42 protein-coding genes and 1 tRNA gene (2 of these 43 cut by a window edge) are annotated in these 57,671 nt (G+C 38.7%); 15 read left to right on the top strand and 28 right to left on the bottom strand.

Going from position 1 to position 57,671, the window contains the following annotated elements:
* The 3 genes from FNN09_RS07660 to FNN09_RS07650 all read right to left on the bottom strand — a co-directional run.
* Positions 1-830, bottom strand: partial view of a RagB/SusD family nutrient uptake outer membrane protein gene (locus FNN09_RS07660; RefSeq protein ID WP_185968926.1) — the start only. Its footprint begins 853 nt before the window's first position; the window shows 830 of its 1,683 coding nt (coding positions 1-830); its start codon is at positions 828-830; its stop codon lies beyond the left edge, outside the window.
* A 19-nt stretch (positions 831-849) separates the two neighbouring features.
* Complete coding sequence (locus tag FNN09_RS07655) at positions 850-4,113, bottom strand: SusC/RagA family TonB-linked outer membrane protein (RefSeq protein WP_185968925.1); 3,264 nt, start codon at positions 4,111-4,113, stop codon at positions 850-852.
* A gap of 156 nt (positions 4,114-4,269) precedes the next feature.
* Positions 4,270-5,256, bottom strand: a complete 987-nt coding sequence (locus FNN09_RS07650; RefSeq protein ID WP_143301132.1) for a FecR family protein — start codon at positions 5,254-5,256, stop codon at positions 4,270-4,272.
* A gap of 292 nt (positions 5,257-5,548) precedes the next feature.
* Here FNN09_RS07650 and FNN09_RS07645 point away from each other — a divergent pair, with 292 nt between their 5' ends.
* Positions 5,549-6,163, top strand: coding sequence for an RNA polymerase sigma-70 factor (locus tag FNN09_RS07645; protein WP_221932447.1), 615 nt, complete (start codon positions 5,549-5,551; stop codon positions 6,161-6,163).
* A 57-nt stretch (positions 6,164-6,220) separates the two neighbouring features.
* Here FNN09_RS07645 and ahcY read toward each other — a convergent pair whose 3' ends face one another.
* From ahcY to rsmA, 9 genes are all read right to left on the bottom strand, one after another.
* A complete protein-coding gene (ahcY, locus tag FNN09_RS07640) occupies positions 6,221-7,624 on the bottom strand; it encodes an adenosylhomocysteinase (protein ID WP_143301129.1) in 1,404 nt (467 codons plus the stop codon).
* Positions 7,625-7,729: 105 nt separating this feature from the next.
* Positions 7,730-8,665, bottom strand: coding sequence for a bifunctional riboflavin kinase/FAD synthetase (locus tag FNN09_RS07635; protein ID WP_255434067.1), 936 nt, complete (start codon positions 8,663-8,665; stop codon positions 7,730-7,732).
* A gap of 143 nt (positions 8,666-8,808) precedes the next feature.
* Entirely contained in the window at positions 8,809-9,552 is a 744-nt protein-coding gene (locus tag FNN09_RS07630) for a LytTR family DNA-binding domain-containing protein (protein ID WP_185968924.1), read from the bottom strand.
* 214 nt (positions 9,553-9,766) lie between these two features.
* Complete coding sequence (locus FNN09_RS07625) at positions 9,767-10,834, bottom strand: sensor histidine kinase (RefSeq protein ID WP_143301125.1); 1,068 nt, start codon at positions 10,832-10,834, stop codon at positions 9,767-9,769.
* Between the two features lie 12 nt (positions 10,835-10,846).
* Positions 10,847-11,548: a LiaI-LiaF-like domain-containing protein gene (locus FNN09_RS07620; RefSeq protein ID WP_143301123.1), complete on the bottom strand. Its 702-nt coding sequence runs from the start codon at positions 11,546-11,548 to the stop codon at positions 10,847-10,849.
* A 117-nt stretch (positions 11,549-11,665) separates the two neighbouring features.
* On the bottom strand, positions 11,666-12,544 hold the full coding sequence (locus FNN09_RS07615; RefSeq protein WP_143301121.1) for an alpha/beta hydrolase: 879 nt from the start codon (positions 12,542-12,544) through the stop codon (positions 11,666-11,668).
* Positions 12,545-12,587: 43 nt separating this feature from the next.
* The gene (locus FNN09_RS07610) at positions 12,588-13,922 is read right to left on the bottom strand and encodes a serine hydrolase (RefSeq protein ID WP_143301119.1); all 1,335 of its coding nucleotides are present in this window, start codon (positions 13,920-13,922) and stop codon (positions 12,588-12,590) included.
* A gap of 328 nt (positions 13,923-14,250) precedes the next feature.
* Complete coding sequence (gene mgtE / locus FNN09_RS07605; protein ID WP_143301116.1) at positions 14,251-15,615, bottom strand: magnesium transporter; 1,365 nt, start codon at positions 15,613-15,615, stop codon at positions 14,251-14,253.
* A 24-nt stretch (positions 15,616-15,639) separates the two neighbouring features.
* Positions 15,640-16,413, bottom strand: coding sequence for a 16S rRNA (adenine(1518)-N(6)/adenine(1519)-N(6))-dimethyltransferase RsmA (gene rsmA, locus FNN09_RS07600; protein WP_143301114.1), 774 nt, complete (start codon positions 16,411-16,413; stop codon positions 15,640-15,642).
* Positions 16,414-16,579: 166 nt separating this feature from the next.
* Here rsmA and FNN09_RS07595 point away from each other — a divergent pair, with 166 nt between their 5' ends.
* The 4 genes from FNN09_RS07595 to FNN09_RS07580 all read left to right on the top strand — a co-directional run bounded on the left by FNN09_RS07595 (position 16,580) and on the right by FNN09_RS07580 (position 20,829).
* Complete coding sequence (locus FNN09_RS07595; protein WP_143301111.1) at positions 16,580-17,593, top strand: lysylphosphatidylglycerol synthase transmembrane domain-containing protein; 1,014 nt, start codon at positions 16,580-16,582, stop codon at positions 17,591-17,593.
* Positions 17,559-18,506 (top strand): hypothetical protein, encoded by a 948-nt coding sequence (locus FNN09_RS07590; RefSeq protein ID WP_143301108.1) that lies wholly within the window; start codon positions 17,559-17,561, stop codon positions 18,504-18,506. Before FNN09_RS07595 ends, FNN09_RS07590 begins: the two co-directional genes overlap by 35 nt.
* Before the next feature lie 74 nt (positions 18,507-18,580).
* The gene (locus FNN09_RS07585) at positions 18,581-19,687 is read left to right on the top strand and encodes an SPOR domain-containing protein (protein ID WP_143301106.1); all 1,107 of its coding nucleotides are present in this window, start codon (positions 18,581-18,583) and stop codon (positions 19,685-19,687) included.
* Positions 19,688-19,725: 38 nt separating this feature from the next.
* A complete protein-coding gene (locus tag FNN09_RS07580) occupies positions 19,726-20,829 on the top strand; it encodes a glycosyltransferase (RefSeq protein ID WP_255434068.1) in 1,104 nt (367 codons plus the stop codon).
* A 75-nt stretch (positions 20,830-20,904) separates the two neighbouring features.
* Here FNN09_RS07580 and clpX read toward each other — a convergent pair whose 3' ends face one another.
* The 6 genes from clpX to tatC form a co-directional block, all read right to left on the bottom strand.
* Positions 20,905-22,119: an ATP-dependent Clp protease ATP-binding subunit ClpX gene (gene clpX / locus FNN09_RS07575; RefSeq protein WP_143301101.1), complete on the bottom strand. Its 1,215-nt coding sequence runs from the start codon at positions 22,117-22,119 to the stop codon at positions 20,905-20,907.
* A gap of 78 nt (positions 22,120-22,197) precedes the next feature.
* Positions 22,198-22,878 (bottom strand): ATP-dependent Clp endopeptidase proteolytic subunit ClpP, encoded by a 681-nt coding sequence (clpP, locus tag FNN09_RS07570; protein ID WP_143301099.1) that lies wholly within the window; start codon positions 22,876-22,878, stop codon positions 22,198-22,200.
* 165 nt (positions 22,879-23,043) lie between these two features.
* Positions 23,044-24,402, bottom strand: coding sequence for a trigger factor (gene tig / locus FNN09_RS07565; protein WP_143301096.1), 1,359 nt, complete (start codon positions 24,400-24,402; stop codon positions 23,044-23,046).
* 142 nt (positions 24,403-24,544) lie between these two features.
* Positions 24,545-24,626: transfer RNA gene (locus tag FNN09_RS07560), tRNA-Leu, on the bottom strand.
* A gap of 73 nt (positions 24,627-24,699) precedes the next feature.
* On the bottom strand, positions 24,700-25,461 hold the full coding sequence (gene lptB, locus FNN09_RS07555; protein ID WP_143301094.1) for an LPS export ABC transporter ATP-binding protein: 762 nt from the start codon (positions 25,459-25,461) through the stop codon (positions 24,700-24,702).
* Positions 25,462-25,467: 6 nt separating this feature from the next.
* A complete protein-coding gene (tatC, locus tag FNN09_RS07550; RefSeq protein WP_143301091.1) occupies positions 25,468-26,289 on the bottom strand; it encodes a twin-arginine translocase subunit TatC in 822 nt (273 codons plus the stop codon).
* A gap of 400 nt (positions 26,290-26,689) precedes the next feature.
* On the opposite strand from tatC, the gene recQ reads away from it, so the two are divergent.
* A complete protein-coding gene (gene recQ / locus FNN09_RS07545; protein ID WP_143301088.1) occupies positions 26,690-28,867 on the top strand; it encodes a DNA helicase RecQ in 2,178 nt (725 codons plus the stop codon).
* Positions 28,868-29,323: 456 nt separating this feature from the next.
* Entirely contained in the window at positions 29,324-32,788 is a 3,465-nt protein-coding gene (locus tag FNN09_RS07540) for a hypothetical protein (protein WP_143301086.1), read from the top strand.
* A gap of 1,269 nt (positions 32,789-34,057) precedes the next feature.
* Here FNN09_RS07540 and FNN09_RS07535 read toward each other — a convergent pair.
* Positions 34,058-34,780, bottom strand: a complete 723-nt coding sequence (locus FNN09_RS07535) for a DUF6261 family protein (RefSeq protein WP_143301083.1) — start codon at positions 34,778-34,780, stop codon at positions 34,058-34,060.
* A gap of 147 nt (positions 34,781-34,927) precedes the next feature.
* Here FNN09_RS07535 and FNN09_RS07530 point away from each other — a divergent pair, with 147 nt between their 5' ends.
* Positions 34,928-35,188: a hypothetical protein gene (locus FNN09_RS07530; protein WP_143301081.1), complete on the top strand. Its 261-nt coding sequence runs from the start codon at positions 34,928-34,930 to the stop codon at positions 35,186-35,188.
* A gap of 372 nt (positions 35,189-35,560) precedes the next feature.
* Positions 35,561-36,133 (top strand): hypothetical protein, encoded by a 573-nt coding sequence (locus FNN09_RS07525; RefSeq protein WP_221932446.1) that lies wholly within the window; start codon positions 35,561-35,563, stop codon positions 36,131-36,133.
* On the opposite strand, the gene FNN09_RS07520 is transcribed toward FNN09_RS07525, so the two are convergent.
* The gene (locus FNN09_RS07520) at positions 36,130-36,378 is read right to left on the bottom strand and encodes a hypothetical protein (protein ID WP_143301076.1); all 249 of its coding nucleotides are present in this window, start codon (positions 36,376-36,378) and stop codon (positions 36,130-36,132) included. The two genes, FNN09_RS07525 and FNN09_RS07520, sit on opposite strands and share 4 nt — an antisense overlap.
* Positions 36,379-36,392: 14 nt before the next feature.
* Between FNN09_RS07520 and FNN09_RS07515 the strand changes: the two genes are divergently transcribed.
* Both FNN09_RS07515 and FNN09_RS07510 read left to right on the top strand, forming a co-directional pair.
* Positions 36,393-37,931, top strand: coding sequence for a TlpA disulfide reductase family protein (locus FNN09_RS07515; protein ID WP_143301074.1), 1,539 nt, complete (start codon positions 36,393-36,395; stop codon positions 37,929-37,931).
* A gap of 155 nt (positions 37,932-38,086) precedes the next feature.
* The gene (locus FNN09_RS07510) at positions 38,087-39,133 is read left to right on the top strand and encodes a TRM11 family methyltransferase (protein ID WP_143301071.1); all 1,047 of its coding nucleotides are present in this window, start codon (positions 38,087-38,089) and stop codon (positions 39,131-39,133) included.
* Positions 39,134-39,139: 6 nt separating this feature from the next.
* Here FNN09_RS07510 and FNN09_RS07505 read toward each other — a convergent pair whose 3' ends face one another.
* Both FNN09_RS07505 and FNN09_RS07500 read right to left on the bottom strand, forming a co-directional pair.
* Positions 39,140-39,937 carry an FkbM family methyltransferase gene (locus FNN09_RS07505; RefSeq protein ID WP_143301069.1) on the bottom strand — a complete coding sequence of 266 codons (798 nt, stop codon included), beginning with the start codon at positions 39,935-39,937 and terminating at the stop codon, positions 39,140-39,142.
* A 187-nt stretch (positions 39,938-40,124) separates the two neighbouring features.
* Entirely contained in the window at positions 40,125-40,571 is a 447-nt protein-coding gene (locus FNN09_RS07500; protein WP_143301067.1) for a cold-shock protein, read from the bottom strand.
* Positions 40,572-41,035: 464 nt separating this feature from the next.
* Here FNN09_RS07500 and FNN09_RS07495 point away from each other — a divergent pair, with 464 nt between their 5' ends.
* Complete coding sequence (locus tag FNN09_RS07495) at positions 41,036-41,758, top strand: SIMPL domain-containing protein (RefSeq protein WP_143301064.1); 723 nt, start codon at positions 41,036-41,038, stop codon at positions 41,756-41,758.
* An 86-nt stretch (positions 41,759-41,844) separates the two neighbouring features.
* Here FNN09_RS07495 and FNN09_RS07490 read toward each other — a convergent pair whose 3' ends face one another.
* Positions 41,845-42,651: a hypothetical protein gene (locus FNN09_RS07490; RefSeq protein ID WP_143301061.1), complete on the bottom strand. Its 807-nt coding sequence runs from the start codon at positions 42,649-42,651 to the stop codon at positions 41,845-41,847.
* Positions 42,652-43,174: 523 nt separating this feature from the next.
* On the opposite strand from FNN09_RS07490, the gene FNN09_RS07485 reads away from it, so the two are divergent.
* From FNN09_RS07485 to arsC, 3 genes are all read left to right on the top strand, one after another.
* Positions 43,175-44,632 (top strand): serine protease, encoded by a 1,458-nt coding sequence (locus FNN09_RS07485; RefSeq protein ID WP_143301058.1) that lies wholly within the window; start codon positions 43,175-43,177, stop codon positions 44,630-44,632.
* A gap of 43 nt (positions 44,633-44,675) precedes the next feature.
* Positions 44,676-45,774 (top strand): peptide chain release factor 2 gene (gene prfB, locus FNN09_RS07480; RefSeq protein ID WP_143301055.1). Its coding sequence is split into 2 segments (ribosomal slippage): positions 44,676-44,738 and positions 44,740-45,774, totalling 1,098 coding nucleotides; the frame shifts between segments, so codons are not numbered across the junction.
* A 16-nt stretch (positions 45,775-45,790) separates the two neighbouring features.
* Positions 45,791-46,132, top strand: coding sequence for an arsenate reductase (glutaredoxin) (gene arsC / locus FNN09_RS07475; RefSeq protein WP_143301052.1), 342 nt, complete (start codon positions 45,791-45,793; stop codon positions 46,130-46,132).
* 318 nt (positions 46,133-46,450) lie between these two features.
* Here arsC and FNN09_RS07470 read toward each other — a convergent pair whose 3' ends face one another.
* The 5 genes from FNN09_RS07470 to FNN09_RS07450 form a co-directional block, all read right to left on the bottom strand.
* The gene (locus FNN09_RS07470; RefSeq protein ID WP_143301049.1) at positions 46,451-50,476 is read right to left on the bottom strand and encodes a glycoside hydrolase family 2 TIM barrel-domain containing protein; all 4,026 of its coding nucleotides are present in this window, start codon (positions 50,474-50,476) and stop codon (positions 46,451-46,453) included.
* Between the two features lie 131 nt (positions 50,477-50,607).
* On the bottom strand, positions 50,608-52,098 hold the full coding sequence (locus FNN09_RS07465; protein WP_143301046.1) for a Gfo/Idh/MocA family protein: 1,491 nt from the start codon (positions 52,096-52,098) through the stop codon (positions 50,608-50,610).
* 58 nt (positions 52,099-52,156) lie between these two features.
* Positions 52,157-54,637, bottom strand: a complete 2,481-nt coding sequence (locus FNN09_RS07460; RefSeq protein WP_143301043.1) for a glycoside hydrolase N-terminal domain-containing protein — start codon at positions 54,635-54,637, stop codon at positions 52,157-52,159.
* 505 nt (positions 54,638-55,142) lie between these two features.
* Positions 55,143-56,282, bottom strand: coding sequence for a metallophosphoesterase (locus tag FNN09_RS07455; RefSeq protein WP_143301040.1), 1,140 nt, complete (start codon positions 56,280-56,282; stop codon positions 55,143-55,145).
* A 127-nt stretch (positions 56,283-56,409) separates the two neighbouring features.
* A protein-coding gene (locus FNN09_RS07450) for a beta-N-acetylhexosaminidase (RefSeq protein ID WP_143301038.1) crosses the window boundary here: on the bottom strand, positions 56,410-57,671 show its 3' portion. It continues 331 nt past the right edge of the window; 1,262 of the gene's 1,593 nt are visible here — the last part of the coding sequence; its start codon lies off the right edge, out of view — the gene reads right to left on this strand; it ends in the stop codon at positions 56,410-56,412.

Genomic DNA, 57,671 nt, shown 5'->3' with positions numbered 1-57,671 from the left:
TTATCTACTCCTTGATAATCAAACATATTAGCATAAGTAGGATAGATCGAATACACATTCAAATCCATTACCGCTTTAGATGCAGCAGCAGCTTCTGTCCACTCCTCGCGAAACAGGTGAATACGCGCTTGCAATGTAAGAGCAGTACCCTGTGTTATACGACCTTTATTATCTTGCTCATACGACTTTGGCAAATGAGCTACTACTGCTTCCAAGTCGGCTATCAAAGCATCCATAACAACGTCCTTATCGGTACGATTACAGCTTGGATTAGGAGTAACATTACCATCGGCGTCAACTAATGGCTCACAATCATCTGGCAAAATACTGCTAGTTAAATAAGGTACATCTCCAAAAAGATACACCAAATCGAAGTAGAAATAAGCCCTTAATACAGTTGCCTCAGCAACCAAACGATTGCGATAATCAAGATCCATATCCTCAACATTTGGCGCACCTTCTAACAAACGGTTAGCACGCATAATACCACGGTAACGCTCTTGCCAACGGTACTGAACATACCAATCGTAAGAGTTGGCCGTTCCATTTCCCAATTCGTAACAAGCGTTCCACGAGTGATGATCAACCGCATTATCAGTTAGTACTTCTATACGTAACATATCGGTTCCACTTCCATATGAACGATTCCAACTGTTAAAGCCAATTAGATCGTAAACAGCGTTTAGGGCATACTCTATGTCCTTCTGTTGCTTGAAAAATGTAGCTGATGAAATCTGATCACTTGGTGTTCTCTCCAGAAACTCGTCGCTACAATTACTCGCTCCCATTATGACTAACAGTGCGATAAAGTATATTTTTAATGTTTTCATTTTTCTCATTTTAAGACCATTAGAATGTTACTTGCATACCAACAATATAAGTCGATACTGGTGGGTAATAAGAAGGGCGTCCATCATAAGTCTCTGGATCCAATCCACTTTCCACATCGGTAATTGTAAATAAGTTAGTACCACCTACATATAAACGCAAACGTTCGATTTGGATTTTCTCCAACACACTTTGATTGAATGAATAGCCAATTTGAAGGTTCTTCATACGGAAATACGAAGCATCGCGAATCCAGAAATCATTGTACAAATAGTTGTTTTTGTTGGATGCATCCTCCAAGCGAGGGAAAGTAGCATTTGTATTATCTGGTGTCCAACGATCTAATGCACGAGTAGTGGTAAATATCTCAAAATTAGGCCCCTCATTAGGTGCACCATAGAAATAGTTTTCGGCTTGAGCCACTCCTTGGAAAAGAGCTGTTAGGTCAAAACCTTTATAGCTCATGTTTAAATCGATGCTGTAAGTATAACGAGGAATATCAGAACCAATAATCTGACGATCTTCGTCATCAATAGTTCCATCGCCAGAAGTATCCACTAATTTAATATCTCCAGGTTTTAAATCAGCATGATTTGGCTGCTGTGGTGCATTATCAATTTCTTGTTGTGATTGAAACAAACCATCCGATTTATAGCCATATAATGCCCAAACAGCTTCTCCTTCTTGTAGAATATTCCAACCATTAATAACCGCTTCCTGACCTGCTAAACTCACCACCTCATTCTTGATGTCTGACAAGTTAAATCCTACACCATAATTGAATTCACCAATTCGATTTTGGTGCGTTATAGATACTTCCCATCCGGTATTGCGAATGTTACCTACGTTAGATTCGGCAGGAGCTAAACCAACCATGGTTGAAATAGGAAGAGTCATTAACACATCATGCGTATCCTTTTGGAACCAATCAGCTACAACGCCTAATTTACCTTGCCACAAGGTTACATCAAAACCAATATCTAAAATTTGAGTTGTTTCCCAACTGATATCTTCATTGGCATAGTACCACTGCGAATAACCAGTTGCTTCCTTATCATTAAATGAATAATCATAACCTGAGAATACAGGTGATGTAAACTTATAATAGCCAATATCCTGATTACCCAGCTCACCCCATGAAGCACGAAGTTTTAAATTATCTAGGAAATCGGTTCCAGAAAGAAAATCTTCCTCTGACAAACGCCATCCGGCAGAGAATGATGGAAAGAACCCCCATTTATTACCCTCAGCAAAACGCGAAGAACCATCGTAACGGAAGTTAGCCTCTACCAAGTATTTTTGATTATAATCGTAATTTACACGACCGAAATAAGATACCAAAGCCCAATCTTCACGATAACCTCTGTTGTCTTTCGTTTCTGCATCACCTGTGTTAAGCTCTGCATAATCAGGACTATAAATATTCTTACGAGCACCTTCTAACAAATAAGCATCATGTTCAATGGCTTCGAAACCCGCTAACGCTTTAAATCCATGACTACCAACTGTTTTATTGTAGTTTAATAAAGAACGAAAGTTTGTCTCTTTTTCCATCCAGCGGTTATCAATTAGTTCGCTTGGGAACCATTGTGTAGCTAAACGCTCTTCATCAAATGGGTCATAAAATTGATATTCGGCCTTAAACCTGTGATTACGATCACTTAAAGATTTGTATGATAAATCTGTTGTCCATTTTAGTCCGCTCATTATTTTATAATCAAAGCCAACTTTCATATTTAACAACTCACTTACCTCTTCAGTATCTCCGCCTACCTCAAGGGCAGCCAAAGGACTCTTGTTATCCTTGTTTAAACCATACAAACCATTAGGATACTTAGACAAGAAAACTGGAGATGTACCAACAATATTGCTAATTGTTTCATCCACGCGAGTTGGTTTATTATTGTCACGACGGTTGAAGCTAATATCCGAACGAATGTTCAAACGATCATTAACGATAAAGTCAGTGTTTAAACGTAATCCATAACGCTTGGTATTGATATTTTTCAACATACCATCTTGATCGAGGTAATTCATCGACAAAGAGATACGCGCTTTTTCAGTACCACCACTCACACGTAAAGCATGGTTATGCATTGGTGCCGTTTCATATAGTTCCTCAAAAAGGTTGGTATAAGGATAATTGACAGGATCTGATCCCGAAACCGTTTTATCAATATAATCTTGAGAATATTTTGGCTGAAGTCCAGCATTTACTTTTGCTTCATTCACCAACATCAGGTAATCTGCTGCACTGACTGACTCTGGCAGAGTAGCTGGCGTTTGCCATCCCATGTGGCCATCGTATGTTACCTTAAAATCTCCCTCTTTACCACGCTTTGTAGTAATAAGGATAACACCATTGGCTGCACGGGAACCATAAATAGAACTTGATGCAGCATCTTTCAATACCGATACACTTTCGATATCTGATGGATTTACTTCTTTTATCGGCATTTCAATACCATCGACCAATACCAATGGATCACTTCCTGCTGATAAAGATGTATTACCCCTAATCTTGATGCTTACATCTTCAGATCCTGGAACACCTCCACGGTCAATAACTGTAACCCCTGTAGCGGCACCTTGAAGTGCTAAACGGGTATCTGTTACCGTTCGTTTAGCCAACTCTTCTCCTTTTACTGCAGATACAGCCCCTGTTAAGTTGGCTTTCTTTTGTGTACCATAACCAACAACTACTACTTCGTTCAAATCCATTACCTCATCGACTAACACCACATCAATATTAGTGCGGTTAGCAACAACTATACTTTGCTCTTCAAAACCAATAAAAGAGAAAGTTAATACGGCATCAACTGAAGAAACATTAATGTTATAATCTCCATCAATACCAGTTATTACTCCATTGGTAGGGTTTGACTCTTCAAAAACGTTAACGCCTGGCAAAGGCTCGCCATTCACATCTGTAATAGTACCTTTTACAACTATTTGCTCTTGCTGAGCGGTTACGTTTTCGATAGATCTTTTAGGTACAATTACGATATTATCATCAATCATACGGTAAGTTAATCCGGTATTGCTTAATACAACATCCATTACCTCAGCTACCGTTGCCGACTGAGTTTCTAAATCAACAGTACTGCCTTGAGGAATCATTTCCGATTGGAAATAAATATCAATCCCTAAACTGTTTTGGATCGTTTTTAAAGCTTCTTCAATCGTTGCATTCTTGAGTTTTAAAGACACATTCTTATTTTGAGAATAAGAACTAGCCGATAAATTCATCAACGTAACGATAAGCATTACAATGGTTAGTTTCATAACCTTGACGATTTTAGTTGTTGCCCTCTCTTTGAAGAGAAAACAACAGTTCCACTTTTTTTTCATAAATTTGAAATGTTAAATTACTAGTATAGATGTCCAGCAAGACATCGTTAATGAATCGGGATTTGTTGGTAGCAAGTCCCGATTTTTAGTTTATCTCATACGCTCAATTGTTACTATTTGTCCTTCTATTGTATACTCCATTGGAATCATCACTTTTATTAATTCAAAAGTTTCGCTTAACGTGGATGACCTTTTTAATACTCCATTAAAGTGCTCACCACTAAAATCAGCAGGATTCCACCTTACTTTAACACCATGCCATTTTTCAAGTTTCGAAATAATCTCACCAAAAGCGGCATCTTCAAATAAATATCGACCTAAAGACCATTGTTTAATACTATTAACATCTACTTCGCGTTGCTCAACACTATTGGTTTCTAAATCACAAACTACTTGCATACCAGGCTTAAGTGTTATGTGCTGTCCATTCATCTCCAACCTAACTAATCCCTCTTCAAGTGTGGTTGTCATTCTTCCCTCTCTTTCATATGCACGTATATTAAAAATGGTACCCAAAACCTTTACCTCTTGCATGCCCGATTTAACAGAAAACTCTAACTCTTTATTCTTACTTACATTAAAGTAACCTTCCCCTTGCAACTCCACACTGCGATTTTCCTGTCCGAAATGCAAAGGAACTGTTAAGCTTGAGCCCTCGTTAAGCGTTACAGTTGAACCATCGGCCAAAATTAGGTTTGTAACTTGTCCAGGAGGTGCTGTAAAAACATGTGCCGTTGAAGAATCCATTCCAACATTGCTTATAGAGTGATACATGTTACCAATTAGAAAAGCAATGAAAACAGCGGCTGCAGCTCCGGCAATAGTAGCTATTCGCCGAAGCACAACACCTTTAGTCAATGTTAAAATACGTCCGGATGATAGCTTTTGCCATTCTTTGGAAACTTTGTAATCATGAATATTGCTTGTCATGCCGGTGTAATCCCAAATATCTTTGAGCTGCAGATACTGATTAAATAGAACTTCGTCTTCCTGAAGCAAAGCACTAATCAACAACCTTTCTTCATCATTAAGCTCCTTTTTAATGTATTGTATCAGTATATCGTCAGTTATTTTCATTCAATTGTTTTTTAGTATGTTCCAAATATGAGCGGTTACCCTACCTCAAAAAGTTAATTTCTTTTAAAAAGTTTTACTTTTAGTTTCTTTAATCCCATACAAGACTATTGTTGAACACATTAACAACTCTTAAAAAATACAGAACTAAGATGTGACTAATCTATCAATATTATAGAAGCTAACTCTTCAAGATAAGCTATTACGAAGAAGTAGAATTTGTTGCAGGATATTTATTTAAACAAACACATCGTACAAAGTGATTTTGAGCACATGACAAATGTTACGTGTATTCATGGATGAATCCGTATATTTGAAGCCAGTTAAGAGCATGAACCCATCGGAAAAAATCATATTAGACGCCTTAAAGAGGAGCGATACCAAAGTGTACAAAGAGTTGTTCTCTAAGTACTCCAAATCGTTGTTTTATTATGCCTGTAAATTTGTATCTGATGATGTAGCACGAGATATGGTACAAGATGTGTTTATGGTGTTATGGACACAGCGCAATAGTTTATCTATTTCAACATCACTTAATAGTTACTTGTTTGGTGTAACTCGCAACAAATGCCTGAAGCAAATAAGGGAACAGTCGGCACGCGGAAATGAGTCTGTTTTATCGGAAAAAGAAGCATTGTATTACGAAACAAATTCAGATTCTATCCATAGTATTATTGAACAGGAACTGAGCGACAAGTACCAGCAAGCGCTTCAACAACTACCACCAAAGTGTTTAGAGGTATTTTTGATGAGTCGTCAACAGGAACTCAGAAACAAAGAAATTGCCGCCAAACTGGACATAAGCGAAAAGGCCGTTGAGAAGCATATTAGCAAGGCCTTGAAACACCTTCGTCAAGCCTTAAAAGAATACCTGCCGCTACTTGGCTTTATTGGTCATTACATTGCCTAATCGCAAAAAAGGCCTTAAGATAAATCCTAAGGCCTTTGAATTATATTCTACTATTTTTTAGTATCTGTAGTGCTCTGGCTTATATGGACCATCAGGATTGATGCCGATGTATTCTGCCTGCTCGTCAGTTAATCGTGTTAATTTAACACCCAACTGCTCAAGGTGTAAACGTGCTACTTCCTCATCTAAATGCTTAGGTAAAGTATACACACCTACTTCGTAATCATTCTTCCAAATCTCGATTTGCGCCAAAGTTTGGTTGGTAAATGAGTTACTCATCACGAAACTTGGATGACCAGTAGCATTACCTAAGTTTACCAAACGACCACGAGACAATAATATGATGCTGTGTCCATCAGGAAAATCAAACTGATCAACCTGTGGTTTGATGTTAATTTCTTTGATTCCAGGGAAGTTCTCTAACTTCTCAACTTGAATTTCATTATCAAAATGACCAATGTTACAAACAATGGTTTGATCTTTCATTGCAGCCATGTGATCAATGGTAATCACATCTTTATTACCAGTAGTAGTAACAACAATATTAGCCTCTGGTAAAGCATTTTCAACGGTTGAGACTTCGTAACCTTCCATAGCCGCCTGAAGCGCACAAATAGGGTCAATCTCAGTAACAATTACACGGGCACCAAATCCACGCATACTTTGTGCACATCCTTTACCCACATCACCGTATCCGCAAACAAGAACAGTTTTACCAGCAACCATCACATCAGTACCACGCTTGATTCCGTCAGCTAAACTTTCGCGACATCCATATAAGTTGTCGAACTTAGACTTGGTAACTGAATCGTTAACATTAATGGCAGGGAATAATAACTCTCCACGTTCCATCATCTGGTATAGACGGTGAACACCTGTTGTTGTTTCTTCACTAACACCCTTAATTCCTTTGGCTACATTAGCCCAACGTTGAGGATCTTCATTAAAAGTACGTTTTACCAAGGCAATTAATTCACGGTAATCTTCACCTTCTGCCGAGTAATCAGCATCTAAAAATGAAGCATCTTCTAATGCCTGAGCACCTTTATGAATCATCAATGTAGCATCTCCGCCATCATCAACAATCATTTCTGGTCCTAAGCCATTACCAAAGTTCAAGGCCTTCTCAGTACACCACCAGTACTCTTCCAACGTTTCACCTTTCCAAGCAAACACAGGCACTCCCGCTTCTGCAATTGCCGCGGCAGCATGATCCTGAGTACTATAAATGTTACAGCTACACCAACGAACATCGGCACCTAAGTCAACTAATGTTTCAATTAACACAGCTGTTTGAATGGTCATGTGCAATGAACCCATAACACGTGCACCTTTCAATGGCTTTTCTTTCCCATATTTTTCGCGCAATGCCATTAAGCCAGGCATCTCTTTCTCTGCGATCAAAATTTCTTTTCGTCCGTATTCAGCCAGACTCATGTCAGCTACTTTATAATCGGCCATATTGGTATTTTTAATGTTTTATTATATCCGTATTTTAAAAAGGACTACAAAAGTAGTAAAAATTAGAGTATTAGAACATTAGATTATCAGATAATAGTCAGTAGATTAATAACTATCAACTATTTGCCTAATTTTAAGTTCATCTATTTTAAGTTGAGATATGAGTTCATCCACATTATCAAACTTTTGCTCATCGCGTACACGTTGGATAAAATGTAATTCTATTTCTTCGGAATAGATATCGCGATTAAAATCAAAAATGTGTACTTCGAGCGAACGGTGATCAACATTGTGGTTAACAGTTGGTCGATAACCAATATTGAGCATCCCACCATATTTTTTACCTTCCACACGCACCTGTACGGCATAAACGCCATCGGGTGGTATTAATTTATGTGGCTCTTCCACTTCTATGTTTGCGGTCGGATATCCTATGCGTCGGCCCAATTGCTGACCGCCCACTACACGGCCCGAAACAGTGTATTGGTAACCCAATATTTTATTGGCGGCCTCCATTTCACCTATTGAGAGGTGCTTACGAATATCGGTTGAACTGGTTTGCATACCATCGGTTAAAACAACCTCCACCATTGAAATTCGAAAATCGTATTGACGAGCAAAAGATTGATACTCCTCGTAACTGTGCTGGCGCCCTTTTCCAAATCGATGATTATAACCCACCATTAGATGATAGATGCGAAGCTGCTTAATTAATATCTGCTGAATAAACTCCTCGGCAGTGAGGCTGGCGAGTTCTAAAGAAAAGGGGATTAATACCAAATGATCGATGCCCAGTTGACTAAATAATTTGGTACGTTCCTCGGGCGATGTCAAAAAACGTAATTTATCCTCATCCTGTTTCAATACCATGCGCGGATGTGGCCAGAAAGTGATCACTACCGATTCGCCTCCTACAGCTTTGGCTTGACTGGTTAATTGCCCCAGCAATTCACGATGACCAGTATGAACACCATCAAACATACCAATGGTAATAACTGGCTTGCGTGCTTTAAACCTGGAAAAATCGGAATGTACTTTCACTTATTGCGTTTTTGGCAAAAATACGATAAAGACACAATAATAAAGAGGAAAGGCTTAAGATTTATTGTTGATAGAAATTAATTTCTAGAAGCATTAGAATGCCAAACCTTCTTAGAAAATGGTAGCAAATACGTGTTTAAAAATTAAAAATCCATTTTCTCTTTTAGCTTTTTATAGCCAGTACGACTGACTTTTAATTTACAATCAGGATGGATAATGGCCAAATAGGTGTCTTTATCGTAAGGCTCCAGGGCCTTAATTTTATCAACATTAATAATGTAACTACGATGAATACGAACAAACTGATCAGCAGGAAGATGCTCTTCGAAATACTTCATCGTTTTAGATTTAAGATGATGCCCTTTTTCGGAATAAAGCATCACATAATCATCTTGCGCTTCGATGTACCATAAATGATTGAGATCAATTACCTCCAGCTTAGTACCTTTCTTTACTACAATACGCTCAAGCAACTCAGTATTCTCATTCTGCATTTGCTCAATATTGGTATTGTTGGATGACTGACCCGATTGCAATTTACCAAGTACTTTCTCCACCGCCCCATCGAATCGACTCTCGTCAAAAGGCTTTAATAAATAATCAACAGCATTTAACTCAAACGCTTTTAAAGCATATTGATCATAGGCCGTTGTAAAAACTACCTGTACGGGTTCATCAATCACCTCTAACAATTCCAAACCTGTTACTTTAGGCATCTGAATATCGAGAAATAACAATTGCGGCTGTTTCTCTTTTATGGCCTTTATGGCTTCAAAACCATTGGCACACTCACCAACAACATCAATCTCTTGGTGTTTTTTCAAATAGGCCTTAACAATGCTTCTCGCAGGTGGCTCATCGTCAATGATCAATGCTTTATATTTCATATGTCTAAAATTTGTATTCATTGGCCATATGGAACTCGCTATTTTTGTCATCCTCCTGTGTGAGAAGGAATCCTCATGGCTCGTTTCATGCGTTTAAATTTGTTTTTATTGCCACTACTTGTCCCGATTTATCGGGATGGAACTCTCAAGAAAATTTCATCATCCACCTGTGTGTTAATTTGGATAATCAAATTTACATGCGCGTTTCATATTTTCAGGTTTTTAGACCATTAGAACGATCATGTGGAAAGCGGATAAGTACTTCAAAATAGCTATTTTCTTTATTGATTGTCAATAAATCATTTCGATTATATATAAGTTGCAGGCGATTCTGAACATTAGCTAACCCTAGCCCTTCACCCTTACGCTGATGCTCATCATCCTCGAAATTATTAATAACGCTTACCTCTAAGAAGCCATTATGCATACGGCAATATGTTCTTATACTAACCGGCTCAATACTTTCATATACACCATGCTTAATGGCATTTTCAAATATGGGTTGCAATATTAGAACTGGTACCATTACGTCTTTACACTCTTGAGGCACTTCCGATTCGCACAAAAGTCTATCGCCAAACCTTACTTTTTCAATTTCCATGTAGCGGGCAATATTCTTCAACTCTTGTCGCAAGGGCAAAAGAGCATCTTCGTTCTTTTTTAAAGAATAGCGCATAAAATCCGACAACTTATTAATCATTTCGCGGGCTGCATCTGAGTCAGAAATGGTTAAAGCACTAACACTGTTTAAGCTATTGAATAAAAAGTGTGGATTTAATTGTGATTTGAGCGCCTTTAACTCTGTCTCGCGCAGAAGACGATTCATCGTTTCGTGCTGTCTATTTTTCTCTTCCAGCTCGTTGTAAAAAATTAGCATGTAATAAACCAATACGAAAAGCATGAATATTAAACCGCCTACAGTCGCTCTCATAATTAAAGCGTTTCGGCTTAAAAGTTGCTCCATTAACTCCTCTTCAATTACCAGCTCTAGGAATTGGTAAGATAAAAACAACCACATCCCAACAATTAGCACTCCTACCAAGCTGTATTGAAGCAGCATATTACCCTTGCCCTTTGAACGATCTACATAAAAAATAGGGTACCATATACTCAGGCCAAAAAAGAACATGAGCACATTAAAAGTTAAACTATCGATTATAGCAACTTCAATGGGCAATTCATAAATGAGGACATTAATAAATGTATGAACAGCACTTACAACCAGCCACACTAAGGCGTATAGCTTTAAAATACGCAGCTCAGAAAAAATCGGATGATTCATAACAAGGTGGTATTAAATGCTTCTAATTTCGCCACCACCAAAAATAGCAACTCCTTTTATGATCAAGGTTTTTGATGGCTCACTTGGCTTATCAGAGAAAAAATTGCGCTTATCGGCAAAACCACCAAAAATTGAAACCACTTCTGTTTTAACATTCCAATCACGTGGAACAATAATTTTAGTACCTCCAAATATCATGGCAATATCCAATACCGCACCATCGGGTGACATTTTGCAGCGATCCATATAAACTTCTCCACCACCAAATACAGCTGTTACCTTACCTCCTCTGAAATTGACTGATTCTACTTGTGTTACACCGCCTCCGAATACATCTACCTCATCAATGTATTCATCTGAATTTGCTGAGATGGCATGCTTCGGTTTCATCTCTCGACTTTTAAGAAAGAAAGCCACACCAACTAAAACCAAAAGTAAAGGCCAGAACTTAAATACATCACGATAGTTAAGGCCGTAAAACAAATCGGGCAATAGAAAAAAAGTGGCAATACTCAGTAAAATGAATGCCGCTGTATATTCTCGCTTAATTAAGTTGAACAAACCAATGGCAACTAAAATCATTGGCCAGCTAAATAAAACATCGGTTACCACATATGGTAAATACCCCAAGTTCCCTAACAACAATAATACTCCTATTGCTACTAAAAAGGCTCCTAAAAGGCCTCGCTTATTGTGTTTCCTTACTTCATTCATAACTATGTATTTTAAATTACTTACTAATTATGACACTAAAGTATTGGGATTTGAGCTTACAAACTATACAAATTCGGCGAATTGCGGAATAACACCGATGAATTGCGAATAACTAGTTTATTTACTCAACACATTAGCACGTAGCCACTCTTCCAGGTAGCTGGTCCAGATAAAAGCAGGAGAATCATCGCGCATACCAAAGCCATGACCTCCTTCACTGAGAATGTGAAATGTGTGATGAACACCATATTTGTTTAGAGACTCGGCATAAACCTTAGAGTTTTGAATAGAAACAGCTTCATCATCTTTAGCATGGCAAATAAATGTGGGAGGGGTTTGAGCAGATGTCTGTTGTTCCAACGAAAACTGCTTGATTAGTTCTTTTGACGGACTTTTACCAAGAAGATTATTTCGACTGCCTCCATGTGTTAATTCGCTTTTCATGGAAATAACTGGATAGAGCAGGATAGAAAAATCTGGTTTGATAGGATCTGTACCCAAAGCGATATCAACTGGTTCAAATAAGTTAGAGCACGATGCGGCCAAATGACCTCCTGCTGAAAATCCCATGATACCAACTTGATTCACTTGAATTTTGTAATCGCCTGACAACTCCTTAACTAATTGAACTGCTCTTTGTGCATCCATTAGCGGCACATAAGTAGGGCGAGAGCATATACGAGCATTGGGCAAACGGTATTTTAACACAAATGCATGCAAACCTTGTTGACTTAACCATTCGGCCACTTGCGTACCTTCATGTTCATAGGCCTCCTTAGCGTATCCACCACCAGGGCAGATGATAATAGCTGGACACTCGGCATCACTTTTGCTTTTAAAAAACCATAATTCGGGCTCAGACACACCACTTAGTATTTTGGCGCCTCCCCAAGGCGATACTTCTCTAATTTCTTTAATTTCATGCTCGATATTTCGCGGTGGCACACCCTCCCATAGCGGAATAATCGCTTGTGAAAAACAGTTTGATAATGTCATAAAATGGAGAACAAATAGAATATAAACAGGCCTCGTAAAGGTATTAATCGACATAAGTCATCATTTGATTGAGGTACCAATTATAATCAATTTCTTCCGCTTTTGAGTTTAAACATACCACAACCATATTTTTTGATGGCATAACAGCAACTCGTTGTCCTCGGTAACCATTAAGGAAATAAACATCTGCAGGCATATCGGGCATATGAATCTGCGATGCATTCAACCACAGCTGAGCACCATATTTACCATTGGATGCACGGGCAGGGCGTGTACTGTAATCGACCCACCAATCTGGCAATAATTGTTCGCCCATCCAATTTCCCTTATTCAAATAAAGCATACCAAAACGGGCCCAATCACGAGCCGAGCAATAACCGTATGATGAGCCCACAAATGTGCCCGTAGCATCAGTTTCAATATAGCTATGCTGCATCCCAAGTTTATTGAACAATGCTTTTTGTGGGAACTGATAGTAATCATTATAATTATTGAAGCATGAACGCAATATCCCTGAAATAATGTTAGTTGTACCCGACGAATATTTCCAGATAGAATCAGGCTTTACTGCGGCCTCAGGAGAAATGGCATAAGCATACATATCCGATTCAACGTACAACATTTGCGAAACATCGGTTAGTTGTGTTTTTGAGTAGTCTTCGTTCCAGGCGAGACCGCTACTCATTTGCAATAAGTTGTTAAGTGTAATTTCACTTCGCTCATCGTTCTGCCATGCTTCTATGTCAGCTGCATCATTTATATCTAACTTCCCTTCTTTTACCAATATGCCAGTCAAAGCGGCGGTAATCGTTTTAGTCATGCTCCAGCCCAACAAAGGAGTAAATTCATTAATTCCTTCGGCATATTTCTCTTCTATAATCTGTCCGTCTTTAACAACCACAACAGCGCGCGAAGTTTCTTCGAATTGCTGATCAATGAATTGTCTCAATCCTTCTACATCTACTCCTTGAGGTATGTTATCAACCAGAACACTTCCTTGTGGCCATGGCAAAGTATCAAATTTACTCCTTGGCAAGGATAACCTCTCATTAATGCTGCTGTTGCCTTTGGGAAATAAGGTGGCGCCAACTCCATCGGCATAAGTAGCCGTTTGGGATACCAAACCAAAGATGGAACTTTTAACGGTTTTGGTTTCCTCATCCACCACATTAACAACGTTATTAAATGGAAAAGCTGTTAATTCCATTTGCTCTACTTGCTGTTGCGACATGCCTTCAACAAACACACCCGAGCAGAGCATTTTAGCTGAATACCCTGTTGCACCGCGAAGTAGAGGGTATAAAACAAACCCTAAACCGATGAATAATATTAGCACTAATAAACCCACTACCTTAAGTAACTTCTTTAGTAATTTCATGATGAACAAAAAGATGAATTGAATATCCCAATTAATTTAATACAAACAATCAAGCTTGTAAATACCTAATAATCAAAACATCATTTTTATAAATAGTTTTGACAGAGGTGTTAACAACAAGAAAGGGTAAAATTAGGTACGCATACGCCCCATTAAACCTGTATAGCAATTAGTACACATTTGCCAATTCTAAAATATAGAATCAGTTAGTATAAAAACATACATGTTTTAGGTTGTAACGCCAATGTACAAACTATCTATAAAAAGACAACGTTTGCACTGTTCAATTGTTCGGAAAATGCGTCTATCGAAGTAGGTTCTAGGGCTATTAAGCAATCATGCCGTAAACAATATTTCCAATTGTCAGGTATAGAAACATGCCAATAATATCATTCATCGTAGTGATAAATGGTCCTGTTGCCAAGGCAGGATCAATCTTCATTTTATTTAACAACAAGGGTACAAAGGTACCGAACAGGCTGGCAAAGAATACCACTGAGAACATGGCTGCAGTTACAGTAACTGTTAAAGCCACATCATCGCGAAACAAATGATTGTATGAAAAAATAAGAATCGATAATATACCTGCGTTTAACAAAGCAATACCCAATTCTTTCAATAATTTGAGCCAATTGGTTTCCAGGCCTATGGAACCCGATGCAATTGATTGAACAACAATAGCCGAAGACTGCATACCCACATTACCACCCATGGCGGCAATCAAAGCCATAAATAAAGCCAATCCAGGGTGCTCATCAATAAGATCGAGATGACCTGTAGCTACCCACGATGCAAAAATACCTCCTGCTAAACCAATTAATAACCATGGTATTCGTGCTCTGGTGTGTTGCCAAACACTATCTGATGCTTCAACATCTTCGGTAATACCCGAGGCTAACTGATAATCCTTCTCAGCCTCTTCGCGAATAACATCTACCACATCATCAATGGTAATACGACCAACTAAGCGACCAATAGAGTCGACTACGGGCAGTGCCACAAGGTCATATTTATCCATGATATTACTTACATCCTCTGCATCTACATCTACCTTAACCGAGATAACATCTGAGCTATAGATATCTTTTACCTGCACATCGTTACGGCTAAGCAACATCCGCTTTAAGGACAAGGTTCCTTTCAGTAATCCATCATTATCAACCACATATACATAATACACCTCGTCAATTTCTTCGGCTTGGCGACGCATGCTACGCAAACAGGTTGGTATGGCCCAATTTTCCTTCACTTTAATGAGCTCTTTGGCCATTAATCCACCGGCCGTATCCTCATCATAGGTCAGTAGGTCAGCAATATCGCCTGCTGTAGAAACATCGTCAATATGAGAAAGTACTTCTTGTTGACGCTGGTCATCCAATTCCCCCAGTACATCAGCCGCATCATCGGAGTCCATATTATCGATGAAGCGCTTGGCAATGACATCACTTGGCAGACTATCCAAAAATTTCTTTCTGTCATCCTCCTCCAGCTCAGTTAGTACATCAGCAGCAGTATCATCATCCATTAAAAAATAAATGAACTTGGCTTCATCAAGGTTTAATTCCTCGTAGATTTCAGCAATATCGGCTGGGTGTAATTCCTCTAGTAATTTTGATATAGCGGATTCATTCTTCGCATCTATCAGTTCTTTTAGGTTGTCAACATACTCCCTTGTTAATTCAAAATTGACCATATTACTAGAGTTTAGAGATACTTACTACATTGGATTCGCTTCAATTAGCTGAGTTAATTCTATAAAATCAGCAACACTCATTTGTTCAGGACGACGCGTTAAGAAGTCATGATCAGCAATAGCCTCTTTATTAAAAGGTATGGCTTTAAGTGAATTTCGAATGGCCTTACGGCGTTGATGAAAAATAGCTTTAACAACCTTCACAAATAATTTCTCATCACATGGTAAAGCGACAACATCGTTTCGTGTTAAGCGAATAACACCAGACTGTACTTTTGGCGGAGGGCTAAACACCTCAGCTCCAACTGTAAATAAGTATTCAATATTGTAGAATGCTTGTAGCAAAACACTTAAAATACCATATTTTTTAGTTCCTGGGCCTGATGCAAGACGCTCAGCGACTTCTTTTTGCAACATTCCAACTACTTCTGGTATTTGATTACGGTATTCGAACACCTTAAAAAATATAGGTCCCGAAATATTGTATGGAAAATTACCTATTAGGGCAAAGGGCGTTTTATAAATATCGGTTAAATCCAGTTTTAAGAAATCTTTAAAGTGAATTCGCCCTTTTAACTCTGGGTAATGAGCTGATAAATATTCAACAGACTCTTCATCTAGCTCAATCAGGTTTAGATCAATGTCAGGACGTTGAACAAGGTATTGTGTTAAAACCCCAGTTCCAGGACCTATTTCCATTACCTGTTGGTTATCATTGGAAAGACCAGTGACAATATCTTGGGCAACTGTTAAATCTGTAAGAAAGTGTTGACCTAAATGTTTTTTTGCTCTTACCATAACCCAATCTAATGTTAATATTACTGTTCTAAACCACCTAAGGACTCTACCTTTGGTCAAAGAGATACAAATTAGTATATTCGACCCTCTTAATAGCGCGCAAAGGTAAAAAAACGAGACTGAAAGCCGTTATGAAGATACCTAAAAATTTAAATTCGTTCAATCAGTGAAGAAATCCATCTCCAAGCTAATCCAATTTATACTTTTTCCCGCCATTGGCATATTCATCATCTACCAATTATATAAGGATCAGAATGCTGAAGAAATACTACAAGCACTGCGTAATGATGTAGATTACATGTGGATTGTTTTATCCATCCTTATTGGTTTATTAAGTCACTTAAGCAGAGCTATCCGCTGGCAAATGCTAATTGAACCCATTGAAAAGAAACCGGGCCTAGTGAATACCTTTTGTGCCGTTATGACAGGTTATTTGGCCAACCTTGTTTTCCCCCGCATGGGAGAAGTATCACGATGTGGTGTATTAAGCAAATATGAGCGTTTGTCGTTTACACGTGTTGTAGGAACGGTAGTTGCCGAACGTTTAACCGATTTATTTATGTTACTCCTGATAATCATTGCGGTTTTAACGCTGCAATTTGATTTTATTGGTGGTTTTTTAATGCGTACGCTTAAACTCGATTCGTTCAGTGAAATTTTATTATCGCCCATTTTCTACGCTATTATTTTATTAAGCCTTGTTGGCATGTTTTTAGTTAAGCGTTACGCCAAGCAGTATAAAGCACTTATGTTTCTTAAAAACCTAATGTCCAAATTTACCGAAGGACTTAGTTCAATACGGAAAATAAAAAATAAGCCTGCTTTTATATTTCACACATTACTCATTTGGTTCTTGTATTTCTTAATGATATACGTGTGTTTTTACAGCTTACCAGCCACGTCGTCGTTGGGTATTAACGCAGGCATTACCATTTTACTCACTGGCAGCTTAGGAATGATTGCCCCTGTGCAAGGCGGCATTGGCGCTTGGCATTTTATGGTTATTGCAACACTCAAGTTATATGGTATTCCAGCCGAAGATGGTGGTGTTTTTGCACTTGTGGTTCATGCTGCTCAAAACTTAATGATTATTGTGGCAGGACTCATTGCTTTTGGTCTTTTGCCAATTTTAAATCGTTCGCATCATGCTAAGAAGTCGCCATTGGCAACAAATAGCTAAATATTTAATTCTACTATTATTTATTTCGGCCTATGGATATATTCTTAATAGGCTGCTGCAATACGAGCATTGGAACGAAGTACTGATTCAATTTAAACAAAGCAGTCAAAAGCCATTCTATTTGGGCACTCTAATCTTATTATGGTGCCTCAACATTGTATTGGAGTCAAAAAAATGGCAATCCTTAATGATGCCATTCACTCACTTAAGTTTTACGTCGGCTTTACAACAGGTTTTGGCAGGCAACACAACAGCGGTTGGCTCTCCTGGTAGAATTGCCGAAATGGGTGGACGCATGCTACTACTTCCAAAGGCGCTAAGAGTGCATGCTGCCATGATGACCACAGTAGGAGGCATACTGCAAAATATCGTTATCATCACGGGAGGTATATTCGGCTTCTTCCACGTCACAAACATTAAACACAGCACCGTTCTACCTTTAAGTATTCCAATTTCAGCAGTCATTCTGTTATTACTACTGGTGTCGTTATTAGTATGGAAATGGGCACCCGATAAAGTCCGTTATTATATTAAAACACTAAGAAACATCCGATTAAAAAACATATTTACAAGTTTATTTTGGACGATAACACGTTACCTGGTCTTTATCGCACAGCTTTATGCATGGTTCCAATTTTGCGGATTAAACATTTCTATCACTATTTTTCTGCCTCTGTCGGTTTCTTACTTTTTCTTAATTACCCTAGTGCCATCTCACATACTAATTGACATGGGTATTAGAGGTGGCGTGGCTATCTTCCTCTTTTCTAACATTATTACCAACACGCCACTAATTGTTATGGCAACTTTTTTTATGTGGCTTAGCAATGTAATGATACCAACCTTGCTTGGCTCAATCATTATTATCCGCCAAAAGCTAATAAAACAGGCTGTTATACAAAAAGAGAGCTAAGACGTTTATGTTTTTTTATAAATCTGCTTATCTTAGTTGCATTATACTATTTGTTAACCTGAACAAAGCTTGCAATGGAAAACTATATTCTATCATTAATAAAGGAAAATAACCGTGTGATTGTGCCTAATTTTGGTGCTTTCATCGTCGCTAAAGAAAACGGATTTTCAGTTCTGTTTAATAATTTCTTAAGTTTTAATGATGGTCTTTTGGTTGATTACATTGTTACTCAAGAGGGCATTAACAAAGATGAGGCTGAGTTAAAGGTTGACAATTACGTTGAACAGATTAAAGCAACTTTAGATAGTGATGGTTCCTATTCTATTGCTGGACTTGGAACGTTTACAAAAGATGCAGCTGGCATACTACGATTTGAGCAAAACGAGGATTTGACTGAATCAACAGCTCTTGCACAGCCAACAACTCCAACTGAAAGTAATGATGATCTATTAGACATTGACAGTAACAATGATGCACAGCCATCAGATGACACTGCAGCAACTACAGTAGATTTACCAGAAACAACACTTAACGACGAAGCTCCTATTGCTGAGATTGAAGAAGAAAAGCCTGAACCAGAAGAACGTTTTAACGACGAAACAAAGTCTGAAGAAACAACATCTAGCGATGACCCGGTAGCAGTCGCCAACAAATATATCGATGAAGATAACTCAAAGCGTAATCGATCCATCGTCTTTTTCTTATCGTTCTTTATCTTATTGCCCTTAATCGGGTTTTCTGTTTACTTCTTTTTAATAAAAGATAATTCGCCTGCTCAAACACAAAAGCAGATAACACAAGAAATTAAAAAAGTTGAGCCAACTATTCAGCCAGCTAACGATGCAAATATTGGCCAAATCGAAGCAGGTCCAGATACCACCACAAAAAAAGAAATTGCACAGGTAGAGGAAGCAAACTCACAAGTGGAGGAAGAAGTAATCTCAACTGTGTATAAACCGCATCAGTTAATTGTAGGCAGTTTTAGCTCTGAAGCCAATGCTCAAAAAATGGTGGATAAACTCGCGACCAAAGGATTCGATAAATCCTTCTTTTTCCAACATAATAATCGCTTCTTAGTTAGCCTCGAATCATTTGAAAAGGTGCATCAAGCGCAAGCAAAGCAGGAAGACATCTTGCAAAATAAACGGATGGAAAGTTGGATAATAACCAAACGACAATAAAACTTAACTAGCCGGATACTAATCCGGCTTTTTTGATTATGATAGAGATCGCCATTCTCATATTACTGTTGCCACTAGTGGCTTACGCCTCGCAAATAGCTGATTGGTATTTTCAATGGGTTAAATCAGCTTATTACGAGCCTATTGAAACACAAAAGCTTGGGGTATCTGTTATTATTCCATTTAAAGATGAAGCGAGCAACCTTGGTAAGTTAATTGACTCACTGCAACAACAGGTACATCCAAAATACGAAATCATATTGGTCAATGATCAGTCGGAGGATGAGAGTTTAACTATACTTCATGAAAAAATTAGTAAGCAAACATCCTTGGATGTGAAGTTACATAACACCTCCTCATGCGGGAAGAAAGCTGCTATTTTAACAGGAGTAAATGCTGCCAAATATCCGTTAATTATTACCACTGATGCCGATTGTACATTTCATCCTGAATGGCTAACAACTCTTACATCTTTCTATCACGAAAAAAAAGCCGACTTAATCATCGGACCTGTGAGCATACAAGAGCGCAAAGGTTACTTAAATCGCTTTCAACGAATTGATTTTGCCGCCTTACAATTATGTGGCGGAGCTGCAGCATTACAACAAAAACCCATTATGTGCAATGGAGCTAATTTAATGGGTTCAAAAGAAGATTACTTACAAGCACAGCTACAGCCAGAAATAGCCTCGGGTGATGATATGTTTCTATTGGAATGGATGAAACAAAAAAAGCGAAGTATCCATTTTGTAAAATCCTACAAAGCAGCTGTATTAACAAATCCATGCAACACTTTAAAAGAATTCCTGCAACAACGTTCTCGTTGGGCCAAAAAAGCACCACATTATAAAGACAAGCAAATTATAAGAACTGGCTTAGTGGTCACACTCTTGAATGCGTTTATACCAATTAGCCTATTGGCGAGCATTTGGTCAACTTTATTTCTTTTCGCATTTGCCGCTATGCTCGTTATTAAAACAGTAAGCGACTATAGTCTACTAAAGGCTGGCTCCCAAGATTTTAAAATACGAATAACGCTTTTCGAGGTATTTTATTGGCAGTTACATTATCCTATCTATGTTCTTGCTGTGTTATTATTTCCGCTATTCTACACCGTTAAATGGAAATCTCGTAGTATTTAATCGAGCTAAACCAAACGTATAAAAACAAAAAGCAGCCCTAAAGCTGCTTTAATCGTATATTGTTTAATGCTAAAATCAACTGGCTTTTAATCGAGCCATGTTAGCATGCTCCATTTTCTTTTTAGCAAAGTCAAGTGAAATCAACAACTCCTTAACACCTTCAGACGGCGCATTGAACATGGCATCCATCATAATGGTCTCGCATATTGAACGTAAACCACGTGCACCCAACTTAAATTCTACAGCGGTATCAACCACGTACTCCAACACCTCGTCTTCAAACTTTAATTCGATGTTATCTATCTCAAACAACTTCTCATACTGCTTGATGATTGAGTTTTTAGGCTCGGTTAAAATACGACGTAGTACCTCACGGTTTAGCGGCTGTAAGTAGGTAAGAACAGGTAATCGACCAATTATCTCAGGAATCAAGCCAAATGACTTCAAATCCTGAGGCGCGATGTACTGCAACAAATTCTCAGAATCAATCCTTTCATTGGATTTGCTGGCCATATAACCTACCATTTTCGTATTTAATCGTTGGGCAATTTTACGCTCAATGCCATCAAAAGCTCCACCGCATACAAATAGAATATTCTTGGTATTAACAGGAATCATTTTCTGCTCAGGGTGCTTACGACCTCCCTGAGGTGGCACGTTCACAATCGATCCCTCTAAAAGCTTTAATAAACCTTGTTGTACTCCTTCGCCAGATACATCGCGTGTAATAGATGGATTATCACTCTTACGGGCAATTTTATCAATTTCATCAATAAAAACGATGCCTTTTTCGGCGGCTTCCACATTGTAATCAGCTGCTTGCAATAGGCGTGTTAATATACTTTCGATATCTTCGCCCACATACCCAGCTTCTGTTAATACAGTGGCATCAACAATAGTAAAAGGCACGTGTAACATTTTAGCAATGGTACGCGCAAGTAATGTTTTTCCAGTACCTGTCTCTCCAACCAAAATGATATTTGATTTCTCAATCTCAACCTCATCGGAAGTACTTTTCTGCATCAATCGTTTGTAGTGGTTGTAAACGGCCACCGACAAATATTTTTTTGCAGCTTCTTGCCCAATAACATATTGATCTAAGAACCCTTTGATTTCCAACGGCTTTAAAAGCTTTATTTCATCTACATCAAAAGAGTTCTTTTTCTTAACCTCTTCATCTAAGATGCCATGCGCTTGTTCAATACAGCTATCACAAATATGTCCTGACACACCAGCTATCAACAAGTTTGTGTCTTTCCTTTCTCTACCGCAAAATGAACATTTATCCATATTTCTCTCTCAGTATATAAAACGAATGCAGAGCCAAGCGTAAAGCTGATTCTGCATCGCTTATAGTTTTATAATTTCCTACTTGCTAGCATTGCGAACAAGAACCTCATCAATCATTCCATAATCTTTGGCCTCTTGTGCAGTCATCCAGTAGTCGCGATCAGAATCTTTCTCCACCTTTTTATAGGTATTACCAGAGTGATCAGCAATAATCGTGTATAATTCTTTCTTCAACTTACCAATCTCGCGGGCCGTGATTTCAATATCTGAAGCCTGACCTTGTGCACCACCCATAGGTTGATGAATCATAATGCGCGAGTGTTTCAAAGCGGTACGTTTTCCTTTAGTACCTGCAGTTAGTAACACAGCACCCATTGAGGCAGCCATACCAGTACAGATTGTTGCTACATCAGATGAGATATACTGCATGGTATCGTAAATACCTAAACCAGCATATACCGATCCTCCAGGCGAATTGAAGTAAATTGAAATATCTTTTGACGGATCAGCTGACTCTAAATACAAAAGCTGTGCTTGAATAACGTTGGCCACATAATCATCAATAGGTAAGCCTAAAAAGATGATACGATCCATCATCAAACGCGAAAAAACGTCCATGCTGGCAACGTTTAACTGACGCTCTTCAATAATGGTTGGCGATATGTAGCTATTGCTAACTGATGTATATTGGTCCAAAGCCAGGCTATTGATACCTAGGTGCTTTGTTGCATACTTTTTAAAATCTTTTGGATCAATCATTTTCAAAAGTTTTTGTTTCGAAGCGCTAAATTAACAATTTACCGCGAACTATTTTACAATAGCGGCAGATATGAGCAAAAGTTAACACGACTTAACTAAAATAAAACAGCCCCGAATAACTTCGAGGCTGTAGAATTTATGTTGTTATAAACAGTTTATATCTGCTTATTTACCTTCAAATAGTTTGTTAAACTCATCACGAGAAACTTCTTTCTCTTCAACTTTAACTGCTTCTTTAATAAAGGCAATAACTTTATCTTGCATAGCACCCTCAGCCATTTGACGACGCTGCTCTTCTTGCTTAATCATTTCCTGAGCATAGTTCTCTAAGTGCTCATCAGGTACACTGTTTAAGCCATACTGCATGAATTGCATCTTAGCGGCTTTCTTAGCATATTCAATTACATCAGCTTCTTCAACTTTAATTTCGTTGTTTTTAATGATGTTATTGCGAATCAACTGCCATTTAAGATCTTCTAAGAAACGTGGCATCTCTTCGTCAATTGTATTGGCATCTAACTTTTCATTATCACGGTTAGTTGCTAATAACCAACGCTTCAAGAAAGCTTCTGGGAAATCAACTTTAATTTTACCCATTAATTTTTCTTTCGCATCAATTGAGAAACGATATTCTGTTTCCATCTCCATGTTTTTAGCAATATCTTCGTTGATACGTGCTTCAAACTCCTCTTCTGAATTGACAACACCCTCACCAAAAGCCTGGTCGAACAATTCCTGGTTTAACTCAGCTTCAACAAACTCAGTTACCTCAGTAATTGTGAATTGGAAATCACCCGTTAAAGCTTCCGCTTCTTCTTTAGTGATTTTCAACATATGTGAAATCTCAGTATCGTTAGGGAATGCTTTTTTAGGATCGAATACAATTACATCGCCCGCTTTAGCACCCATTAATTTTTTCTTCTCGTCTTCGTCTTTGATAATGGTCATTGACAATACCACATCCTCAGGAGCAATACCGTCTTCTTTTACAGCACCATTCTCCAATTGAGCGAAGTTACCTTTTACAAGCGCTTTTTCAGTAGCAGCATCAACTACTTCTGATTTACCAAAGCGACCAGTAACAGCGTCTTTTTGCTGTTTGAACATCTCTTCTGAAACAGCTACTTTGTATGCTGGTAATTTGATACGTTTGCTTAAGCTTAGTTCGATCTCCGGTGCAAGAGCTACGTCAAAAACAAAATCAAATTTATCAGTAGTATCAAAATCGATTAGCTCTTGAGCTTCTGATGGAAGAGGCTCACCTAATAAGTCTAATTTCTCCTCAACAATAAAGTTGTGAATTTTTTCAGACACAAGCTTGTTCACTTCTTCAGCAATAACAGCCTTTCCGTACATCTTCTTAACCACACCCATTGGCACTTTACCAGCACGGAATCCCGGCATGTTAACTCGCTTACGGTAGTCTTTAAGAACATTATCCACTCGGACAGCGTAGTCCTCTTTCTCAACAGTTAGTTTAATAACCGCGTTTAATGCGTCAATGTTTTCCTTTGAAATATTCATTTCCTAAAGATTTAAAGTGAACCGCTCCTCCTTTTTCTGTTTCCATTTTACAGAGGATGGTATCTATTTTTATTATTCACAATTTCTCTAAAACTTAAAAAACCGCCTCACATCGAATTGAATCGTAGTGAGGCGGTTTTAGTGCGGATGAAGGGACTCGAACCCCCACGCCCGAAGGCACTAGATCCTAAGTCTAGCGCGGCTACCAATTACGCCACATCCGCATTTCTTAGTTTCGCGGTGCAAAGATAAATCCTTTTTCTTTGCCTCCAAATTTTTTATTATAAATTTTGAAATTTATTTCTCTGGCTCAAATTCACGACGACGTAATTCAAAATCATCACCCAAGTACAAACGCTTCACATCCTCATCGGCTGCCAATTCCTCTGCCGTCCCGGCTTTCAATATCTTACCCTCAAAAAGCAAGTAAGCACGATCACAAATTGCCAAGGTTTCATGCACATTATGATCAGTAATTAGGATGCCAATATTTTTAAATTTTAATTTGGCAACAATTTCCTGAATATCCCTCACAGCAATTGGATCTACACCCGCAAACGGTTCATCCAATAAAATAAATTTAGGATTGATGGCTAAGGCACGAGCAATTTCTGTTCGACGCCGTTCTCCACCCGAAAGCTGAATACCCAAACTCTTACGAATATGGTGTAAGCTAAATTCACTGAGCAACTCCTCCAACCTATCTTTCTGATATTCCTTTGAAAAGTCGGTCATTTGAAGAACGGCTCTAATATTATCTTCCACACTCAACTGACGAAACACACTTGCTTCCTGAGCCAAATAACCAATGCCTTTTTGCGCTCTCTTATATACAGGTGCCTCGGTAATATCTTCATCATTTAAAAAGATACGACCACTATTGGGCGTAATCAGACCTACCATCATATAAAAAGAAGTGGTTTTACCAGCTCCATTAGGCCCGAGAAGACCTACAATCTCACCCTGCTTCACATTCACCGAAACACCTTTTACGACGGTTCGGCTTTTATACTTCTTTATCAATGTATCAGTATGCAGTTTCAATGCTTGCTCTTCCATACTTCTTTAGTTTTTATCAGGTAAATTCGTTTGCCTCTTTTTCTCCAGTCGTTTTGCTATAACAATACCAGACTCATATAATATAATCAATGGAAAACACACCAATATTTGACTAATTACATCTGGAGGCGTTATAATGGCCGCTAACAGCAAAGCAATTACAATGGAGTGTTTGCGGTATTTTATCAGAAAATCAGATGTTACCAAACCTACTTTCGCTAGAAAATAAATAAAAATAGGCAGCTCGAAAATGATACCACCGGCCAATACTATTGAGGTAATGGTACTAATATACGAACCTAGGTTTACTATATTCTCAACACTTTCGCTCACCTGGTAAGTCCCTAAAAAATGAACCGAAAGTGGACATATAATATAGTAGGCAAACAAAATTCCAATGGTAAACAATGTTGATGCGAAAAATATGGCTCCCCTCGAATTATTGATTTCATTTTGATACAAAGCTGGTCGAACAAAACGCCAAAACTCCCAAAATATATAAGGAAAGCCAACAACAATGCCCACTACAAAAGAAACCCAAATGTGCGTGGTAAACTGACCTGACATATTGATATTCTGAAAGCTTAATTGAGCCTGATTAATACACAACAAAGGCATATTCAAGATATTGGCCAATTCGCACAAGAGGCGATTGGTAAAAAAATCAGGATTTGAGGGTGCCAGAATAACCGTATCAAACACAAACCCCTTAAAAATGAAAGCCAATATTGCGAAAATAAAAACACTCCCAAAGGCTCTTACTAAATGCCACCTTAGTACTTCCAGGTGATCAAGAAACGACATTTCTTTAACGGGTTCTTTCGACATATAATGTACACTTCAATTAATCAAAGAATGAAACAAATTTAATAAACCTTACTTTCCTATTGCATTCATTATTTAAAGCAATTCGCACTAGCAAACAAAAGTAGAGCAATGCGCATTAACAAAAAGTTAAAATTTATTAAACACAACTTACACTATTAAGACAATAAGCGTCATGCGAAGATAATACACCAAAGCCTAAACACAAACTTTTGGTTATACCAAAGATATTATCTAACTTCATTCGAGATTGTAAAAAATTAGCGGATAATTTGTAGGGAAAAGGGAGCATTTTATCACCAACTAGAATTATTATACAGTTCTTATATTTTTGTTGCAATCTATTAATCGAGGATAACAGTACTACTAAAATTTTGAGGTAGTATCTAATAGGGATTTTGTTATGGCAAAGCAAGTTGATCTGAATGCTTCATTAAAAAAGCATTTTGGGTTTGATACTTTTAAGGGGAATCAAGAGGAAGTCATCAACAACGTTTTAAAGGGGAATGATACATTTGTATTAATGCCAACTGGTGGTGGCAAATCGCTGTGCTACCAATTACCGGCACTAATGCTCGAAGGCACAGCCATTGTTATTTCACCACTTATTGCGTTGATGAAGAATCAAGTTGATGCAATGCGCAACTTTAGCGAAGATGATGGAATAGCACACTTTCTCAATTCTTCACTCACGAAAACAGCTATTACTAAAGTAAAAGAGGATGTTGTTGCAGGCAAAACCAAACTGCTGTACGTAGCACCTGAATCACTTACGAAAGAAGAAAATATTGACTTTTTAAAGCAAGTTAAGATTTCGTTCTACGCTGTTGATGAAGCCCATTGTATATCAGAATGGGGTCATGACTTCAGGCCAGAATACCGAAGAATAAGACCTATCATTAGTGAAATAGGCGAATCTCCGGTAATAGCACTAACGGCTACAGCCACTCCAAAAGTTCAACACGACATACAAAAGAACCTAGGTATGCTAAACGCAATGGTTTTTAAATCATCGTTTAACAGACCTAATTTATACTACGAGGTACGTCCAAAACAAAGCCACTCAAAGGAATTAATTAAAATCCTTAAAAGTTACAGTGGCAAATCTGCTATTATATATTGTCTAAGCCGAAAAAAGGTTGAAGAGCTAGCCGAAACACTTGTTGTCAATGGCCTTAAGGCTCTTCCGTACCATGCTGGTATGGACGCCACTACTCGCGCTAAAAATCAGGATAAATTCCTGATGGAAGAAACAGATGTTATTGTTGCAACCATTGCTTTTGGTATGGGTATTGATAAACCCGATGTGCGTTTGGTTATGCACTATGACATACCCAAGAGCCTAGAAGGCTACTACCAGGAGACAGGAAGAGCTGGACGAGATGGCGGAGAAGGACGTTGCATAGCATTCTATAGTTATAAGGACATCCAGAAATTAGAAAAATTTATGCAAGGTAAACCCCTTGCTGAACAAGAAATAGGCAAACAACTCTTACTCGAAACCGTTGCTTATGCCGAATCATCTGTTTGTCGCCGAAAAACTTTATTACATTATTTTGGGGAGAAGTACACCGTTAAGGACTGTGAGACTTGCGACAACTGCGTTAACCCGAAAGAAGAATTCGAAGCTAAAGATAAGGTTGTTCAACTTATTAAGTTGATTTTACTCCTTAAGGAGCGATTTAAAACAGATCATATTATTAATGTATTAACTGGTAATGTTAATACAGCTATTAAATCATATAAGCACAACGAGCTAGCAGAATTTGGATCGGGCGATGAGCATGACGACAAATATTGGAATGCTGTTGTACGCCAATCATTAGTTCGTGGTTTAATTAACAAAGACATTGAATCATACGGCTTACTTCATATCAGTCCACTAGGTCATGAATACCTGAAAAAGCCGCATTCCATCATGATGACTAAAGATCATGATTTTGATACGATTGAAGAAGAAACGAACACCGGTGGTACTGCTGCGGTAGACAATCAGCTATTTGCCATGCTTAAAGATTTGAGAAAAGAACTCTCAAAGAAACTTAGTCTGCCACCATTTGTAATATTCCAGGACCCATCGTTGGAGGCCATGTCCACCTATTACCCAATTTCAATCGAAGAACTTCAAAACATACCAGGTGTAGGAACAGGAAAAGCTTCGCGCTTTGGAAAAGAGTTTGTCAAACTGATTAAGCAACATGTAGATGAAAATGAAATTGACCGACCAATGGATTTGGTTGTCAAATCAATTGCTAACAAATCAAAAAACAAAATTTTCATCATCCAAAGCATTGACCGACAAATGCCTTTGGACGACATTGCATCGTCAAAAGGCATGGAAATGGTTGATCTCATAAAGGAATTGGAATCCATAGTCTATTCGGGTACCAGGGTAAATATCGACTACTACATCGACCAGGTAATGGACGAAGATCATAGAGATGACATCTTTTACTACTTTAAAGAAGATGCCGAAACAGATGACATTCAGGAAGCTTTAGAAGAATTGGGAGAAGACCAATATTCGGAAGAAGATGTAAGAATTGTTCGTATTAAATTCATATCAGAAGTAGGAAACTAAACATATTGCGGAGGCTCTATTGCGAGCCTCCGCATACATTAGCTACTAATTGATTTTCATTTCTTCATATACCTCAAGTAAAATATTCAATTTACTATATTTGAAGCCTTAAATATTTCAATTCGAAACTTCAATTTGAACAAACTTACACAATAAAAACTTCAATTCATCAATTCCACATCGCAATCACGCAACACACAAAACCCCACTATATCTCTGCTTATAAACACATTAAGTGAAGCTACTCAACTCCTCACTAGCAGCAATACAACACCTCTCCAACTCTAAAGAAGCACCAAATTGCCGAATTTTTTATGTTATGTATTTGTTATTTATTGAAATAATTTAGAATAATTAACATTCAAAAACTATCAAAATGTTATTAAATGGCAATGTATTTATTTAAATTTGTCGCTCATTCATAACTTAAAAACGCGTACCAAAATGAAAGATGATATGCTAAAAAAGCAGAAACCTAGTAAGAAGGACCGCAAGGATATGATTCAGTACATCAATTTGCAACTGGCCTCAATAGGTCAGCCGCTGTACTATGATGCCTGTGACGCCAACACCAAATACTCTAACTCGAAATTCCTTTCTTTAACCGAAGGATTAATAAATAGTTTTAAAGAGAAATCACGTTTATTATCTGATCATTTATCGCCAGCTGATACGCGTATTCAAAACTTTTTAAACTCTTACTTAACAGATGTTGATTTGGATGAAGCAGAATATCGCTTACCAAATAAAACATTCGTACTAAACCAAAAAGGCTTGGCACGTGAGGTAAGTTTACCACCTGATGCTAACGAGTTTAAAAGTGACTTAGTTAGTTCATACCGTCTTAAACAAGGTATTTTAAATAACCCTGACAAAGACAAGCGCACAACCAAAGGTACTTTCCACATTGTTGAGGGTGGCCTACCAGTACCTTTAGATAAAAAAGAAGTTCCAAAGATTGCTTTCGCTCACATGTTACGAGCAGCAGTTAATCCGGCTGACGATATGAATATTTTACCTTTTACTTCTACACAGGAAGAAAAGGCTAAAACCATGGTTTCATTATTACTTCGCCCAATAGTTTGCCCGGAAGTTCCTGGCGTAATTGCTCAAAAAAGCATGGAGGTGCGTTTCTTCGCTCCTGGTACTTTGGTAAGTAATCTTGATTTTGTTGAGAACATTTTTGGTAATGCAGGCGACCATAACCTTGCTGAAAACGACTCAGCATTAGACATTGAGCACTGGACAGGTACAACTGGATGTATCATCCTTGCACCACAGATGACTAAGCTTAAGAAAAAAGACATTGGTCTTCCGCATTACGACGACGCAACAGAACGTCAGCGTAACGATGGCATGTGCTGGAAAGATGAGAACGAATTATATAACGACGGTGGTGCATTTAAAATCACTTGTCGTAATGATAATGGTGTTGTTGTTACTTTAATTGGAGACAACTACTACGGTTACTCGAAAAAAGAAATCAAAACACAGATTAGCTACTCGGCTAACATGATTGGTTTGGTTGAAGAAGAGCATGCAGGTGGAGCAATTGCTTACCCACGTGGTATCATGAGCGACAATGTATTTGGCGAAATCTTCTCAGCTAAATTAAAAAAGTCATACTCATTTGAAGAAGCCATGGCTTTATTGGGCGATCGTGTAACTGTTTACCCAGAAGGCTATGCTATCGACAAGAAATTTACCAATATTACATACATCCAGGAGCATGCCGATATCGACATTGATAAAAGCAAAGTTGTTTGGACTGCCAATGGTAAAGAGCAATCATTAAAGCTATCTCCTGATACAATTTACATTCACCCATCAGGTCATAAATTCCAGTTAGCAAAACACCCAACACAACCAATGTGGCGTATTGTTAACACACAGCCTGAAGGTGTATTTTGTCATAAGCCATGTACGGTTTCTGGTGGTGGTAAGTCTGAGATTTCTAAATCAATGCAAAATGCCATTCAGTATGGTACTTTTAACATTGTTAATCTGGAAGATGACTTTAATGCCGCGGATGAAATTATCAACTACGATTTCTCTAATCGTTGGAAAACCATTCGTCCTGATGCAGAACCATCACGTCCATTCCTTAGCCCACAGCGTGCTTTAGGCTCAGCGGTTAAGTTATTAACTCCATCAGAACTATATAGCGACGAGTACAATGCATTCTTAAACGGTATTCCATCACACATTCGTTCATTGGTACTTTTTGTTAAGCGCCTGTATCGTAACGAAAGTGAAAAAGGTAACTGGAAAGATTACATGTCGGTTGAATTCATCAACGGCCGTGAGGGAACTACGCTTCAGTACCGTAACAACAAAGTGACTGCTAGTTACGTTCGCATTGGATTTAACGAAGATGGTAACTGGTTATTACACAAGTTACGTTCTGACTTTGTTCCTAGCCAGAAGATTCAAATGGAAGATGATATTTCAGCTACCATAGTATTGCCAGCAAGCCAGTTGAGCAACCTAAATGCTGAATATAAAAATAAGAGTTACAAGGTTGTTACCAACTGCGAAAACCACTTATTCCAGCGTCCTGATGAAGCGATTATTCGCGGATACGACAAAGGTGCTGAGCAGGATATCGTAAGCGATAACACATTCTTAACAAACTACGAGCCTTTAAGCAAGAAAGATGCTATTGAGCTTTACGAGGATGCAATTAATTTTGACAAGTATACACAGCCTGTTAAAGACTTAATTACCAAAGTAGTTGAGAGTGACAAAGACGGTTACTTTGTGGTTCCATCACACACACGTATTGTTGATGGCGTACCTACAAACAACCCTCGTTACTTAGAGCGTAATATCTTTAAAGATGATATTATTGACAATTACCTAGGAGAAGTAGGTGTTCGTTTATTCCGTAAGATTAAATCTGAAGAGCCAGTTATTGACGTTGTTAATGCGGTTTTACCAGGTCGTCGTAACAACCCTGCTGATAAAGAAAATGGCATTCGTCCATTGGCTGTTTATAACCCAATCCATTACCAAGAGCTTCCTGAGTTATTCATGGACTTCATCTGTAGTTTAACAGGTAAATCTCCATCAACAACAGGTGCTGGTACAGAGGGTGCATTAACAAAAGGTCCTTTCAACATGTTGGTTCCTACAACTGACTTGAACAATGCCTTATTATCATACATCATTACTGAATACCAAGGTTTCAGTTCTGCTGCAGGTTATGTTGGTCAGAACCGTTTCGATCATGATATTTCAATTCTGATCCCAGAGATTTGGGCACGTTTAGTACCTGAAGATCGTGATCCGAAATTATTGATTGAGAATGGATCTCTTGAGAAATTAGAAGACTTTGAGCACGAAGGTCAGAAAGTATTAGCTAGCCGTTTAGGTTACCGTATTACTGAAAACTTTGCTTTCCGCTGTATGAACCGTTTGTTTGACGAGCCATTATCGGTATTTAACGAGCAAATGTTGAAACCTGAAACTCAGGGAATGGAAGACTTTATTGATGGTATCAACAACATTGTTGAAGCGCAGCAAAAAGTTGCCTCACGCTATTTCGAAGAAGGAAGTGTTGAAGGCGCTATTCCTCCATTGAAAATCTTACTTCACATTATGGCTTATGGTCAGTTTGAAGGTAAAGAGATTAGCGATCCTGAATTACGTAAGTATTTCGACCGTGATTATGTCATCAACAGCGATTGGTACAAAGAGCGCTTAGCTTTGAAACAAGAAAAAGAAGTTAAGTTCCGTACTGAGCAGATTGCTTATTTAGAAAACTTTGCTTCTAAAGAGGAAAATGCTGAAATCAAAATTGATCTTGACATACAAGAGCGTTTAGAAAAAGCACAAAAGCAGCTTGCTTATGCATCTTCTGAAGCTTATTTAAAAGATCTTGAAGGAACTATTGGTGCCGATGTTATTTACAGAGGCTAGTACCTGAAGGTTATTCATTACAATACACAACACAGTAAGAGAGGTGGCCAATGGTCACCTCTTTTTTATTATCCTAATTAACCCTATCAATTGGGCTATTCGCCCAAACTGGACTTACTTTGGATCAATAGATATTCTTGTGGACAAAGAAATAAACAGTGTGCTATCTAATCAATGGTTTTACAAGAAAACTATAATAGTGATTCATTCTTTTGGGTGATGCATCAGAAAGCGTAAATCATTCACTGCCCTAGTGCCGGGCTAGCACATCCTTTTTAAAAAAGGATGCAAAACCTGATTGAAAGAGGTGATTGCTACGCACCAGAGATGGATTTATTGCTTCATGCTAAAGGCTATCGCCTTGCAATTCCGCAACATCCACTCTTATCACTGGCTTTCAATCGTTCGAAACCTTGTTTCGATTGGGGTGGGTAGCTCAGCATGATAAATAAGTTCTGCTGGCTCATTATTTAATCGATTAATACGTATTTCACCCTTCACTTTTGGCTATCCTCCTTTCTCCACTCGAAATGCAATTTCGAAAGTACGGTGGCCTGTTCCATTGGTGGGCAGGCAAGGGCGTGAATAATGATTAATTTAATTGAACATCAAAGACGCTTGACCCACACGGCAATCACATTTAAACTTTCAAGGTTCCAGGTTGCGCATCCGACATCAGCAACGTAGCTTGGGACCCACTTTTCTTTGATTTTGAATAGACAGAATTGGAGCATAGCGAAAATCATGAACACCTTTTTAAATATGCTTTAGTGAACTAAAGTTGTATGACCGTAGGGAGTTCTTTCTGTCTCAAAACAAAGAAACTAGTGGGTAAGCGAGTGGTGCAGTCGGCGGGCTTCTTTGTTTACTTTCTTCGGCTGAAGGAAGAATTGGAGCAAAGCGGAAATCATGAACGCTTTTAATAGACCTTGTGAACTAAAGTAAAAGCCCTTGCGGCTAGAGCAAAATCAAGTTCTTTCTTCTTAAACAGAAGAGTTTAGCGTAAAATATTTTAAATTTGATTACCCTTGCTTGACCTACTTTGATTGTAAAATTGATTAATCATTAGAGCGGGCGGTAGCATCAATGGGACTAGCGTTTTGTTTCTTTTAGGCGATGTAAAAGAAAGGAAAACCATCTCACAAAAACAGGGTATTTCATTGCTTCCTTTCGTTACAAATTATATTAATCCACAGAAATATCATATTATCCTAAAAAAGGGTGCCCATCACAGGCACCCTCACTATCCTTTATCGTATGTTTGAATGTTTATTTATCTAGCTCTACAGTTTCTTCACTGTTACTACGGCGCTTTACCAATGTATTGGCACGATCGATGTGCATCGCAATGTCAGTCGTTAACTCTTGATAAGGTTCAGGATTCATTTGCTGCATAGCTTTCAGGTAGATTACCAGCTTATTGTTTATTAATTTCACCAACTCCTGTTTAAAAGCCGAAGCACTTTCAGTTTTACCATCTTCGGCACGTGCCTCGTGCCACTCAGCTTCTGCAGCTTTAAATTCCTGTTGGTCGGTCTTTAACTGCTCAACAATGGCCGCAATACCTGGTAATACAACTACCATTGCCGCTGTTTCAGAATCTGCTAAATCACGAATTAATGCATCCAGCAACGACGATTCGGTACTGTAATTTTGATTAATCAAATCAAAACCATAATTCTCCAACACCGCATTCACATGAACAGCCGCTTCACGTATAGTTGCATCAGGATGTAAGAGAAAACCTTTGATAATATGCAAAAGCGAGCGATAAGTCATATCGCGCCTTTCATCACGGTCCTCAAGAGCAGACATAGCCTTACTCTCATTTATGGCACCTGACAAGCCAATGCTGACAGTGCTCATCTCACTCCTTAATGTGCTCACATGCACATCTTCGGGTGTTGACTTATCCAGTTCACCATGCAGCTTACTGGCTAAATCAGCTGCATCGGTCACCCGGATGTTTCTATTGATTTTATTTATTCTCATAAAATTCATTTTAGGAGATAAAGGATAGTATTAAAAGTTTGTTAGTTATACCAGCGCATTTAATATTTACTTGATATTAGTTCTATTATAGTTTCAAATAAGGCTCGCTTAAACCATATAATACAATTGGTAAATGCCGTTGAATCAATGAAAAGCTTTATTGAAACGCAGTTGAAAATAAAGCTCATTCTATTGACCAAACGGTATAAGCGCCTTTTACAAAAAGGTGCCCTTGCTTACTTGGTATTATGCCCACTGGTGGAAAATCCAAGCTTTGCTTATGCAAGCGAAGCTTCCCCTGTGAAAAAAGGAGCCATTACTTGTGTAAGCGAAGCTTGCCCCATGAATAAAACAGTCTTCGCTTATTTAAGCAAAAGCTGCCCGATGAAAAAAGGAGGCTTTGCTTAGCTAAGCGATCTGTGTTTTTTCAAAAAAGGAGGCTTATACCGACTAAGCAAGCATGGCTTCAGCCATAAAGCGGAACTACATTTTTGACAATAAAGTGGCGTGATTTGTGGCAACGACAATATTGTATGTTCAATTGACGAAGCCTAGCAACATGAAGTTGATGAGGTATAGAATTCATAAAATTGGGCTTGTATTTGGTTAATAAATAATACAAGTGAAAAGTTAGGATGTGTTTTAGTGAAGTCTTATGATAATTATCAGTGTTTGTAAAATATTTACATAATTAGCAGTTTACTCATTCGCATTAAGGCCTGCGCATTTTAATTTTCTATATTTGAAAAGATGAATAATTACAAGAAATAATAATTTAGAATGAAACTGAACCAATCCAGAATAGAACTAAAAAAATCTAAAACTTCATTAGAGTCCATGAAGAAAGCCAAAGATTTAGATGAATATGAAACACATTGGAGAAATTTTCTTAATGACCTTGAAAAGGTTTGGATAAAATCAGAAAGAGAGTGTCAGGATTTAAAGAATAAATTTCAACCATGGCAGGGAAAGTTTAAAAGAGAAAGACGGACTTTTTCATTATTAAAGTATTTAAAGAATGCTAGAGATGCCGATGTACATTCTATTCATGAGATTGTAGAAAAAAGTCCTGGTTCTACTGCCATTAATTTCGCTAACAAAAAAGGTGGACATATTAAGGAAATAAAATTTGAGAATGGTGCTATAACTAAATACGAGGGAGACCCAATTGTAGCAAAAATAAAAGCTCCAAAAATAGAAGCTTGTACTTTCACAAATAACGGACAAACTTTTGTTCCTCCACAAAATTATCGAGGTGTTGGATTAAAAAATCCTAGAAATCCGATTGAATTAGCTCAAAAAGGTATTGAATATTATGAGAATTACTTGGAGCAAATAGAGGCTAATTTTTAAAGAAAAACAGCACACAACACGCTAGTATAAAGCATTTGGCGTTCGTGATTATTTGGAAAATTGTAGATTCGACGACCACCGCCAAATCTTTGATTTGGCTTTAGGAATGTAAAGATAAAAACAAATAAAAGATTTGGCTCAGCTGGGATTTGGAGGTTTTGTTTCATTAAATTGCCAAACGCTTCATCTAGCCAACGTTGGCGTTCATGTATTCCCATAGCCTCTATACTAAGATTTAAAAACATAAGTACAATAATTTATGAAGAAAGTTGCTCAATTAATTACTCTTGCATTCGCCTTTTGTTTTCAAGTATATGCACAGAAACATAATGTTGTCATTGAAGGTCGATTTGTAGGCTATGATGGAAATGGAAAAGTTGGTTATTCACTGGGGGCAGTTGCTGGCGCTTTTGCTTCCAATATGATAACACCAGATAGTTTGGGAAACTTTGTTATTACAGCTAATGTTAAAAAGACTGAGTTCTTCAGAATACTTTATTCAGATAACAATAGATATCATCTAGTAGAGTTGATTGTGAGACCAAATAACAGATATTCATTTATCAGCGAAGGTATTGAGATAATTGATGGTACTTGGTGGGGCTATCCCAATAGCCCTGATATATATAGCTTACAATCTGGCCAAAGTGATGGTATGATGTTTAATAAGCTCGATAAAGGACAGATTTATTATAATTTGATTGATAATGAATCACATGGCATTTTATCTTATCAAGATGAATGGGGGTTAAAACAGCCAGATGTATTATTGGATAGTCTGGATGAAAAAATAAACAGACAACTAATCCCACTAAATGAGTTATTGGCTTCTGGAGAGATTGATAGTGAATTCTATGAAATATGTAAACTAAACGTTCAGTACAAATATGCAGAAAGACTTGCAACAGCTATTCGGTCAGCCTTTTGGCATCACAAGTTTAAAATTAATGACAGTATCATATCTAAACAGCTAACTCATATTTATCCTAAAGTTTTTGAGAAATATCCAGTTAATGCTGAAACAATAGGACTCATTGATAATATGATTGAATACACCGATATGTATTTAGAGTTTTTAGAAGATTATAAAGACGGGGTTTATATTTACAAGAAACGAAAGGGAAATAAAGCTTTTAAAGATGTCTATGCCAAAAGTACTCAACTACTACCAGGTAAAGTTAATAAGCACTTCCAACAATACCATATGGTGTGCAATGCAGCAAACTTGGGAACAGTTACGAAAGCGCACATTGAGAAGTATCTGGCAGATAATGATGATATGAAAGACTCTTATGCCAATCAACTTATTGAGGATATACTTCTTCCTCGTGTTGAAGAATATGAGCGCCTTGAATATATGGAAATGCCTCCTGAATGTCTTTTTTTAGATGGAGACTCAATTGATTCATTTACACAACTATCTCAGCTACTAAAAGGTAAACCTCTGTTAATCGATTGTTGGGGAACGTGGTGCATACCTTGCCGAGCACAATTTAACCATATTGACTCATTAAAACAGTTAATAAAAGAGAAAGGCATTACTATGGTCTATATTGCATATGAATACAGTGATAATGGACAGTTGTGGGAAAGTATTATTAAAGCAAAGGGGCTTGAAGGTTATCATTTCATAGCCAATGATAAATTTAAAGAAGATTTAAAAAGAATTTCAGCAAATAACCTGAGTTTTCCAACATTCATAATAATTGATTCAGAAGGGAGGATTTTAGAAAATAGAGCAGCACTTGCAAGCGATGGGAACAAATTAGTTAAGCAAATTGAGCAGTTAATTCAGTAGAAGAGAATTCTGTTTTAACTAAAATCATAGAATACAACTATTGTCCTACACTGATAAAAAAGCACGAAACGCCAATCGAGTATAGGCCAATAGCCTATCGGAGAACCGCCCACTACCATCTACTGACTATTTTTTTTATTCCTTATCTTTGCCACATGATGAAGTATTTGATTCTGCAATACCCTGGACATAACAGAGTGTATTATAACGTAGCCGCACAACTGGCTGTTTCTGAATTGAGCATAGCCGCCAAGCGCCTGAGTGTAGGCTGCCAAAAAATCGATTTTGAAGATGTATGTGGCGTGCGGTATATCACCATCACATTAGACGATGAGTTAAGCACTGAAGACATTGCCATCGTATCGCGCTTGTCGTTTGTATTCGCCATTTTTAACCAGTTTGGCCTGCATGCCGATGATGGCCTTGCTCCCATTCCCATGGCTGACTTTCAATACATCGATAGTAAAATTAGTACCATTCAAAAGTATGCTGGAAAAACCAATGAGCTATTTACCAAGATGATGGTAAACGTCGCACTACTGGCCAGTGACTTTACTTATGATGACACGATAAGTTTACTCGATCCTGTGGCAGGAAGAGGTACCACTTTAAACGAAGCCACAGTTTATGGGTTTAATGCCTTTGGTACTGAGATAGAAAACAAATCGGTGCACGAGAATCAAATCTTCTTTAAAAAGTACTTGCAAAATGAGCGCTACAAATTCACGGCCGATAAGCGCATGGTGTATGGTAAAAATAAAAAGGATGCCATTTACATGCACGAGTTTGAATATGCTAACAACAAAGAAGCCTTTAAAAATAAAGAAGAACGCAAACAGCTTGGTCTTATTTGTGGCAACTCACAAGATGCTGATAAATACTTTAAGAAGAACAGTTTTAACCTGATAGTTGGCGATTTACCCTATGGCATTGCCCATGGTAATAAAGGGGCCGACAAAAGTACAACGGGCACGCGCAACCCATCTGAATTAATTGCCTCGTGCCTACCCGCCTGGAAAGCGGTATTAAAAAAAGGAGGCACCATTGTTTTAGCCTGGAACAGCTTTGTAGCTCCCAAACATAAACTAGCTGATATTTTTAAGGAGCATGGTATGAAAGTACTCAACAAGCCTCCATACGATGGTTTTGAACACATGGTTGATAAATCTATTAAGCGCGATATTATTGTAGTGAAAAAGTAATTGGAACTACTTATTTTCCAAAATGCGTATTAACTCGATTTCATCATCATTAACGGCAATAAAGTTAGGGCCAATAAAATCTTCGTATTTGTGGTTATAAGGTCTGAACTCAACGGTTTTGGGGAATATTTTCCCCACTTTGTAGCCGTACTTGTTTAGAAGTTCATAAAAGTCAATTAATAATTTTCGGGTAGTGATGTTAATGTATCCATATTCAAACTGAATCGCTTTAATTTTCTTTTCTCTTAAAAGGTTTTCAAATCCCAATAAGGCATCGTACTCAGCACCCTCCAGGTCGAGCTTCAAAAAATCAATCACCTCTAGTTTATTATCCTTTGCATAGCTATCGCCTCTTATCAAATCAATTGTTTGAACATTATTATATTTAGAAGCAACACCTTTAATATCAAATAAAGATGAGTGAGTATTTGAGTTAAACAGGTAAATTTCCTTTTCACAATGACACGAGAAGAGACCTTTGTTGATGGCAACAACATTTTTGAGATGTCCCACATTCTGCAACAAGGTATTGTAAGTCTCCTTAACTGGCTCAAAGGCATAAATGATACAATCGGGATGTTCTTTATGGAGCATCTTGCTGTATTTACCTATGTTAGCACCTCCATCAACAATAACCTTTGGTTTAAAGGCTGACAATTTCTTCTGAACAACTAATTCTCCATTACTATCAATATCATGATTTCTGTTTTCATACAGCCTATTTAAAGCGCGGCCAAAACCAGCCAATTGTTTAAAACAGTATGTATGCGTGTTGCGTTTAAAGATTTTTTTAAGGCTATTCATAGAAATTAATATTGTAGATCAATTTCTAAACTATAAACAATTCATCAGGAAACAAAGCATTTAGCCGTGCAATTACATAAACATAAGCGCAATAGCATAAAATTGTGGCGAAGTATAGACATAAAAAAATCCAAGCATAAAGTATATGCTTGGATCCTATATTATCTTAATTTATAATAATCTCTTATTATATTTTCTTTACTCTTACGGCATTTAAACCTTTTAAACCTTGTTCAAGTTCAAAGCTCACCTGGTTACCTTCAACTACCTCTTCTGTTAAACCATTCACATGAACAAAGAAACGTTCCTTTGTATCTTGCTCAATAATGAAACCAAAACCTTTTGAACTATCAAAGAAGTCTACACGACCTTTTTTGATCGGATCCTCTTCCACATGTTCTTGTTTCGGAATGCTTATTTCAATGGTTTCAGCATTAATCTTTTTCTTTTTAGTTGGATCTGGTGGCGTATCTGAAATATTACCAAACTCATCAACATAGGCAATCATATCATCCAGCTTTGAACTTTTTGGATTTGCTTTACGCTCTTCTAGTTTCTGCTGCTTCTCTTTACGCTTCTGTAAACGTTTTTTCTCTTTTTCTTTTTTGCCAAATGTTTGTTGCGACTTCGCCATTCTTAATATTTCATTTTAATTAAACGTAACTGCAATGTTAGTCATTTCCTAGGTAATAATCACCTCCACTAGCCATATAAATGTTGTTTTTTAACAAAACTAGCTCTAAACACCAACTATCTGGTTATGAGAACCGACACTTTTAGTTTGTTCCTTAAACCCGTATTTTGTATTAGAATGTTGTCATGAACATTGAAAGTGCAATAAAACAAGGGTTTATCGAAACGAGGCATAGCATCGTTCTGGTGAGTTGAGATGAACCAGCGAAGAGTCTTGTTTTGAAGCAGTTTCAGTGTGTAATAAATTTTCTAATGCATATTGCGGGTTATATTATTCATCGTGATAAGCTGCTGAATTATTACCCACTAAAATTATCTTTAAAAAACATCGTTTTAATTTATGGAAATGAATAAAACACTGCATCCCTTAGTCGATATGTAAATTTTTAAACTAAAAATACCAATATGAAACGTTCAACTTACATTAGCCTCATCTTCGTTTTTATTTCTCTTTCGTTAAGTGCTCAAAACAACGAGCGCATAAGAGTGGAAGGCATCGCACGCATGACGGAGGTGCCAAAAGAAATTATTTTATCAATTGACTTAACAATTAAAGATAGTTTGTACCAAACATGCTTTAACAGATCAATGGAGGCCTTGGAGGCTCTTAAAGATAATTTTACACAAAACGGTATTGACGCCAAACTTATTAAATCAAAACACATAGCAGTGAACGAAGCGTTTGAATATCGACACAGCAAACGCGTAAAAACGGGTTATGTCTCAAGTATTGCTTTGGAGGTAAAGGGCAATTTTACTCAAAAATTCTCTGAGTCCTTATTAAACAGTCTTAACATGAATAATTTGGATATTAACTACCGCCTGGCTTTTGGTTTTAGTGACGAACAAAAAACAAAGCTACGCCAAAAGGCCATAGAATTGGCTGTAGCCGATGCCAAACAAAAAGCTGAAACATTGGCTGGTGCAGCTGGTTTAAAACTAGGTAAGATTGCTTCCATCCAGTATGGCAACACATCAGGCTACCAACAAAAAATGAGCATTATGGCTGTCAGTGATACTGAAGCTTCTTCCCAACGCCAACGTGGCACCAGGTTTTCAGGAATTGAGTTAAACCCTAAAGAACAACTTATTCAAAAATCGGTGCAGATAGAATGGTATTTTGAATAAGTAATACCGTTTAAAAAACAAGAAAACTCGCAAGCCAACAAAGAACTGTTTACTTGCGATTTTTTTATATTTTCTCAATTACAAAGCTAATCTATCGGATAAGTCATCGCACCAATAGTTATTTGCTTGGTGGAATAATTAACTTCAATACCATTAATTTCACCAGCATTAACTAACAAAGTTCCTGACGCAATGTGATGTGGATCCATAATCCAGTGCAAAGGCTCTTCAACATGCATAAAAAAGTTTGTGCCCTTTGAACTTGTTCCATTCTGACTACCTTCAATCAAGTATTCATCATCATTTATATCCAAGGGCGTGTCGCTACCTTTTATCCATTCTCGTGTTGATGTTTGACTATATTCTATACGCTTTCCCAATGGCGATGTGATAACACCATTTTTAACTTCTACATCGAAATAAAAATTACCTTGTTCGTTTTGACCATCGCATGTTTCAATGTGCAAGCCCTCCAGCTGATAGCCATTCTGATAATAATTCTGAAAAGTAGCAACATGTACACTATTTTCATGCTTATACCAACCAGTTGATTCAATCAACACCTTTCCTTTTCGTACAATGCCATCAGTACACTGGATACCAAGTCCATAATCAACCGTTATTAATACGGGCCAATTACTCTCACTAAGTTTTTTAACAGTTATTATCGGATCGCTTCCTGATACAGATTTAAGAGCATCTCCTTCGGCCATTAGCAGACCTTCGCGACATGTTTTTGAAGCACCATGAAAGTGTATAGCCACTTCAGAAAACTCTGCTAAGGCATCCAAAGCCACAGTCGTTTTCGATTCCTCTTCTATTTTGTCATTTAATTCGCATGAAACGAAAAGCAGGCATGCCACTACGCCTCCTAATAAACCCTTTAAACCCATTACACCCTTAATTTAAAATAACCTTAATGTGTACGTCTAGTACTCGAAAAGGTTATATTTTAAACCAATGTTATCCTAAATTAACCTTACCTATTGGGCTATCCGCCCAAACCGGACTTCATTTCTTGCCTTGAAGCAAGAAAAGGAAGCAAAGAAATTCAAGGCTACTTTTAAAATAACTTTCTTATTTACCTCAAACTTAAGCGCGGCTGGGTGATTTCCGAATCAAGTTCGGAACTTCCCAGTCTTGCTATAGTTTTCAGTAAAACCAAAGCTCATTTTAAAAGAGGCCAATCCTATAATTCGTATAAAAACAATTCCTATAATTATTATACCTGATAATTTTCCACACATGAACTCTAATTACATTTTCATTTTAAAATCATCAAGAACGATATTGATCCTACACCTATTTATTGATTGTTCATCAATTTTAAGCAGCTATTCAGCCTTTCTTAGCTAGGAGAAGTCAACTATTAAAGGGCTATTTTGTTATTTTTGAGCCAACGTAGCTCAATAGATAATGATTTTTACCAAACTCAAAATTACCTTTTGCTTTATACTTTTAGCAAGTATTGTTAAAGGGCAGTCCATTGTTGACATCATCAACAGTACCGAGCGCACTGTTTTTGAAGCCAGTGCCTACAATGAGGTTGATCTCCCTGTTGGCAGGGCATCGGGCTTTTTTTTAAGTGCCGATGGATTGGCAATTACCATGGGCCATGTTTTTGAAAAAGCAGATTCGGCTGTTGTAACTTTACGAAACGGACGAACATTTGAGGTAGAAAAAATCGTATCGCTGCATACCCAAAGCAACATGGCATTGATTAAGGTAGCACAAAACCGACAGCGACCTTTTCAATATTTACTGCCCGCCAAGCAAACTTTCAAACAAAATGAAGAATTACTATTCTTTACCCATCCACAGGAGTCGGAAGATGGAATGACCATTGCACCGGTGGAAGACCTCAGCTATTTCCCTTATTTATCGCGCACCGGGATTATTGATGGTTCCTACTATGTTCATTCGGCAGGAGCACCGGCCATCAACCGCTCGGGACGACTGTGCGGCATTATAAACGTATCGCAAAATGGCATGCACAAGGTGCTATACAACTCTTATTTGCTGAACGACACCAATTGGGTAAGCTTAAATTTACCCATCGATGAAATTAGTCATAACCAACATAAACGAGACCTATTGAATGCTAACATGAGTCAATCAATTCTTAATCTTGTTTGTGAGCAGTACATCGAAGCAGCTAAAAAGCTTAGTAAATACATAAAGAAGCATCCGGAAAGTGACGTGGCTTATAGTTTGAGAGGCTTTGCTCGCTACCATTATCAAAACATGATGGGATGTCGAGAAGATATGAAAATGAGTACCACCATTAATCCTGATGGTTTTCTGCAATATTTCTTCTCGGGCTTATTCAGTTTGAACCAACAAAAAGATGCTGAAGCACGTATTAACCTGGAGCTAAGTCTCAGTCGGAAAAATAACTTTGCACCAGCCATTTGCCAGTTGGCATTGCTTGATTTTGAAACCAATAAAGATGTAAGAAGTGCTTTTAACGAATACAGCCGAGCCATCGATGCCGACTCGTTATTAGCCCAGGCCTATTACGAACGTGCTCGACTGCGCATGAATCATTCATCAGACGAAGAAGCTACCCTGAACGATATTAATAAAAGCATCTACCTCGATCCCGATCTCCCGGGCATCTACTCACTTAGAGGTACCATCTATTTTTCTAAGCAAGATTATTTGCCCGCCATTAATGACTTTGATGTGGCCATTGAAAAAGATATTAAAGATGTACATGCCTGGTTTAATCGAGGCATTGCACACTACAATGTGGGGCTGCATAGCAAGGCTTGTTACGACTGGAACGAAGCAGGTAAACTTGGTAATTACGAGGCCTTTAAATACATGTCGCGGTATTGCAAAAATGTTAAGCGCAATGTTTATGGTCGGTAATTGGCCTTTTTAGTACCTTTGCTTTCCTAATTTTAATGATAATATGATTACACTAGAAATAGTAAAAGATTTAGCCAGACGTGAGTTAGCGTTAAGGAGGTATCTTTGACATCGACCGTAAAAAAGTTGAGATAGAAGAGGAAGAAATGCGCTCGCAAGCACCTGATTTTTGGGATGATGCCAAACAGGCTGAAGTTCAAATGAAGAAATTGCGTGAACTAAAGAGCTGGGTTAAAGCTTACGACGAAGTAGCCGCTGCAGTGGAAGATTTGCAGGTATTGTTTGATTTTCAGAAAGCTGGTGAAGCTGATGCCGAAGATGTGGATGAGCAACACCAATTAACCATCGACTTAATTGAAAAGTTGGAGCTGAAAAACATGCTACGCCGCGACGAGGACAAGATGGGTGCCGTGTTAAAAATCAACGCTGGTGCTGGTGGTACCGAAAGCCAGGACTGGGCCGAGATGTTGATGCGTATGTACATCCGTTGGGGTGAAGCACATGGTTATAAAATTAAGGAAGTCAACTATCAGGCGGGCGACGATGCTGGTGTCAAAACAGTAAGTCTACAGTTTGAGGGTGATTTTGCTTATGGATATTTAAAGAGTGAAAACGGTGTACACCGCTTGGTGCGTTTATCGCCATTTAATGCGGCCAATAAGCGAATGACATCCTTTACTTCTGTATTTGTTATCCCCCTCATCGACGATTCCATTGATATTGATATTAGTCCCAATGATATTACCTGGGAAACATTCCGATCAGGTGGTGCAGGAGGACAGAATGTGAATAAGGTGGAAACAGGTGTTCGACTTCGACATACGCAATCAGGCATTGTGATTGAAAACACCGAATCGCGCTCGCAATTGGGCAATAAAGAAAATGCCATGCGCCTGCTTAAATCGCAGCTATACGAAATTGAGCTTCGTAAGAAAATGGAGGAGCAGAACAAAGTTGAGTCGCAAAAGAAAAAAATTGAGTGGGGATCACAAATTCGCTCTTACGTGATGCAACCCTATAAATTGGTAAAAGATGTACGCACCAGCTACGAAACATCCAATGTTCAGGCCGTAATGGATGGCGACATAGATGGCTTTATAAAAGCTTATTTAATGGAGTTTGGCGGTGACAAAGTATTTTAATAAAAAACAGTTAACTATGATTACAATATTACATAACCCACGATGCTCAAAGAGCCGTGCAGGAGTAGCTCTTCTGGAAGAGAAAGGTGTAGAATTTGAAATTTGCAAATACCTTGATGACGTTCTAACACCCGATGAATTAACAGATATACTTGAGAAATTGGGTAAACGTCCTTTAGACATCATTCGTAAAAACGAAGAGGTGTACAAAACAGAATTTGCAGATAAAGAATTAACAGATGAAGAATGGGTTTTAACCATGTTGGAGCATCCGCGTTTAATGGAGCGTCCAATTGTTATTAATGGCGACAAGGCCGTTGTTGGTCGCCCAACAGAAGCGATAGAAGAAATTTTGTAAGCAACTTTATCATTTCTTGATAAAAAGCATTGATTTTACTAGCCCCGAGGGATGTTAAAGCACTCCATCGGGGCTATCTTGTATCCAAGAGGCCAAATAAGTGCTTCAAGAGGGTGGAGAAACAGTTCCTTGTATTACATCAATACTACATTGAAACGCGCCTTATTTCAAAATAGAATTGGTATTATTTGATGATAAAAGAGCCTGATTTCATTACAAAACCAGGCTCTTTCAATTATTAACTAACCTTTAGTAAATACACTTATAAATCCGTAACCAAATAGGCTATCTCGATTGATCTTTTTAGTACTGATTGATCTAATCAGCCAGTACACTGAATTCGGCACCACCGGCAAAGTCCTGTCCGTTCTGTGAACTTAAACCCGTAAAACGGATGTAACGCGCTTTTATTGGCTTCTTGAACATGACACGTTTCTCCTTTCTATCTCGTGAAAATTGGCCTGAGTGTACTGGCTCACCCCAAGTTTTACCATCCAAACTAAGGTGGACTGTATAGTTCTTAATATTGCCATTATTTCCACCATCCTGTCGTGGTAAGTAGGAGAATCCTTTAATGGATTTAGCTTCACCACAGTCAAAATCAACCCAATGTGGATACTGAGCAACCGTTACTGAATACATGGTGTGCCAGGTTGTTGCAGGGTCGCCATCCACCAGATTTTTGGCCGAAGCACCTGAACCGGGCTCTTCACTACTCACAAAGACAACTGTGGTTTCTATTTTTTCAATCTTATTGAAGCGCATAGATACTTCTGAATCTTTATTGCCATTGAACCAGGCTTTAATGGTTCCTGCTTCGCGCATGCTAAAGGCCTCGTTGAAAGCTTTTACTCTGCCACCATTCACAGAATAGCTGTACTGAGCATCCTCTTTAGTCGATGAGATTTCAACTTTACCAATAGCTGAACGAGTTATCGTAATAGGCACTTCGCCTGACGGTACCACATTAGCAACTTTGTCCAAATTCTCACCAGCAGGACGAATGATAAATCCAAAATCATTTTGACCTGCATAAACACGGTCAGGTTTCAATGGACCACCCTGTCCACAGCTCGCACCACCTAAACCAGTTACTTTCATATCCAAATGAAGCGTAATATCTCCTGGCTCTGGTAATTCGTAGATGTGAGCAGCAGTCCCCATGTCCTGAGCCGTGTATGGCAAGGCGCTGACAACCATCTCATCCGCAGCTACAAACACAACACCGGCTTTAGTATTATTGGTTAAGGCGCACCAGCGCGTTTCTTCGTGGTTAGCCATATCCTGTGGTTTCGGGAAGTTCACAAACTCCTCCTCAACCGTTGTCGTGTACTTCTGAATATTCTGAGCTGTTTTACGGTCGTTGTAGTTACCAATCGGCCCACGTCCGTAATACGTCAGGTTTTCGTAGTCCTTAGGAATGGTCATCGAGTAACCCAAGCGAGGTAATACAAATTGAGCTTCGTTGGAGGTAATACTCGACTGAAGCTCCACAGAACCATCCATGTAAACCGTCCATATCTGGTTAGTTACAAAACGGAAGTCATTCTCTCCGAATTTTGTATCTGTTAATTCTTCGACGCTTAACACGTTACCACTTGTGCCGCCATGTTGTTTAGCCGCATTAGGCGCTTGCGAAACCACAGTAAAGGCCAAGCTTACCGTTCCATCGGCATTGCTTCTTATTTTAGAATCAATAGCTTTATGTTTCAGGTTGTGCAAGCCTTTTTCGTACCAGCTACTATAACCCCAGGTATCGTTATTTACAAAGGCCCGGAAGGCATCTAGCTTGGGTCCGTTACCATCGGCAATGATGGTTTGTCCATCGTAAACAAGTCCATAAAGCGAACCATCAGACAAATTGAATTTAGCCAAGAAGCCTTTGCCACTAACGACCTTAATGTTATTGCCAGCATCGCTTAACTCCACTTTACTAGCACCTGCTGCTTTGGCTACTTCGGCAATGGCTGGCGCTTCACTTTTGCCTTTCAGCAAGAACTGCTCTTCGGCCTCAACAAAACCTTTATCTGCCCATGGCTGATCATTTTTTAAAGTGAACTGAAGCTTCACAAAATATTCCGAATCGGCATTTAGCTTGGCAAACGTATACGGAAGATTAACAGTTGTTTTCGTTCTTGCAGGGATCGGCTCAAAAGCAAGCTGACCATTATCAATCTCAGAACCATTCTCCCAAAGCGACCAAGTCAAATTGTAATCGGACAAAGATTTGAAATAATACTTATTAAAGATTTCGAAAGAACCTTTTTCAATATCCAAAGCCTCAAAACCAATGTGCTGGTATACTTTCTTCACCTCATAATACTGAGGTTTCAAATCGCGCTCAGCAAAGAGGATACCATTCATCACAAACTGTCCACTATTAGGTTTATCACCAAAGTCACCACCGTAAGCCAGATAGCGCGTACCGTCTTCACGGTAGTTGTATACCGCTTGATCTATCCAGTCCCAAATAGCACCACCACAAAAGAAGTTAGTAGACTCAATCGCCTCCCAGTAATCAATCAGGTTACCACAGGCATTACCCATTGAGTGCGCATATTCTGAGATGTGGAAAGGGTATTTAATATTCATTTTACCAGTAACTGCACTTCGCATCCAACCAATTGATGGATACTGATTAGACCCCATGTCTACAATGCTGTTGTTACGTTCATACTGCACTGGGCGCGATGTATCAATCTTTTTCAAGGCATCGTAGGCATGTACAAAGTTTTCTCCCGGACCTGCCTCGTTACCCAAAGACCAGATGACAATGGATGGGTAGTTCTTGTTCTGGTGCGTCATCTCAACAACACGGCCAACGTGGGCATTTTTCCACTCTGGAGGGTGTGAAAGAGATGCTTCGCCATAATAGTACTGGTGAGATTCAATGTTCGCTTCATCTTCCTGGTAAAGTCCGTATTTATCACACAGGTAATACCAATAAGGATCTGGCGGATAGTGTGAATTACGAACATGATTGATATTTCCACGTTTCATTAACATCACTTCCTCTTCCATCTGCTCACGTGTCAAGGTATGCCCTGTTTCTGGGTGTGTTTCATGACGGTTAACCCCTTTTAATTTAACGGTCTTTCCATTGATGTAGTAATAACGACCAGCTAAACCGAATTCATCGTCTTCAGCTTTAGTATCTTTAATCACCACTTCACGGAAACCAGTGTGTGTAGAGATTGTCTCAACCACCCGGCCTTTCTTATCTTTTAATTCTGCAACTAATGTATAACGATAAGGATGTTCGGCAGACCACAACTTAGGGGAGCTTACTTTCATTACAGCAGTCGCATTTGCCTTCGCACCGCCATCAACAACAGGAACAGATGCGCTAGCAACAACTCCTGCAAGTAATTTATTGTCGTCAGAATAAAGCGCATTGGCGTACAACGAGTAATCTACTTTGTAGCCTTTGGCAGCTTTTTTATTGAAGTTACGAATATCAGCAGAAATTTTTAGTGAACCATCTTGGTAGTAATCATCCAATTCAGGAAGAACAAAAATATCTCGAATTTGAACTTTAGGAGTCGAGTAAAGCTGTACCGTACGAAAAATACCAGGCAGGCGGAACATATCCTGCGCCTCAAGGAAAGAACCGTCGGAGTTACGATATACTTCAGCAGCAATCACATTATTGCCTTTTTTTACGAAAGGACTAATGTCAAACGTGGCGGCATTACGCGAGTTTTTAGAAAAACCAATATACTGACCATTAATCCATAGGTAGAAGAACGAGTCAACACCATCAAACTGAATAAAGATTTCACGTCCATCCCAGTTTTCAGGAATTTCGAAATTACGACGGTAAGAACCTACTTCGTTACGCGCCTCGTAAGTCACCCAGTCCTTTGCAGGCTCGCGCATTACGCCACCTTTCCAGTCATCCACTTTGACTGCGTGCTGGAAAATAACCGGTTGATTACAATAGATGGGCGTCCCGTATTTCTGACCGCCATCTTTAGCAAGACCAACAATATTCCAATTGGATGGAACAGGGATTTCATCCCACTTACTGACATCAAAATCAGGTTGATAAAAATTCACTGGACGCTCATCAGGGTGTTTTACCCAGTTAAACTTCCAGTTACCATCCAACGAAAGCCAATACGCTGAGTTTTCTGGTAGCACCTTGCGAGCACTTTCAACATTTTCAAAAGAGTAAAAAGTAGCACGAGGCTGCTCCTTGTTATGAGCTATGTGAGATGGTGATTCCCACTCTTTACCAGTGGGTGCTTTTTCATCGCCATAACTAAAACCTACTAGTTGTGCAGAGGCAATATGACAATGGGCAAGCAAACACACCATCAATGCGAAAACAATTCTATTCATCAGTTTAATTTTATTTTGGTTTTTTCTTTTTGACTCGACAAACGTGACTTATCTGAAAATGTATGATATTGTCATATCCAAATCCCAAGTCACGTTGTCTGTCAAATCAGTTCCTACCTAATAGCTTGGGTTTAATGCACATTTAACTGCTTGTCAGAATCCGCTTCTTTCAAATTACGAACGCCTGTTGTGCCACCACCTTTAAGCGTTAGCTCAACTGGCTTATTCGTCTTCCATTTTCCGCGTGTAAAATCAGGTATATCAATTGGCTTGGAACCATTCAATATCGACCACTCACTCAATGGGGTAATGCACGACCATGAGGCTGCATCGTACACGTCCATATCCATCGGTAAACCATTACGTAAACAGTCGATCAAGCGCCAGTCCATCATAAAGTCCATACCTCCATGACCACCTACTTGCTTGGCCATTTCACCAATGCGCGTAATGATTTCAGGTGCATATTGCTCCTGCAGCTCTTTCATCTTAGCATCGTCGGCCTTGGTATGTCCGAAAGCAATATGCTGCAATGGCCATTTTTGAGCAAAGCATTTGGTGCCGCTCAACATATGAATACGTGAGTAAGGACGTGGTGAGCTAATGTCGTGCTGAATCATCATGGTACGCCCTTTGGCCGTACGAATCATTTGCATATCCATGTTACCACGCATTTCTTTACCAATAAACTGCTGCAAGTCGGGTCTGTCAGGAGCCAGCTCTTTAATACGATGCTTCAATGTAAAATCATCCGACATCATGGCCGTTAAGTAATCCATTTTATCACCACGGTTAATGTCCATGGCCTGACAGATAGGTCCTAAACCGTGTGTTGGATAAACGTTGGCTTTACGCGTATTTTCGTGCAAACGCCACAATTTATCATAGGCACCATCACCACGTGGTTTATCATCTTGTGGCTTGTTAAAATGCCAGTAATCTAAATCATGAATGTACGCTCCTTCGCCATGTACCAGGTCACCAAAAGCTCCCTGACGTGCCATGTTCAAGGTCAATAACTCAAAGAAATCGTAACAGCAGTTCTCCAATATCACACAGTGTTTTTTGGTCTGCTCCGATACTTCAACCATCTCCCAACATTCGTCCATTGTTTTGGCAGTAGAGACCTCAACGGCTGCATGACTGCCACCTTTCATGGCAGCAATAGCCACCGGCACGTGCCATTCCCAAGGTGTGGCGATGTACACAAGGTCAACCAAACCACTCTCACATAACTCTTTAAAGGCAGTGTCGCTACCTGTAAATTCTTTGGCTTTTGGCAAACCAGCCTTAGCCAGCGAAGCCTGTGCACCATCCAAAGCTGCCTGACGGGTATCGCAAATGGCTGTTACCTCAACACCCTCGATAAAACCCATGCGGTCAACAGCGCCAATACCACGATCCCCAATTCCCACAAAACCTACACGCACCGTTTCTAATTTGGGAGCAGCGTAGCCGCACATGTTAAAACTCATGGCAGGCAAACGCTCTGCCGATTTTCTTATCTGAGCCACTGCTTCTGCTTCAGTTGACTTTGTATTACAACCCGCTAAAGGAGCGGAGGCAATCACCCCTGTTCCAATGGCCATATTCTTCAAAAACGATCTTCTGCTTGATGTCATGATAATTATTCTTAAGGTTTATTGATATAATATATTTTCTATTCTATTTAATCTTCAATCAATTATATACTTCATCATTGGATGTTGAAGCACGCATATCTTTCAATTCAAAATCGTAATAACAGCCCGCTTCTGTATTTATTTCAATCAACTTTGTTTGATACTTAACTTGACAAAGGCCTCCTTTTTTTGAGAACACTCGCCCTTTTACCAATTGACCATGTTCCCACTCCATATCCAATTCAAAAGCACCACGAGCCACTAAACCGTTCACACGTCCGCTTTGCCATGCATCTGGCAGAGCCGGTAACAAGTGAATAAAGCCAGCATGGCTTTGCAATAACATTTCGGCCATACCTGCCATACCTCCCAAGTTACCATCAATTTGAAATGGAGGATGTAAGTCGAACAGATTGGTAGAGGTTCCCTTTTTTAATAAATTCTTCAACAGGAGATAGGCATGGTTACCATCGTGCATGCGTGCCCAAAAATTAATTTTCCAACCCATGCTCCAACCTGTGGCACCATCACCACGAGCAATTAGTGTTTTATGGGCAGCTTCGGCCAAATCAGGACTTGTTATCGGAGATATTTGATGTCCCGGATACAAACCAAATAAATGGTTGAGGTGGCGGTGTTCATCTGTTGGACTATCCACATCCTCAAACCACTCTTGTAACTGTCCCCAACGACCAATCTGTACTTTCTGGATACTGTCTTTGATACCGCTCCATCGTATACGTTCTGTTTCATCTACACCTAAAATAGTAGCCGCTTTATGGGCATTGTTTAATAGATCCCAAGCCATAGCATGGTCGGTAGTGGTGCCAATAGACACATTGCCATGCTCGGGCGACCATGAGGGACATGACACATAAACAGAATCACCCAGTTTATAGAGGTAATCTTCGATGAATTGAGCTTGCGATTTGAGTATGGGATACGCTGTATTTTCCAGGTATTCTTTATCTCTGTTAAAATCGTAGTGCTCCCACACGTGCTGACACAACCAAGCACCACTTAATGGAAAATACTGCCAATATAAAACACCGTAATTGTCGGGTGCTGTATATCCCCATGCATTGGAGTGCATGTTAGTAGTCCAGCCACGAGCGTTATGATAGCTTTTAGCGGTAAGGGCTCCCGGTTCTTGTAAATTATCGATGTATTCGATAAGTGGGATATGACATTCGCCAAGGTTGCTGTTCTCAGCCCCCCAATAATTCATTTGTAAATTAATATTGAGATGATAATCGGATAACCAGGCGGGGTACAATTCATTATTCCAGATGCCTTGCAAATTGGCAGGTAAATTACCTTTTCGCGATGATGATATTAACAAATAGCGTCCGTACTGGTAATAAAGCACTTCTAAGCCATTATCCGTGGGCTTGCTTTTATATGCATTTAAGCGCTTATCTGTCGGAATATTTTCCAATGCAGATGACTGATTAACTTCCAGCTCAACCCTAGTGAATAGTTCTCTGTAATCAGATACATGGGCACCTTTCAACTCAGCAAATGACTCTTTTTTGGCACTATTAATAGTTTGCAGCGTATTAGCAATTGGGTCCTCACCACGGTATGCGGGGTAATTTAATAGATACTCGGTATCGGCTGTTAGCAAAAAGGTGACAGTATTGGCAGCGCTCACTTTAATGTGATCACTATTAATTTCAACACTACCTCCTTCGGCAACTACCTGCACTCGAGAGGCAATGCCCAAACCATTATCACTTACCTCACCTGTTAATAACAAGCCATCATCTGTGGTTTGAAATGTATGTTTATGCGGACTCTTGATTCTAAATTCAAGGTTTTGAGCTCCGGGCATATTGGCCTCAAATCGCATGACCATCACATTGTGTGGATATGAGCAAAAGTAACGACGCTTATATATGGTATCACTCTTGGCAAATGAAACAGTCACAAAGGCTGAATCAAGGGATAAGGCGCGTTGGTAATTAGAAACACCCTCTTCACTAATGCCTGTTTTTACTTGTATCTCGCCAAATGTTTGGTACTTGCCAAAGCGTGGATCATTACCTTTCCAGGTACCTCGCAGGTATTTGTTAGCCAAGGCTTCAGCCCCTTCTATATCACCATTAAGAACACTGTTTCTTATAACAGGCAAGTGCTCATGCGCTTCTGAAATGTTAGGATTATTGTAGCCTTTAGTTCCTGGACCTCCTGTCCACAATGATTTCTCATTAAACTGGATGCGCTCTTCGGTAATATGGCCATATACCATGCCTCCCAAATGGCCATTACCAATGGGCAAAGCAAGTTTATCCCAGGCAGTATCAGGATTGGAGTGTGGCCCGTAGTTAGGTTTCGTCTCTTTTAACCACGACTCTTTGCCAACTGAGGTGGCTGGTTCATCAAACCAAAGCACCAAACCCTGTGAATAATCGGTTTGAATAGAATCAATTGTCTTTATAATAGCCTTCTCATCGATGTCCTTATTCAACGAAGTTGTCGTTTGAGCACTGCCTGTCAGGCTAAAAATATATAGAATTAGAAAAATAAATTCTCGCATATAATTTGTTATTAATCCTACTCACCTATACTATCCTTCTGCTAAAGGATGGTCCTATTTCAAACGTGCTACAATTCGGCGTTCAAAACTATAAAACAGTTTTTTTGAGATATAGGATAGGTCTTTGAGCACCTCTACATAAAGAGCTACAAGTTATAAAGACCTTATTTACATAAGTGTCAGAGTACTACAATAATTGTTAAAACAAATTAATCATTCAATTACTTTATCGGCATAAATGCCAACCGTACCGGTCAAGGAGGCCATAATCCCGCTTAAGGAATTGATTTGTACACCCAAGGCGTCGAATATAACCTTCAAGGAGCCGTTCCAACGAGCCAAGGAGACGATTTTACCATCTAATGAGCCAATTGTACCACCCAAGGAACGCATTGTAAACCCTAAGGAGCCTATTGTAAGAAAAAGTTATTGATTTCACATTAGCCAACTACCCCGGTGGTAACGGCCGTTTAAGAAAAAACTAGGTCACACCTGTCCAGAATTCTTAATCTAGGCTAATGACCTCAATCACATTTTGCTCCGTATCAACAACCTTAATGCTGATCCCATTTTCATTAACCAACACCTCTGCTCGCTGCTTATTATCAGTTATTAAAACAGGGTACTTCGCTGGTGATTTTTCTTTCGTATACCAAAAGTATTCATGCGTATGACCTGATATCATCAAGTCGATTTTAGCTTTTTCAAGTATTGGACCCCACATAGCATACACCTTCTTATCAACAGGATAGGCGGTTTCTAAACCCAGGAAAGGAATATGCGAGCACACAATTTTGTACTTGGCTTTTTTAAAGGCATCACTTTTCACCACATCCTTCAACCATTCGGATTGCTCTTGTCGATAGGCATCAAAATTGGCCAATCCATAGTAGTAACGGTTATCGTCTGGTTTATCTTCACCAACATCCATCACAATAATTAATAAGGGACCTTGCGAAATTGTGTAGTAAGGTTTACCGCTTGGTGTATCGATGTAATCAAACAAACGACGTGCGAAAAAACCACGTGTTTCGTGGTTACCACGGCAATAATAAAATGGTTTTTCGGCAGCAAACAATTCAATGGATGGTTTGAGTATACATTCTGTAAAATCTTCTTCGCGATGAAAATCATTAATAACATCACCATTAAATAGGTAAAAATCTGGCTGAAAAGAAGTGTTTATGTGAGCCTGTAACTTTTTTGTATCGCCATGAATATCGGCCATTACAATAAAACGTGTGGTATCCGATATACTACTTCGGGTGGTAAAACGATAGGTATCGGAATAAATGGTATCGCCATAATATGTATAGTAGGGCGTTAGTTGCATTAGCTGACGCGCAATGGCTCGATAGGTATAAGTAGTGCCCTCTTTTAAGTTTTTTAAGTCAAGCGTGTGAAGTTTATCTCCTGCATTAACCAAACCGTGTGTGCTATTTGTAATTGTTTGCCCATCGGCTCCTTGTTCCGAAATAAAAACGGAGGCAACGGCTTGTTGAGTGGTAGCAAACAGTATACTGGCTGAGTGATTGGTAACTGCCTGTACATAGGGTTTGTGTTTAAATTTCATACGATCAGTATCTACCTGAGCATATGAATTAATCGTTATTAGAAAGGAAAAAAGAATGACCAAGACTCTCATTTGATAATGATTTTAGTGCATAAATAGTTGGATGTATTTCTTAATAATAAAGACACTTTGCCTGTATAAATAGGTCAAGAAGCATCCTAAAAAGCCATTTGCTCTTGACTACAATCGAGTTTAGAGCTTATTCAAACTTCTGAACTTGAATGCCACTTCTTTCCCACAGCAACAACAGCTTATCTAGCTTCTCCCGAAATAATGAATAATCTTTTTCTTGATGGTCCGTCCATCCTACTTCGGCGTATGCAGCCAAACGAGGAAAAACCATACGGTCCAAGTCACGCACTTCAGGAATCCATTCGCTCCACATTTGACAACCACAGCCTAATACTTTATGATGATATTGAGGGTCTAAATCCGCTGGAATAGGATTAAAACCATAGGCTTTTTCAAGTGAGATGTAGTTATATCCGTAATCGAGATAGGTATATTCATGATACGAATTAACGATATCATAACCATTTGTTACCGCCTCATTTATTAAATCGGTGTTGCCTTTCCAAAAATGAATGATGGCACTTGGCGCTAGCTTCTCAGTTACTTTCACATCTTCGGCCTTTTGCCATTCATGCACATCTCCACCTAATATCTCATTCCATCCCATCATACGATGACCATTCTCATCGATATAATTAGACACTTTGTTGGTAAAGTATATCTGTAGATCGGCTGGCGATTGCAGGCCTTTCTCTTTCATAAATTGTTGTACTTCGTCAGATTCTTTCCATGCATCAAAGCGCACCTCATCACCACCAATGTGAATAGTTTTAGCAGGAAACAAAGCCATCACCTCAGATAATACCTCTTCAATAAAACCATATACACGCGGATCGGCCACGTTAAATGAGTCATCTAATTTACCAAACACAACAGGTACTTCTTTGAGTTTACCAATGGTACCTAACCACGGGTAGGCTGCAATAGCCGCAGAGGCATGCCCTGGCATTTCAATTTCTGGAATAATAGTGATCTGACGCTGGCTGGCGTAATCGACAATCTCCTTAATCTGCGCTTGAGTATAATAACCACTATGCGACTCACCTGAACGCTCCTCACTATTCCAACCACCCACCTGCGTGTTACTTCGCTTAGAACCAACTTCTGTTAATAGAGGATACTTCTTAATTTCAATGCGCCAGCCCTGATCATCGGTCAAATGCCAATGAAACACATTCATCTTTAAAAGAGCCATCTGGTCAAGCAGCTTTTTCACCTGGTCCATACCCTTGAAATAACGTGCTTCATCAAGCATAAAAGCTCGCCATCCAAAGCGTGGTTTGTCTTCTATTTTCACAAATGGTAAATCGTATTCCAAGGTATTAGAAGCATCAAGCGGTAGCATTTGCTTTAATGATTGGATACCATAAAAAACACCAGTTGGTGTTG

Origin of the sequence: Carboxylicivirga sp. M1479, from assembly GCF_007097485.1 — a bacterium.
Taxonomy (GTDB): domain Bacteria; phylum Bacteroidota; class Bacteroidia; order Bacteroidales; family Marinilabiliaceae; genus Carboxylicivirga.
The sequence above is the reverse complement of the archived record's forward strand: the minus strand, read 5'-3'. Positions and strand labels throughout refer to the sequence as shown.

Bases quoted from the DNA above. Each gene is read 5' to 3' on its own strand.
- FNN09_RS07655 (WP_185968925.1), bottom strand. From the start codon at position 4,113: ATGAAACTAACCATTGTAATGCTTATCGTTACGTTGATGAATTTATCG.
- FNN09_RS07650 (WP_143301132.1), bottom strand. From the start codon at position 5,256: ATGAAAATAACTGACGATATACTGATACAATACATTAAAAAGGAGCTT.
- FNN09_RS07645 (WP_221932447.1), top strand. From the start codon at position 5,549: ATGGATGAATCCGTATATTTGAAGCCAGTTAAGAGCATGAACCCATCG.
- ahcY (WP_143301129.1), bottom strand. From the start codon at position 7,624: ATGGCCGATTATAAAGTAGCTGACATGAGTCTGGCTGAATACGGACGA.
- FNN09_RS07630 (WP_185968924.1), bottom strand. From the start codon at position 9,552: ATGAAATATAAAGCATTGATCATTGACGATGAGCCACCTGCGAGAAGC.
- FNN09_RS07625 (WP_143301125.1), bottom strand. From the start codon at position 10,834: ATGAATCATCCGATTTTTTCTGAGCTGCGTATTTTAAAGCTATACGCC.
- FNN09_RS07620 (WP_143301123.1), bottom strand. From the start codon at position 11,548: ATGAATGAAGTAAGGAAACACAATAAGCGAGGCCTTTTAGGAGCCTTT.
- FNN09_RS07615 (WP_143301121.1), bottom strand. From the start codon at position 12,544: ATGACATTATCAAACTGTTTTTCACAAGCGATTATTCCGCTATGGGAG.
- FNN09_RS07610 (WP_143301119.1), bottom strand. From the start codon at position 13,922: ATGAAATTACTAAAGAAGTTACTTAAGGTAGTGGGTTTATTAGTGCTA.
- mgtE (WP_143301116.1), bottom strand. From the start codon at position 15,615: ATGGTCAATTTTGAATTAACAAGGGAGTATGTTGACAACCTAAAAGAA.
- rsmA (WP_143301114.1), bottom strand. From the start codon at position 16,413: ATGGTAAGAGCAAAAAAACATTTAGGTCAACACTTTCTTACAGATTTA.
- FNN09_RS07590 (WP_143301108.1), top strand. From the start codon at position 17,559: ATGCTAAGAAGTCGCCATTGGCAACAAATAGCTAAATATTTAATTCTA.
- FNN09_RS07585 (WP_143301106.1), top strand. From the start codon at position 18,581: ATGGAAAACTATATTCTATCATTAATAAAGGAAAATAACCGTGTGATT.
- FNN09_RS07580 (WP_255434068.1), top strand. From the start codon at position 19,726: ATGATAGAGATCGCCATTCTCATATTACTGTTGCCACTAGTGGCTTAC.
- clpX (WP_143301101.1), bottom strand. From the start codon at position 22,119: ATGGATAAATGTTCATTTTGCGGTAGAGAAAGGAAAGACACAAACTTG.
- clpP (WP_143301099.1), bottom strand. From the start codon at position 22,878: ATGATTGATCCAAAAGATTTTAAAAAGTATGCAACAAAGCACCTAGGT.
- tig (WP_143301096.1), bottom strand. From the start codon at position 24,402: ATGAATATTTCAAAGGAAAACATTGACGCATTAAACGCGGTTATTAAA.
- lptB (WP_143301094.1), bottom strand. From the start codon at position 25,461: ATGGAAGAGCAAGCATTGAAACTGCATACTGATACATTGATAAAGAAG.
- tatC (WP_143301091.1), bottom strand. From the start codon at position 26,289: ATGTCGAAAGAACCCGTTAAAGAAATGTCGTTTCTTGATCACCTGGAA.
- recQ (WP_143301088.1), top strand. From the start codon at position 26,690: ATGGCAAAGCAAGTTGATCTGAATGCTTCATTAAAAAAGCATTTTGGG.
- FNN09_RS07540 (WP_143301086.1), top strand. From the start codon at position 29,324: ATGCTAAAAAAGCAGAAACCTAGTAAGAAGGACCGCAAGGATATGATT.
- FNN09_RS07535 (WP_143301083.1), bottom strand. From the start codon at position 34,780: ATGAGAATAAATAAAATCAATAGAAACATCCGGGTGACCGATGCAGCT.
- FNN09_RS07530 (WP_143301081.1), top strand. From the start codon at position 34,928: ATGAAAAGCTTTATTGAAACGCAGTTGAAAATAAAGCTCATTCTATTG.
- FNN09_RS07525 (WP_221932446.1), top strand. From the start codon at position 35,561: ATGAAACTGAACCAATCCAGAATAGAACTAAAAAAATCTAAAACTTCA.
- FNN09_RS07520 (WP_143301076.1), bottom strand. From the start codon at position 36,378: ATGTTTTTAAATCTTAGTATAGAGGCTATGGGAATACATGAACGCCAA.
- FNN09_RS07515 (WP_143301074.1), top strand. From the start codon at position 36,393: ATGAAGAAAGTTGCTCAATTAATTACTCTTGCATTCGCCTTTTGTTTT.
- FNN09_RS07510 (WP_143301071.1), top strand. From the start codon at position 38,087: ATGATGAAGTATTTGATTCTGCAATACCCTGGACATAACAGAGTGTAT.
- FNN09_RS07505 (WP_143301069.1), bottom strand. From the start codon at position 39,937: ATGAATAGCCTTAAAAAAATCTTTAAACGCAACACGCATACATACTGT.
- FNN09_RS07500 (WP_143301067.1), bottom strand. From the start codon at position 40,571: ATGGCGAAGTCGCAACAAACATTTGGCAAAAAAGAAAAAGAGAAAAAA.
- FNN09_RS07495 (WP_143301064.1), top strand. From the start codon at position 41,036: ATGAAACGTTCAACTTACATTAGCCTCATCTTCGTTTTTATTTCTCTT.
- FNN09_RS07490 (WP_143301061.1), bottom strand. From the start codon at position 42,651: ATGGGTTTAAAGGGTTTATTAGGAGGCGTAGTGGCATGCCTGCTTTTC.
- FNN09_RS07485 (WP_143301058.1), top strand. From the start codon at position 43,175: ATGATTTTTACCAAACTCAAAATTACCTTTTGCTTTATACTTTTAGCA.
- arsC (WP_143301052.1), top strand. From the start codon at position 45,791: ATGATTACAATATTACATAACCCACGATGCTCAAAGAGCCGTGCAGGA.
- FNN09_RS07470 (WP_143301049.1), bottom strand. From the start codon at position 50,476: ATGAATAGAATTGTTTTCGCATTGATGGTGTGTTTGCTTGCCCATTGT.
- FNN09_RS07465 (WP_143301046.1), bottom strand. From the start codon at position 52,098: ATGACATCAAGCAGAAGATCGTTTTTGAAGAATATGGCCATTGGAACA.
- FNN09_RS07460 (WP_143301043.1), bottom strand. From the start codon at position 54,637: ATGCGAGAATTTATTTTTCTAATTCTATATATTTTTAGCCTGACAGGC.
- FNN09_RS07455 (WP_143301040.1), bottom strand. From the start codon at position 56,282: ATGAGAGTCTTGGTCATTCTTTTTTCCTTTCTAATAACGATTAATTCA.